This window comes from Campylobacter sp. RM16187 (assembly GCF_025319965.1).
GTDB lineage: Bacteria > Campylobacterota > Campylobacteria > Campylobacterales > Campylobacteraceae > Campylobacter_A.
On record NZ_CP012549.1, the window covers coordinates 570,395 to 628,065 of the forward strand.

53 protein-coding genes, 1 tRNA gene and 1 pseudogene (2 of these 55 running past the window's edge) are annotated in these 57,671 nt (G+C 36.3%); 32 read left to right on the plus strand and 23 right to left on the minus strand.

Annotated features, from left to right (window positions below):
• The 5 genes from CDOMF_RS03115 to argH form a co-directional block, all read left to right on the plus strand.
• Positions 1 to 50, plus strand: partial view of a DUF4139 domain-containing protein gene (locus tag CDOMF_RS03115; RefSeq protein ID WP_260952409.1) — the final stretch only. Its footprint begins 1,372 nt before the window's first position; the window shows 50 of its 1,422 coding nt (coding positions 1,373–1,422); the start codon falls outside the window, past its left edge; it ends in the stop codon at positions 48 to 50.
• 133 nt (positions 51 to 183) lie between these two features.
• Positions 184 to 2,019 carry a biotin/lipoyl-containing protein gene (locus tag CDOMF_RS03120; RefSeq protein WP_260952410.1) on the plus strand — a complete coding sequence of 612 codons (1,836 nt, stop codon included), beginning with the start codon at positions 184 to 186 and terminating at the stop codon, positions 2,017 to 2,019.
• A 69-nt stretch (positions 2,020 to 2,088) separates the two neighbouring features.
• Positions 2,089 to 3,666, plus strand: coding sequence for a phosphoenolpyruvate carboxykinase (ATP) (pckA, locus tag CDOMF_RS03125; RefSeq protein WP_260952411.1), 1,578 nt, complete (start codon positions 2,089 to 2,091; stop codon positions 3,664 to 3,666).
• Complete coding sequence (locus CDOMF_RS03130) at positions 3,635 to 5,002, plus strand: CAP domain-containing protein (RefSeq protein ID WP_260952412.1); 1,368 nt, start codon at positions 3,635 to 3,637, stop codon at positions 5,000 to 5,002. The genes pckA and CDOMF_RS03130 overlap by 32 nt, the downstream gene beginning before the upstream one ends.
• A 12-nt stretch (positions 5,003 to 5,014) precedes the next feature.
• Positions 5,015 to 6,394: an argininosuccinate lyase gene (argH, locus tag CDOMF_RS03135; protein WP_260953119.1), complete on the plus strand. Its 1,380-nt coding sequence runs from the start codon at positions 5,015 to 5,017 to the stop codon at positions 6,392 to 6,394.
• Positions 6,395 to 6,442: 48 nt separating this feature from the next.
• Here the strand turns inward: argH and CDOMF_RS03140 are convergent, their stop codons facing one another.
• Positions 6,443 to 6,796: a histidine triad nucleotide-binding protein gene (locus CDOMF_RS03140; protein WP_260952413.1), complete on the minus strand. Its 354-nt coding sequence runs from the start codon at positions 6,794 to 6,796 to the stop codon at positions 6,443 to 6,445.
• A 137-nt stretch (positions 6,797 to 6,933) separates the two neighbouring features.
• On the opposite strand from CDOMF_RS03140, the gene CDOMF_RS03145 reads away from it, so the two are divergent.
• The 13 genes from CDOMF_RS03145 to efp all read left to right on the plus strand — a co-directional run bounded on the left by CDOMF_RS03145 (position 6,934) and on the right by efp (position 19,366).
• Entirely contained in the window at positions 6,934 to 7,293 is a 360-nt protein-coding gene (locus CDOMF_RS03145) for a hypothetical protein (protein WP_260952414.1), read from the plus strand.
• A gap of 49 nt (positions 7,294 to 7,342) precedes the next feature.
• Positions 7,343 to 7,498 carry a hypothetical protein gene (locus tag CDOMF_RS03150; protein WP_260952415.1) on the plus strand — a complete coding sequence of 52 codons (156 nt, stop codon included), beginning with the start codon at positions 7,343 to 7,345 and terminating at the stop codon, positions 7,496 to 7,498.
• Between the two features lie 38 nt (positions 7,499 to 7,536).
• Entirely contained in the window at positions 7,537 to 7,806 is a 270-nt protein-coding gene (locus CDOMF_RS03155) for a hypothetical protein (protein ID WP_260952416.1), read from the plus strand.
• A complete protein-coding gene (locus CDOMF_RS03160; protein WP_260952417.1) occupies positions 7,806 to 8,948 on the plus strand; it encodes a hypothetical protein in 1,143 nt (380 codons plus the stop codon). The genes CDOMF_RS03155 and CDOMF_RS03160 overlap by 1 nt, the downstream gene beginning before the upstream one ends.
• 135 nt (positions 8,949 to 9,083) lie before the next feature.
• Complete coding sequence (locus tag CDOMF_RS03165; protein ID WP_260953120.1) at positions 9,084 to 10,076, plus strand: phenylalanine--tRNA ligase subunit alpha; 993 nt, start codon at positions 9,084 to 9,086, stop codon at positions 10,074 to 10,076.
• Positions 10,073 to 12,406 (plus strand): phenylalanine--tRNA ligase subunit beta, encoded by a 2,334-nt coding sequence (gene pheT / locus CDOMF_RS03170; RefSeq protein ID WP_260952418.1) that lies wholly within the window; start codon positions 10,073 to 10,075, stop codon positions 12,404 to 12,406. The genes CDOMF_RS03165 and pheT overlap by 4 nt, the downstream gene beginning before the upstream one ends.
• On the plus strand, positions 12,403 to 13,677 hold the full coding sequence (aroA, locus tag CDOMF_RS03175) for a 3-phosphoshikimate 1-carboxyvinyltransferase (RefSeq protein WP_260952419.1): 1,275 nt from the start codon (positions 12,403 to 12,405) through the stop codon (positions 13,675 to 13,677). Before pheT ends, aroA begins: the two co-directional genes overlap by 4 nt.
• Complete coding sequence (locus tag CDOMF_RS03180) at positions 13,667 to 14,497, plus strand: 4-hydroxy-3-methylbut-2-enyl diphosphate reductase (RefSeq protein WP_260952420.1); 831 nt, start codon at positions 13,667 to 13,669, stop codon at positions 14,495 to 14,497. Before aroA ends, CDOMF_RS03180 begins: the two co-directional genes overlap by 11 nt.
• Positions 14,498 to 14,675: 178 nt before the next feature.
• Entirely contained in the window at positions 14,676 to 16,349 is a 1,674-nt protein-coding gene (locus CDOMF_RS03185; RefSeq protein WP_260952421.1) for a 30S ribosomal protein S1, read from the plus strand.
• A 12-nt stretch (positions 16,350 to 16,361) separates the two neighbouring features.
• On the plus strand, positions 16,362 to 16,847 hold the full coding sequence (locus tag CDOMF_RS03190) for a hypothetical protein (protein WP_170018562.1): 486 nt from the start codon (positions 16,362 to 16,364) through the stop codon (positions 16,845 to 16,847).
• Positions 16,844 to 18,421 (plus strand): phosphoglycerate dehydrogenase, encoded by a 1,578-nt coding sequence (gene serA, locus CDOMF_RS03195; RefSeq protein ID WP_169974233.1) that lies wholly within the window; start codon positions 16,844 to 16,846, stop codon positions 18,419 to 18,421. Before CDOMF_RS03190 ends, serA begins: the two co-directional genes overlap by 4 nt.
• Positions 18,422 to 18,508: 87 nt before the next feature.
• Positions 18,509 to 18,715: a hypothetical protein gene (locus tag CDOMF_RS03200; RefSeq protein ID WP_260952422.1), complete on the plus strand. Its 207-nt coding sequence runs from the start codon at positions 18,509 to 18,511 to the stop codon at positions 18,713 to 18,715.
• An 84-nt stretch (positions 18,716 to 18,799) separates the two neighbouring features.
• Positions 18,800 to 19,366, plus strand: a complete 567-nt coding sequence (efp, locus tag CDOMF_RS03205) for an elongation factor P (RefSeq protein ID WP_260952423.1) — start codon at positions 18,800 to 18,802, stop codon at positions 19,364 to 19,366.
• A 95-nt stretch (positions 19,367 to 19,461) separates the two neighbouring features.
• Here efp and CDOMF_RS03210 read toward each other — a convergent pair whose 3' ends face one another.
• Positions 19,462 to 19,710 (minus strand): SelT/SelW/SelH family (seleno)protein, encoded by a 249-nt coding sequence (locus CDOMF_RS03210; RefSeq protein WP_260952424.1) that lies wholly within the window; start codon positions 19,708 to 19,710, stop codon positions 19,462 to 19,464.
• Positions 19,711 to 19,800: 90 nt separating this feature from the next.
• On the opposite strand from CDOMF_RS03210, the gene CDOMF_RS03215 reads away from it, so the two are divergent.
• The 5 genes from CDOMF_RS03215 (at position 19,801) to CDOMF_RS03235 (ending at position 25,908) form a co-directional block, all read left to right on the plus strand.
• A complete protein-coding gene (locus CDOMF_RS03215; protein WP_260952425.1) occupies positions 19,801 to 20,349 on the plus strand; it encodes a DJ-1 family glyoxalase III in 549 nt (182 codons plus the stop codon).
• 111 nt (positions 20,350 to 20,460) lie between these two features.
• Positions 20,461 to 20,703, plus strand: coding sequence for an RNA recognition motif domain-containing protein (locus CDOMF_RS03220; protein WP_170018558.1), 243 nt, complete (start codon positions 20,461 to 20,463; stop codon positions 20,701 to 20,703).
• A gap of 128 nt (positions 20,704 to 20,831) precedes the next feature.
• Positions 20,832 to 21,743: a glutamate--tRNA ligase family protein gene (locus CDOMF_RS03225; protein ID WP_260952426.1), complete on the plus strand. Its 912-nt coding sequence runs from the start codon at positions 20,832 to 20,834 to the stop codon at positions 21,741 to 21,743.
• A gap of 43 nt (positions 21,744 to 21,786) precedes the next feature.
• On the plus strand, positions 21,787 to 25,398 hold the full coding sequence (gene dnaE, locus CDOMF_RS03230; protein ID WP_260952427.1) for a DNA polymerase III subunit alpha: 3,612 nt from the start codon (positions 21,787 to 21,789) through the stop codon (positions 25,396 to 25,398).
• A gap of 3 nt (positions 25,399 to 25,401) precedes the next feature.
• On the plus strand, positions 25,402 to 25,908 hold the full coding sequence (locus tag CDOMF_RS03235) for a GNAT family N-acetyltransferase (protein ID WP_260952428.1): 507 nt from the start codon (positions 25,402 to 25,404) through the stop codon (positions 25,906 to 25,908).
• A 50-nt stretch (positions 25,909 to 25,958) separates the two neighbouring features.
• On the opposite strand, the gene CDOMF_RS03240 is transcribed toward CDOMF_RS03235, so the two are convergent.
• Genes CDOMF_RS03240 through CDOMF_RS03250 form a run of 3 tightly spaced genes read right to left on the minus strand, consistent with a single transcriptional unit; the run spans position 25,959 to position 28,536 of the window.
• Positions 25,959 to 26,630, minus strand: coding sequence for a cysteine hydrolase family protein (locus tag CDOMF_RS03240; RefSeq protein WP_260952429.1), 672 nt, complete (start codon positions 26,628 to 26,630; stop codon positions 25,959 to 25,961).
• 24 nt (positions 26,631 to 26,654) lie between these two features.
• Positions 26,655 to 27,653 (minus strand): sensor histidine kinase, encoded by a 999-nt coding sequence (locus CDOMF_RS03245; protein ID WP_260952430.1) that lies wholly within the window; start codon positions 27,651 to 27,653, stop codon positions 26,655 to 26,657.
• A complete protein-coding gene (locus CDOMF_RS03250; protein WP_260952431.1) occupies positions 27,646 to 28,536 on the minus strand; it encodes a DUF234 domain-containing protein in 891 nt (296 codons plus the stop codon). Before CDOMF_RS03250 ends, CDOMF_RS03245 begins: the two co-directional genes overlap by 8 nt.
• A 48-nt stretch (positions 28,537 to 28,584) precedes the next feature.
• Between CDOMF_RS03250 and CDOMF_RS03255 the strand changes: the two genes are divergently transcribed.
• Positions 28,585 to 29,904: an aminotransferase class V-fold PLP-dependent enzyme gene (locus tag CDOMF_RS03255; protein WP_260953121.1), complete on the plus strand. Its 1,320-nt coding sequence runs from the start codon at positions 28,585 to 28,587 to the stop codon at positions 29,902 to 29,904.
• 4 nt (positions 29,905 to 29,908) lie between these two features.
• Here the strand turns inward: CDOMF_RS03255 and thiE are convergent, their stop codons facing one another.
• From thiE to CDOMF_RS03280, 5 genes are read right to left on the minus strand one after another with little or no spacing between them, the layout of a single operon-like run.
• Positions 29,909 to 30,511: a thiamine phosphate synthase gene (thiE, locus tag CDOMF_RS03260; protein WP_260952432.1), complete on the minus strand. Its 603-nt coding sequence runs from the start codon at positions 30,509 to 30,511 to the stop codon at positions 29,909 to 29,911.
• A gap of 29 nt (positions 30,512 to 30,540) precedes the next feature.
• On the minus strand, positions 30,541 to 31,170 hold the full coding sequence (locus tag CDOMF_RS03265) for a hypothetical protein (protein WP_260952433.1): 630 nt from the start codon (positions 31,168 to 31,170) through the stop codon (positions 30,541 to 30,543).
• Entirely contained in the window at positions 31,170 to 31,886 is a 717-nt protein-coding gene (locus CDOMF_RS03270) for a basic amino acid ABC transporter substrate-binding protein (protein ID WP_260952434.1), read from the minus strand. The genes CDOMF_RS03265 and CDOMF_RS03270 overlap by 1 nt, the downstream gene beginning before the upstream one ends.
• 41 nt (positions 31,887 to 31,927) lie before the next feature.
• On the minus strand, positions 31,928 to 32,656 hold the full coding sequence (locus CDOMF_RS03275; RefSeq protein WP_172128961.1) for an amino acid ABC transporter ATP-binding protein: 729 nt from the start codon (positions 32,654 to 32,656) through the stop codon (positions 31,928 to 31,930).
• Positions 32,649 to 33,356, minus strand: coding sequence for an amino acid ABC transporter permease (locus tag CDOMF_RS03280; RefSeq protein WP_170000718.1), 708 nt, complete (start codon positions 33,354 to 33,356; stop codon positions 32,649 to 32,651). Before CDOMF_RS03280 ends, CDOMF_RS03275 begins: the two co-directional genes overlap by 8 nt.
• A gap of 190 nt (positions 33,357 to 33,546) precedes the next feature.
• Between CDOMF_RS03280 and putP the strand changes: the two genes are divergently transcribed.
• Both putP and CDOMF_RS03290 read left to right on the plus strand, forming a co-directional pair.
• Positions 33,547 to 35,037 carry a sodium/proline symporter PutP gene (gene putP / locus CDOMF_RS03285; protein ID WP_260952436.1) on the plus strand — a complete coding sequence of 497 codons (1,491 nt, stop codon included), beginning with the start codon at positions 33,547 to 33,549 and terminating at the stop codon, positions 35,035 to 35,037.
• Positions 35,038 to 36,318: a DUF2130 domain-containing protein gene (locus tag CDOMF_RS03290; RefSeq protein WP_260952437.1), complete on the plus strand. Its 1,281-nt coding sequence runs from the start codon at positions 35,038 to 35,040 to the stop codon at positions 36,316 to 36,318.
• 10 nt (positions 36,319 to 36,328) lie between these two features.
• Here the strand turns inward: CDOMF_RS03290 and CDOMF_RS03295 are convergent, their stop codons facing one another.
• On the minus strand, positions 36,329 to 36,745 hold the full coding sequence (locus CDOMF_RS03295) for an SseB family protein (protein ID WP_260952438.1): 417 nt from the start codon (positions 36,743 to 36,745) through the stop codon (positions 36,329 to 36,331).
• A 115-nt stretch (positions 36,746 to 36,860) separates the two neighbouring features.
• Between CDOMF_RS03295 and CDOMF_RS03300 the strand changes: the two genes are divergently transcribed.
• Positions 36,861 to 36,937, plus strand: a tRNA-Ile gene (locus CDOMF_RS03300).
• Between the two features lie 315 nt (positions 36,938 to 37,252).
• Here CDOMF_RS03300 and CDOMF_RS03305 read toward each other — a convergent pair.
• The 9 genes from CDOMF_RS03305 to CDOMF_RS03345 all read right to left on the minus strand — a co-directional run bounded on the left by CDOMF_RS03305 (position 37,253) and on the right by CDOMF_RS03345 (position 49,176).
• Positions 37,253 to 38,206 (minus strand): hypothetical protein, encoded by a 954-nt coding sequence (locus tag CDOMF_RS03305; RefSeq protein WP_260952439.1) that lies wholly within the window; start codon positions 38,204 to 38,206, stop codon positions 37,253 to 37,255.
• Positions 38,199 to 39,887, minus strand: a complete 1,689-nt coding sequence (locus CDOMF_RS03310) for an AAA family ATPase (protein ID WP_260952440.1) — start codon at positions 39,885 to 39,887, stop codon at positions 38,199 to 38,201. The genes CDOMF_RS03305 and CDOMF_RS03310 overlap by 8 nt, the downstream gene beginning before the upstream one ends.
• Before the next feature lie 309 nt (positions 39,888 to 40,196).
• Positions 40,197 to 40,757, minus strand: coding sequence for a 4Fe-4S single cluster domain-containing protein (locus tag CDOMF_RS03315; protein ID WP_260952441.1), 561 nt, complete (start codon positions 40,755 to 40,757; stop codon positions 40,197 to 40,199).
• The gene (locus tag CDOMF_RS03320) at positions 40,757 to 42,568 is read right to left on the minus strand and encodes an AAA family ATPase (protein WP_260952442.1); all 1,812 of its coding nucleotides are present in this window, start codon (positions 42,566 to 42,568) and stop codon (positions 40,757 to 40,759) included. The genes CDOMF_RS03315 and CDOMF_RS03320 overlap by 1 nt, the downstream gene beginning before the upstream one ends.
• Position 42,569: 1 nt before the next feature.
• A complete protein-coding gene (locus CDOMF_RS03325; protein ID WP_260952443.1) occupies positions 42,570 to 43,541 on the minus strand; it encodes a hypothetical protein in 972 nt (323 codons plus the stop codon).
• A 5-nt stretch (positions 43,542 to 43,546) separates the two neighbouring features.
• Positions 43,547 to 43,681, minus strand: a complete 135-nt coding sequence (locus tag CDOMF_RS03330; protein WP_260952444.1) for a hypothetical protein — start codon at positions 43,679 to 43,681, stop codon at positions 43,547 to 43,549.
• Complete coding sequence (locus CDOMF_RS03335) at positions 43,678 to 45,471, minus strand: hypothetical protein (protein WP_260952445.1); 1,794 nt, start codon at positions 45,469 to 45,471, stop codon at positions 43,678 to 43,680. The genes CDOMF_RS03330 and CDOMF_RS03335 overlap by 4 nt, the downstream gene beginning before the upstream one ends.
• On the minus strand, positions 45,452 to 48,637 hold the full coding sequence (locus tag CDOMF_RS03340) for a DEAD/DEAH box helicase (protein WP_260952446.1): 3,186 nt from the start codon (positions 48,635 to 48,637) through the stop codon (positions 45,452 to 45,454). The genes CDOMF_RS03335 and CDOMF_RS03340 overlap by 20 nt, the downstream gene beginning before the upstream one ends.
• Positions 48,619 to 49,176 carry a hypothetical protein gene (locus CDOMF_RS03345; protein ID WP_260952447.1) on the minus strand — a complete coding sequence of 186 codons (558 nt, stop codon included), beginning with the start codon at positions 49,174 to 49,176 and terminating at the stop codon, positions 48,619 to 48,621. Before CDOMF_RS03345 ends, CDOMF_RS03340 begins: the two co-directional genes overlap by 19 nt.
• A gap of 669 nt (positions 49,177 to 49,845) precedes the next feature.
• Between CDOMF_RS03345 and CDOMF_RS03350 the strand changes: the two are divergent.
• Positions 49,846 to 50,165 (plus strand): annotated as a pseudogene (locus CDOMF_RS03350) (aldehyde dehydrogenase family protein); the annotation flags it as partial.
• A 74-nt stretch (positions 50,166 to 50,239) separates the two neighbouring features.
• On the opposite strand, the gene CDOMF_RS03355 reads toward CDOMF_RS03350, so the two are convergent.
• Both CDOMF_RS03355 and CDOMF_RS03360 read right to left on the minus strand, forming a co-directional pair.
• Complete coding sequence (locus CDOMF_RS03355) at positions 50,240 to 50,995, minus strand: DUF4198 domain-containing protein (RefSeq protein WP_260952448.1); 756 nt, start codon at positions 50,993 to 50,995, stop codon at positions 50,240 to 50,242.
• A 47-nt stretch (positions 50,996 to 51,042) separates the two neighbouring features.
• Positions 51,043 to 53,130, minus strand: coding sequence for a TonB-dependent receptor (locus tag CDOMF_RS03360; protein ID WP_260952450.1), 2,088 nt, complete (start codon positions 53,128 to 53,130; stop codon positions 51,043 to 51,045).
• 132 nt (positions 53,131 to 53,262) lie between these two features.
• Here CDOMF_RS03360 and CDOMF_RS03365 point away from each other — a divergent pair, with 132 nt between their 5' ends.
• Together CDOMF_RS03365 and CDOMF_RS03370 are read left to right on the plus strand one after the other, a co-directional pair.
• Positions 53,263 to 54,207 carry a helix-turn-helix domain-containing protein gene (locus CDOMF_RS03365; protein WP_260952451.1) on the plus strand — a complete coding sequence of 315 codons (945 nt, stop codon included), beginning with the start codon at positions 53,263 to 53,265 and terminating at the stop codon, positions 54,205 to 54,207.
• Positions 54,208 to 54,258: 51 nt separating this feature from the next.
• Positions 54,259 to 54,468 (plus strand): alkylphosphonate utilization protein, encoded by a 210-nt coding sequence (locus CDOMF_RS03370; RefSeq protein ID WP_169942593.1) that lies wholly within the window; start codon positions 54,259 to 54,261, stop codon positions 54,466 to 54,468.
• A gap of 25 nt (positions 54,469 to 54,493) precedes the next feature.
• On the opposite strand, the gene CDOMF_RS03375 is transcribed toward CDOMF_RS03370, so the two are convergent.
• A complete protein-coding gene (locus CDOMF_RS03375; RefSeq protein WP_260952452.1) occupies positions 54,494 to 55,600 on the minus strand; it encodes an FtsW/RodA/SpoVE family cell cycle protein in 1,107 nt (368 codons plus the stop codon).
• A 45-nt stretch (positions 55,601 to 55,645) separates the two neighbouring features.
• On the opposite strand from CDOMF_RS03375, the gene CDOMF_RS03380 reads away from it, so the two are divergent.
• Positions 55,646 to 56,632, plus strand: coding sequence for an RluA family pseudouridine synthase (locus CDOMF_RS03380; RefSeq protein WP_260952453.1), 987 nt, complete (start codon positions 55,646 to 55,648; stop codon positions 56,630 to 56,632).
• A protein-coding gene (locus tag CDOMF_RS03385; RefSeq protein ID WP_260952454.1) for a fibronectin type III domain-containing protein crosses the window boundary here: on the plus strand, positions 56,562 to 57,671 show its 5' portion. The gene runs 108 nt beyond the window's last position; the window shows 1,110 of its 1,218 coding nt (coding positions 1–1,110); the start codon lies at positions 56,562 to 56,564; the stop codon falls past the right edge of the window. Before CDOMF_RS03380 ends, CDOMF_RS03385 begins: the two co-directional genes overlap by 71 nt.

The window sequence follows — 57,671 nt, forward strand, 5'->3', positions numbered from 1 at the left end:
AGAGTAAGCATATAGAATTTTCATATGAGCTAACTAAGCCTAGCAAGTAACCAGTTTAAAGTTTATAAAGAGAATAGGATTATAATTTTTAATTAAAGCAAATAAAGATAGAATTATCGGCGATATATTTTTATATTGCCAGTCTATTTTAAGACCAAATTTATAGAGTGAAAAAGGTAGCTTATGCCAAAGAAGTTTATAGATGTGATGGATACCACCTTTAGGGACGGATTTCAGTCCGTATTTGGTGCAAGAGTTCTTATGGATGACTTTTTGCCTGCGGTTAGCGCGGCGAAAGAAGCCGGTATCACACACTTTGAATTTGGCGGTGGAGCTCGCTTTCAAAGCCTTTATTTTTATCTGAACGAAGACGCCTTTACTATGATGGATAAATTTAGAGAAGTCGTAGGAGCTGAGGCAAATTTGCAAACTCTAAGCAGAGGCGTTAATACCGTAACTCTTGATACGGGAAGCCGCGAGCTTGTCGATCTTCACGCTAAACTTTTTAAAAAGCACGGCACGACTACGATTAGAAATTTTGACGCGCTTAACGATGTGGAAAATTTAAAATACTCAGGCGAGAGGATAGTTCATCACGGGCTTAAGCACGAAGTTGTAGTAACTATGATGGATCTGCCTCCCGGATGTGTGGGCGCTCATGATGTGGCGTTTTACGAGCGAATTTTAAGGGAAATTTTAGACGCAGGCATTCCTTATCATAGCGTTTGCTTTAAAGATGCAAGCGGCACAAGCAGCCCGCAAAAAGTCTATGAAACTATCAAGATGGCTCGCAAGCTACTTCCTGAAAAAACTCACATTAGACTTCACACTCACGAAACCGCAGGCGTTAGCGTGGCGTGCTATCTAGCTGCACTTGAAGCAGGAGCCGACGGCATCGACCTAGCGGCAAGTCCTGTAAGTGGGGGCACAAGCCAGCCTGATATACTTACTATGCTGCACGCTTTAAAGGGCAAGGAATTTGACCTTGGCGGACTTGACGTGGAGAGGGTGCTAAAATACGAAAGAGTACTGAAAGAGTGCCTAAAAGACTACTTCATCCCGCCAGAAGCGACGGAAGTAAGCCCGCTGATACCGTTTTCTCCTATGCCGGGCGGCGCACTAACTGCAAATACTCAAATGATGAGAGATAATAATATCTTAGATAAATTTCCTGACGTGATAGACGCTATGCGCGAAGTCGTAGAAAAGGGCGGTTACGGCACATCTGTAACTCCTGTGAGCCAGTTTTATTTCCAGCAAGCTTTTAATAATGTTCTGTTTGGCAAATGGAAGAAAATCGCCGACGGATACGGTAAAATGGTGCTTGGATACTTCGGCAAGACCCCATCAAAGCCTGATAAAGAGGTTGTAAAACTTGCAAGCGAGCAGCTAGGACTTAAGCCTACTAAAGAAAACGCCATAGATATAGCCGATCGTGATGAGACAAAGTCGGTAAAATTCACAAAAGAGCTTCTTGAAAAAGAGGGCATTAAAACAAGTGAAGAAAATATATTTATCGCAGCAGCCTGTAAAGAGAAGGGAATTGCATTCTTAAAAGGCGAGGGCAAGGTAAATGTGCGCAAAATTTCGCAAACCGTTAGTGAGCAAATTTGTGTTGCTAAAGAGAGCAGAGAGCCAATAAATGAAAAATATAACGTCGTAGTAAACGGCAAGAAATTTGAGGTTGAAATTTATGATAGCGCAAGCGGAGCGGTTGAGGTTAAGAGCCTAAAGCCTGCAAGCGATGCTATGCTTCTGCCGCCTGAAATTTCGCCTGCGGGAAGAAAATCTACTAACGAAAACGGCAGCGGTGAAGCGGTGCTAAGCACACTGCCAGGAAATGTCTTTAAAATTTTAGTTAAGGTCGGTGAAAAGGTGACAAAGGGTCAAAAGATGTTTATCCTAGAAGCCATGAAAATGGAGATAGAAGTAGTAGCTCCAAAGGATGGCGTAGTAAATTCAATCGAAGTGGAGGTTGGACAAACGATAAAGAACGGGCAAATTTTGGCGAGGATTTAGGTGGTTTTGGCTGATATTTTGCTAGAAATTTGAGCTAAAATCAACGATAAAATTTAAAAAGGAAAAACAATGGTAAATGAGATTGAAAAACTAGGCTTGAGAGACGTTAAAAACGTCTATTATAACCTAAGCTACGACGAGCTTTTCGAGCACGAGAAGAAAAATAACGAAGGCAAGGTAAGTAGCAACGGAACATTTATGGTTGATACGGGAATTTTTACCGGAAGAAGCCCTAAAGATAAGTATTTCGTAAAGCAAGATCCAAGCGGCAAATACATCGCTTGGGGCAAAGTAAATAAACCGATATCAAAAGAGCTTTTTGACAAACTTTTAAAAAAGGCTAAAGAGCAGCTAAGCGGTAAGGAAATTTACGTGCAAGACGCGTTTTGCGGTTCAAGCGATAAGAGTAAAAAATCGGTTAGATTTGTAACCGAGGTTGCTTGGCAAGCGCATTTCGTAAAAAATATGTTCATAAGACCAAACGAGGTCGAGCTAGCTAAATTTAAGCTTGATTTTGTAGTTTATAACGCTTGCAAATGCTCAAACGAAAACTACAAAGAAGACGGATTAAATTCAGAAGTTTTTGTTATCTTTAACGTGGAAGAAAACGTCGCGGTAATCGGCGGAACGTGGTATGGCGGAGAGATGAAAAAGGGAATTTTTTCTATGATGAACTACTGGCTTCCGCTTGAAGGCAAGCTAAGTATGCACTGCTCTGCAAACGTAGGAGTTAATGGCGATACAGCGCTATTTTTCGGTCTTAGCGGAACAGGCAAAACCACTCTTTCAACCGATCCGCACCGCAAACTGATCGGCGATGACGAGCACGGATGGGATGATGACGGAGTGTTTAACTTTGAAGGCGGCTGCTACGCAAAATGTATAAACCTTGATCCTGAGAGCGAGCCTGAAATTTACGGCGCTATCAAACGCAACGCTCTTCTTGAAAACGTCGTAGCGGACGCAAACGGAACGGTTGATTATAAAGACGGAAGCAAAACCGAAAACACACGCGTAAGCTATCCGATCGAGCATATAGAAAACCACGAGCCAAGCCTAAGCGCAGGTCATCCTGAGAACATTATCTTCCTAACGGCAGATGCATTTGGTGTGCTTCCTCCGGTTGCAAAGCTTACAAAAGAGCAGGCGATGTATTATTTTTTAAGCGGATATACGGCTAAAGTTGCAGGAACAGAGCGCGGTATAACCGAGCCTGTGGCAACATTTTCAGCTTGCTTTGGCGAGCCGTTTATGCCGCTTCATCCAACCGTATATGCCAAACTTCTGGGCGAGAAGATCGATAAGCACAACGTAAATGTATATCTTGTAAATACGGGCTGGAGCGGCGGCGCTTACGGAGTTGGCAAAAGAATGAGCATAAAGGCTACTCGCGCTTGCATAAACGCCATACTTGACGGAAGCATCAGAGAGTGCGAGTTTGAGAATTTTGAGAAATTTAACCTTGCTATCCCAAAAGAGCTAGCAGGTGTTGAAACAAGACTTCTAAACCCGATAAATACGTGGGAAAATAAAGACGAATACATCGCGATGAGAGATAAGCTTGCCGCTATGTTTGAAGCAAATTTCAAGCGATATGAAGATGTGAAAGAGGGCGTTGAATACGCAAAAGCCGGCCCTAAAGCTTAAATTTGGGCTGATTGGAGTCTGGCTTGTTTTACTTGCGGGTTGTGACAGCAGTTACGACCCTACAAGGCTTAAAGAGGCAAGCCAGCCTGAATTTTCTTACATAAGCGACAGTGACGCGCTTAGCTACTTAAACGACTACCGAAGAGGCTCAGGACTGTTTGGGCTTAAATTTAACGAAAGCCTAAGTCTAGCCTCAAAAAATCACGCCGAATACAGCCTAGCTCACAATCATATGGGGCACGATGAAAGCTCTGGTCTTGCTAAATTTACGGGCTCAACGCCTAGCGAAAGAGCAAAAACAGCAGGCTATAGCTCTATGCATGTGCTTGAAAATATAGCTTATAAGAGCGATTTTATAACCTCCATAGACGGGCTTTTTTCGGCGATTTATCATCGCTTTGCCTTTTTAAATTTGAGCGTAAATGAAGCAGGTTTTGATGCGGCAACTTCTGATAAATTTAGCGCTTATGTCTTTTTGATGGGCAACTCCGAACTTAACAGCTTTTGTAAGAGAGGCGTAAGCGATAACGGCTCGGGAAGATTTTACACAAATGTTTGCGGAGATAAAAACGTCAAGATCAAAGACAGTAGGCTTGAGGGGTTTTTAAAATCAACAAAGCAGCATGTAAAATTTCCCGATAAAGTGCCTGTGATGCCTTATTTTAGCGGAGAGATTCCCGATCCTTTTCCTGAGTGCAAGATCACTGCAAACCCTGTTAGTATAGAGTTTAACGAGAGTTTAAAAGATATAAAATTTGTAAATTTTGAGATTTATAAAGGCGAAGAAAAGCTTAGGAATTTAAAAATTTTAGATCAAAAAAGCGATATAAACCGCAAATTTTCATCTCATCAGTTTGCGGCGTTTTCAAGAGAGGTATTTAGCTTTAACACCGATTACACCGCAGTTTTTAGCTATACGCAGGAAAATGAACCTAAACAGATAAAGTGGAATTTTAAGACCAAGACGCTTAAATTTCCTTACTTTGAAGCAAACGATGGCGATGTGCTAAGCGTAAAGCCTGATATGATATATGAAATTTTCTTTCGCCCAAAGGATTGTAATGATCTGCTTACGAGCTACTCCTACAACTCGTCCGCGCTTTTAAATTCCGAAGTTAAGCAAAGCGGAACAAACACCCTAAGCGTGAAGTTAAGTGGTATGCAAGGCGATATGCTTACGATAAAGACGAGCGGTGGAGATGAGGTTAAAGTTAGGCTTAGCGCAAGTTCGCCAAAAGCGCAAAAAGAGCGTAAAGAATATATCATAAAATCCGCTCTCATGGTGCTTGGCGTGATAATCGTGTTTATAATAATAGGTAGAACATTAAGGAGGTAGGAAGTGAAAAAGATGTGGTCGGGAAGATTTAGCGAGGCTAGCTCAAGGCTTCTTGAGGAGTTTAACGCCTCTATCGGCTTTGATAAGAATTTGTATCGCGAAGATATCGCAGGCAGCAAGGCTCATGCTAAGATGCTTGGAGCTTGCGGGATTTTAAAGCCTGATGAAGCGGAGGCCATCATAAAAGGGCTTGACGCGGTTTTAACCGAGATAGAAGAGGGTAAATTTGAGTTTAAAATCGAAGATGAAGATATCCATATGAGCGTGGAAAAGCGCCTAAGCGAGATCATCGGAAGCGAGCTTGGCGGCAGGCTGCATACGGCGCGCAGTAGAAACGATCAGGTCGCGCTTGATTTTCGCCTTTATGCGCAGCGCAGTTCGCTTGAAATCATGAATGAAATTTACTCTCTCATCTCTACTCTAAACTCTCTTGCGAGCAGACATCTTGATACGCTAATGCCTGGTTTTACGCACCTTCAGCACGCTCAGCCGATCAGTCTTGCTTATCATCTGCTTGCGTATGCTTTTATGTTTAAGCGTGATCATGAGCGATTTTCAAGCTCATATGGGCGAAATAACCTTTGTCCGCTTGGCTCAGCCGCACTTGCAGGCACGCCTCACCCTATAGATAGGGAGATTGTAGCGCGCGAGCTTAAATTTAGCGGTGTTACGCAAAATGCGATGGATAGCGTTAGCGACCGCGACTTCGCACTTGAAATTTTATTTAACATAAGCGTGCTGATGACGCATGCTTCAAGGCTTTGTGAGGAGCTGATACTTTGGAGTTCGCAAGAATTTGGCTTTGTTACGATTAGCGATACGTATTCGACCGGAAGCTCGATCATGCCTCAGAAGAAAAATCCCGATGTAGCCGAGCTTATCCGCGGAAAAACAGGGCGCGTAAATGGAAATTTGATAGCGCTTCTAACCACCATGAAAGGGCTGCCGTTAGCTTATAACAAAGACATGCAAGAGGATAAAGAGGGTGTCTTTGATAGCGTTCACACCGCACTTACTTCGGTTCATATCTTAAATGAGATGATGAAAGAGGCGAAATTTAACGAAAAAAATATGCTTGAAGCTACCAAAAAAGGGCATTTAAGCGCAACCGATCTGGCTGATTTTTTAGTGCGCGAAAAAAATGTACCGTTTAGAACCGCTCATTTTATCACCGGCAAAGCGGTTGCAAAAGCTGAAAATTTAGGCGTTGATCTAAGCGAGCTTAACTCTAAGCAGCTAAAAGAAGTAGATGAAAATTTAGATGAAAATGCGGTTAAATTTTTGGATTTATATGCTTCAAAAGAGGCTAGAACTTCGCTTGGCGGAACGTCAAATTTAAGCGTGCAAAAGCAGATGAATTCGCTTAACGAGTGGCTTAAAGATTTAAGATAGAGTTTAACAAGTAGGCGAGCATGATAGCACGGCTCGCCTATAAAATATTTAAAAAGTTGATTGCGGATCGGTAGCGGCGTCAGTCCAGTTAAGTTTTGCTCCGCCAAGCATATGAAAATGCAAGTGCATAACCTCTTGACCGCCGTTTTCGCCGTTGTTTGTTACTAGGCGATAACCGCTTTTATCAAGCCCCATAAGAGTTGCGACCTCTTGGATAAATTTAGTCATCTCGCTCATTAAGCCCGCATCCATCTCTTGGAAATTTTTAAAGTGCTTTTTAGGGATGATGAGGATATGGATAGGCGCTTTTGGATTGATGTCGTTAAAAGCTAGAAATTTATCGTTTTCAAGAACCTTGTTGCAAGGGATTTCGCCTGCTACTATCTTTTCAAAAATTGTCATGATTTTCTCCTGTTTGAAATTTTCAAATTATAACAAAATATAGTATAAAATTGAGCCTTGTTCCTGTAAGCAAAAATTAATATATATATATATACTTCTAAATAGATAAAAAATATTTTTAAAATAAAGGATTAATAATGGTTTGCATCCTTTCTATTGAGACTCAGTATTATCAAGCTATTGAAAGGCTTCTAGGGGGTAAGCAGGAAAGCTATACAGATGTGATCGTATTGCTTACTAAGCATCTTGTGGAATCTAAAATGCGCAAAATGCAAGATATATTAGGAACCGAAGATATATGGTCTGTATTGTCATCAGAAGGATTTTCTGTACCTAACGATGAGATTGATAGCGCTAGACAGCTTGTAGATTTAGTTGGTAATTTTGAGGTGCCAGATAATCCGGCTTATACCTCTAGGGATGTAGATTTAGAGTTTCTTAAAAGCTCGCTAGATAAGCTTTTGATGATTTCTTCTTTTATTGAGCAACTTCAATAAAATATATTTTTTAGTTGCTATTAATGAATTATTGCTAGGAGTTGTTAAGATGATAGAAAATCAAGAATTAATTATTGTTATGCTTATTGTTGCTATTTTTGTTGGCTGGATTAATAATAAAACCAATGATAAGAAAGTGCATACAGAATATAATAATGTGCTTGCTAAAGCAATAAAAAAGCTCATAGTAAAATTAACAATATAGATGAAGCTAGAAAATTTGTATATGAACAGCTTAATTTTATGTATTTTTTTTATGATAGTGATATTTTATGTAAAAGTTTTATAGATATGTCGGGCATTCCAAAATATGAGTTTTATAATGCAGATTTATTTAGTTGCGATACTGAAGCTAGCGATGTAATTTATGATCTTTTTGAAGAAGGATTAGCTCCGTCAATAGACGGCAAGATTGCTATGCAGATTATTACGCTTAGTGTTATGTTGAAATACAACATAGGAAATTCAGAAAAAATAAAAGAGTGTATTCTCTCAAATTATGGGAGGATATAATGTTTGGTGATAAATATACATTTTCTGAACTTAGAGAGGAAATATCTCTTCATCCTGCCAGCAGTCAAGAAAAAGAACATATTAAAGTTTTAATATCAAATATTGTTTATAAAATTACAAACCAGAACAAAGCAAAAATATTTATATATGAGCAACTAAATTTTATATATCAGTTCTATGAATTTGATAGTATGTGTAAAGATTTTATTGATAGAATAGGTATTTCAGTAGATGAATTTTGTAATATTGATTCAAAAGAATACGAATCAGAAACTAATAGTATATTAAGCTATAAAGGAGATTTTTATAACTTTCTGGATGTCATGTTTATTGTTGTTATATATGTTATGAAGCAATACAATATTGGAAATCCTGAACGTGCGAATATATTTTATAGAAAAAGCACAACGAAATTTTTGGAGCCTATAACTATACAAATAAATAAGCATCCTACTGAAGCTTATTTTTATGGAGAAGACTTTATAGATATAAATTGGTGTCCGTTATCAGGATATTCTAAAATCAATACTGCAATGAAGCAAAGTTTTTTGAATGAAAATAATTTTTATATATCCAAATACGGATTAACTAATATTTCGGCAATGGATAATCTTGATAATATGATTAATCTTATTACCGGTCGTGTGAGTGAGGTAGATTGTTGTAGAAATGAAACAATAACAGCTAAAGAATTGGTGGTTTTAAGCAAAATATCTGAATATTTTTTAAATCTTGATTTTCAAGATAAAATAAAAATTTTAACAGAGTGTATAGGATTTGCTAAAATGCCTTTTGCTATCAAAAATAATAAAAGCGGTGTAAATATTCATTTTTTTATCTATCACTTTATGACAGAACCGTCATTATTTGAATTTTTTATAACAGATGATGAAGAAGGAAGTGTTGCTAGAATATGTAAATTTCACCACGGCAAGCGATATGATATGCTAATTCCTGTCAATAAAACATTAGATAATGTTTTATTTGCAAGCATGAATTATATACTTCAACATGTTTATGCTGATGTTCATAATTTAAATTTTAATACTGATAATAATTTGATAATGAAAGAGATGCAAAGACTAGAAAGATTTAAATTTAGATCTATAAATGAGATTCCTATTTTTAGTAAAAGAATTTAATCTATATCTTTGCTAATTAATTTTAACGATTGATTAGGATTAAATTCTTTGTATGCTATTGTTGTATTGTCTGTTTTATCAACACTTCAAAAAATTTTAGCTAAAATATCTCAAAATTTAATACAAGGTAAGAAATTGCAAGAGTACAAAGATAGTATAAGCAGGTGTGAAAATTTGGCTGAGCTTGATAAAATTCGTGTCGATTTGCTAGGCAAAAAAGGGCTTATAACCTCTGAATTTGCCAAGCTGAAAGATATGGACGAAAGCGAGAAGAAGGTATTTGCAGCAAATCTCAATAAGCTAAGAGATGAGTTTGAAAGCCTGATATCCGCGAAAAAAACCGAGCTTGAAAGCGGTGAGATAAAAGCTAAGATGAAAGCAAGCGCGATAGACGTGACGCTCTTTAACGAGCCAAGCAGCACCGGCGCTCTTCATCCGGTTATGGCTACGATGGACCGCATTATAGAGTATTTTATGATGCAAAATTTCTCGCTTGAAAAGGGACCTCTTATAGAGGATGACTTCCATAACTTCGAGGCGCTAAATTTGCCTAAATATCACCCTGCGCGCGACATGCAAGATACGTTTTATTTTAAGGATTTTAAACTGCTTCGTACGCACACAAGTCCGGTGCAGGTTCGAACTATGATGAGCACGAAGCCTCCTGTCCGCATGATAGCGCCAGGTGCTGTGTTTCGCCGAGATATGGACTTAACGCATACTCCGATGTTTCATCAGGTTGAAGGACTTGTCGTCGAGGATGAAGGCGTAGTTAGCTTTGCAAATTTAAAAAGCATGCTTGAAAATTTCTTAAGGTATATGTTTGGCGATGTTCAGGTACGCTTTCGCCCAAGCTTTTTCCCGTTTACGGAGCCATCGGCTGAAGTTGATATAAGCTGTATCTTCTGCAAAGGCGAAGGGTGTAGAGTGTGCAAGCAGACGGGCTGGCTTGAAGTGCTCGGATGTGGTGTGGTTGATTCAAATGTATTTAAGGCGGTTGGCTACAAAAATGTAAGCGGATATGCCTTTGGTCTTGGTGTGGAGCGCTTTGCGATGCTGCTTCATCAAATTCCTGATTTGCGCTCGCTTTTTGAGGGAGATTTAAGATTATTGGAGCAGTTTAAATGATGATTTCAAGAAATTGGCTAAATGAGTGGGTGGATATAGCAAATGTGGATAGCGAGAGGATTTTAAAGACTTTAAATTCCATCGGTCTTGAAGTTGATAGCTTTAATTCAGTAAGAATCCCTAAAAATATAGTAGTCGGATATGTAAAAAGCAAGGATAAGCATCCTGATGCCGATAAGTTAAGCGTGTGTCAAGTCGATGTCGGAAGCGAAACGCTTCAGATAGTCTGCGGTGCTAAAAACGTAGAGGCTGGGCAGTTTGTGCCGGTTGCTCTTGTGGGTGCGGTTATGCCAAGCGGACTTGAGATAAAGCACGCTAAGCTTCGCGGAGTCGAGTCTAACGGCATGATCTGCTCTTCAACCGAGCTTGGCCTAGTAAAAGTAAACGAGGGCATCATGCCTCTTGATGAGAGTATCGGAGAGCTTAGCTTAGGGCGCGAATTAAGAGAGTATCCTTTGTTAAATGACGCGTTTGTCGAGATAGAGCTAACGCCAAACAGAGGCGACTGCCTAAGCGTATATGGTATCGCAAGAGATCTTTCTGCCGCGCTTGATCTGCCTTTAAAAGATGCCAGCAAGTATGACGAGGCTGAAAATTTGCTTGGTATCGGGCGAATTTTAGCTATCCATGCGGAGGAAAATTTAAAAAGCAGCTTTCAGTATAGAGTTTTTGAACTAAAAGACACTCTCAATGAAAATTTGCTTATGAAGATTAGACTCGCCCTCATTGAATGCACTAAAGAGCACTGCGTGGAAAGACTTCTGGAATACGCTACACACTCGACCGGAGTGCTGTTTAACGCGTATGATTACGATAAGCTTAAAAAAGATGAAGGCAGGGTTGTATTTGATATAGATAAGGACGCACACTCTGCAAGCAAGATTATGGTAGGCGGCGAAAATTTAGGAGTGGCTGGAATTTATCAAAGCGATGCGGCTAAAATAGATGATAATAGTAAAATTATCGTTATAGAGGCAAGCTACACAAATCCTGAAATAATCGCTACTACGATATACGAAGATAAAAAAATGCCGCGCTTCGATTATGTTTATAGAACCTTAAGAGGGAGCGAGCCTAACATAAATTTTGGCGCAGATTATTTGTTTAAGATGCTTTCCGGACTAAAGAGCGCTTCGATATATGCGGGCTCTCAGCAGAGTATTTTGCAAAAAGAGCCACGAGTGGTTAGCTTTACTATGAGCGAAATGAATAGGATGATAGGGCAAGAGGTTTTGAAAAATGATGTCGTCAAAATCCTTAAAAAGCTTGGATTTGAGGTAAATTTCAATGTAGAAAAAGATAGTGCGAATGTCAAAGTTCCTCATTTTCGCCACGATATCATAAACGCTCAAGATGTATGCGAAGAGATCGTTAGAATCATAGGGATTGATAATATTGCTTCAAAACCGTTGAAATTTAGCGAACAAAATCGTATAAATGATACCTTTGTAGATTATAAAAATGCGTTAAATTTAAGACGCAAAGCGGCCAGTAGCGGCTTTTTTGAGTCTGTTCATTATGTATTTGATGATTTGAATGAGCTAAACGAGCTTGGCTTTAAACCTTGCAAAGTAGAGATCGCAAATCCTATAAGCAATGAGCTTAACACTCTTCGTCCGACTCTTGTAAATCATCTTTTGAAATCTGCAGAAAGAAATATTAAAAATTCAAAAAAATCGGTCAAAATTTTTGAATTCGGAAGTGTTTTTGATGAGAATGGAAGCCAAAGCGAGAGATTTGGGTTTGTAGCTAGTGGACTTGTGAGGGAGCCAAGTTTACTAAATTCAGCCAAGCCTTCTGAAATAGGCTTTTTAAGCTTTGCTTCTGCAGTTAGGAATGCGATCGGAGAATTTGAATTAAAGCCTAGTAAAGATATAAATTATCTAAGCGAATTTGAGCAGGCTGAAATTTATCGAAATGGTGTTAAAGTAGGCTATATAGGTAGAGTTAATGTGGTGGTTGAGAATAGATTTGATCTACCTAAAACCTATCTTTGCGAAGTTGATTTTGGTAAGCTTAAATTTAGTAGCGTTGCCGTAAAGACCTACTCTAAATTCCCGGCAATAAGCAGAGATTTGAGCCTGATTGTACCTGATGATATGAAATTTGAAGTCATAAAAGAGTGTATTAATGCTCTTAAAATAGGATGTTTGAAGGAATTTTTACCTGTTGATATATATAGAGATAAAAATTTAGGTTCAAATTCTAGTTTGACTGTGAAATTTGTTTTCCAAGATATAGAAAAAACGCTTGAAGATGAAGAGATAGCACTGATAATGGATAAAATTTTAGACAGTTTGAAGAAAAATTTAAATATCGGAGTAAGATGAAAATTTTTGCTTTAAAAGATAGGATTGAAGCGAAATTAGAGGTTATAGCGGCGGATAAATCGATATCTCATAGATGTGCCATATTTTCGCTATTAAGTGATAAGCCGTCCACAATAAAAAACTATCTAAAGGCTGAAGATACATTAAACACTTTAAATATAATTAAGCTTTTAGGTGCCAAAGTATCAGAAGAAAACGGAGTTATGACTATAATCCCACCTCAAAAACTGCAGGAGCCACACTCTGTGCTTGAGTGTGGAAATTCTGGAACTGCAATGAGGCTTCTTATGGGATTTTTGGCCGCGACTGACGGATTTTTTGTGCTAAGCGGAGATCAATATCTAAATCGCCGTCCGATGGCAAGGGTGGGAAAGCCATTAATAAGCGTTGGAGCCAAGATAGATGGTGTGAGCAATGGAGATATGGCTCCTCTTTGTATCAGGGGAGGCAAACTTGAGTATTTTAAATTTGAGAGTAAAATCGCTTCCGCTCAAGTTAAATCCGCACTTATTTTAGCAGGACTTAAATCAAATGGATGCGTGATAAGCGAGCCTGAACTAAGCCGTGATCATACAGAAAGAATGCTAAGAGGTATGGGGGCGGAGCTTGTAAGAAATAATCTTGAAGTTAAAGTATCTCCTATGCAATCGCCTCTTAAGCCGCTTGAAATTTTTGTGCCAAACGATCCTAGCTCGGCTTTCTTTTTCGCTGTTGCCGCAGCAATAATTCCAAATTCGCATTTAATTTTAAAAAATATTCTTTTAAATAAAACTCGTATAGAAGCCTATAAAATTTTAGAAAAAATGGGCGCTGATATTAAATTTAAAGAGACTTCAAGCGAATATGAAAGTATCGGAGATATAGAGATTAAATATTCTCAACTTAGAGCCGTGGAGGTAGATGAAAATATCTCTTGGCTTATTGATGAGATTCCTGCTCTAGCAATAGCTTTTGCAAATGCCAAAGGAAAGAGCGTAATAAGAAACGCAAAAGAGCTTCGTGTAAAAGAGAGCGATAGGATATCTGTTGTCGTAGAGGGTCTTAGAAAATGCGGTCTTGAAGTAAGTGAATTTGACGATGGGTTTAGCGTGACAGGAGGAGAGCTAAATAGCGCTATAATAGATAGTCACGGTGACCATAGGATAGCTATGAGCTTTGCGATTTTAGGATTAAAATGCGGCATGGTAATAGAAAAGAGTGAATTTATCTCTACTTCTTTCCCGAATTTTAGCAATATTTTAAGAGAGCTTGGGGCTAGCGTTGAAGATTGAGCTTGCAAATAGTTATGGATTTTGTTTTGGAGTAAAACGTGCGATAAAAATCGCTGAAAATGCAAAAGATGCTGCTACTATCGGACCTCTTATTCATAACAATGAAGAGATTAATAGATTAAAGATAAACTTTAATGTAAAAACCCTAGAAGGAATAAGCGAGATAACCGAGGAAAAAAAGGCAATTATACGTACTCACGGTATTACCAAAAACGATCTGTCTAAACTAAAAAATAGTGATATTAAAATTATTGACGCGACATGTCCATTTGTGACCAAGCCACAGCAAATTTGCGAAAAAATGAGCAAAGAAGGGTATGATATAGTCATCTTTGGAGATGAAAATCATCCCGAGGTAAAAGGTGTAAAATCTTATGCAGATGGCAAGGTTTATGTAGTTTTAGATGAGAGCGAACTAGATAACATAAAGCTTTCGCAAAAAGTTGCTGTAGTTAGCCAGACTACGCGCAAGGTTGAAAAATTTATGCAGATAGTAAACTACTTAATGCTTAAAACAAAAGAGGTTAGAGTCTTTAATACCATTTGCAATGCTACTTTTGAGAATCAAGAGGCTGTTAAAGAGCTTGCTGAAAGAGCCGATATAATGATAATAATAGGCGGTAAAAATTCGTCCAATACAAAGCAGCTATATCTAATATCTAAAAATTTTTGCAATGATAGCTATCTGATAGAAAATGAGAGTGAGCTCAATGAGGAGTGGTTTAGGAATAAAAATCACTGCGGAGTAAGTGCAGGAGCTAGCACACCTGATTGGATTATACAAAACGTTGTAAAAAAGATAGAAGATTTTAAAAACTAATATATTTTGTCTAATTGAGTAAGTTTAAATTTATAAAAAATGAGTTTAAAATTACTCAAGGATATCTATTTTAGTCCCAAATTCTCGTAAGTTAATCTACAAATAAGTTATTTTTAAGTATAATCTGGCTAATTGTAACTAAAAATAGTGCAAGCAAAATATACTCAAAAGGATCACGATGGCTGCGGTGAACAAAAATGTTCAAATCAATAAAGCAAAGGATGAACTTATAGAAGAAGAAGACTTTGCAGCGATGTTGGAGGAGTCTTTTAAAAAGACTGAAGAAGATAGCGACGGTACCATTGTCGATATCAAAGGTGATGAGGTTTTCGTCAATGTAGGTAAAAAATCGGAAGGAATTTTAAATATATCCGAGATTAGTGATGAAAACGGAAATTTAAAATTTAATATCAATGATACTATCAAGGTTGTTATAACTGGATCTCGTGGCGGAAGACCGATAGTTTCTCATAAAAAAGCCTTAAGAAAAGAGAAGGTTAAGGACTATATCGAATCTTACAATGAAGATAATCAAGATGTGTTTGATGTTAAAATAATAGGTAAAAATAAAGGCGGTTTCGTAGCTCAAAATAATGACGGAATCGAGTTTTTCTTACCAAAATCTCAAAGTGGATTTAAAGATGCGAATTCCGTAATGGGAAAAACTTATAAAGTTAAAGTTATCAAGGTTGATAAAGAGGAACAAAGTATAGTTGTTTCCAGAAAAAGACTGCTAGATGAAGATCGCAAGAAGAAAAAAGAGGCTATTTCGTCAATAATCGCGAATGAAAACGCTATCGAAGGCACCGTAAAGAAGATCACAACTTATGGAATGTTTGTAGATGTTGGCGGAGTAGACGGGCTTGTTCACTATAGTGAAATTAGTTACAAAGGCCCTGTAAATCCTGGATCTATTTATAAAGAAGGCGATAAGGTTTTAGTTAAGGTTATTAAATACGATAATGAGAAAAAACACCTTTCACTATCTATAAAAGCTGCTATGCCGGATCCTTGGGATGAGATTAAAGATAGTTTGGAAGTTGGCGATACCATAAAAGTAATAGTCAGCAATATTGAGCCTTATGGCGCTTTTGTAGATCTTGGAAATGACATAGAAGGATTTTTGCACATATCTGAAATTTCTTGGGATAAAAATATAAAAAATCCTAAAGATCATATAAGCGAAGGCGAAGAGCTTGATGTAGAGGTAATAGAGATAGACGCTAACGATCGTCGTTTAAGAGTTAGCCTTAAAAATCTACTTCCAAAACCGTTTGACGAGTTTAACTCTAAATTTAAAGAAGGCGACGTGGTAAAAGGAGCTGTTACTACAGTTACTAATTTCGGTGCCTTTGTTAAAATTAGTGGAGTAGAGGGGTTGTTGCACAACGAAGACGCTTCTTGGGATAGAAACGATAAGTGCAAAGATATGTTTAAAATAGGCGATGAAGTTGAAGTCAAGATTATAAAGATAGATAATAACGAACAAAAGATATCTCTAAGTCTAAAAGATTTAAAACAAAGCCCTGTTCAAGCCTATGCTAAAAAGTTCAATGTGGGTGATATAGTAACCGGTAAAATTCGCGATATTAAAGAGTTTGGTATATTTGTAGAGCTTGGTGACAACGTTGATGCCTTAATCCGTAAAGAGGATATGGGGAGTGTAAAAGCCGAGGATCTGAATATTAATGATAATATCGAAGCCGCAATAGCTTTTATAGACGAGAAAAAGAATAGAATTCGCCTAAGTATAAGACGCTTGGCTAAACAAAAAGAACGTGAAGTTCTAAATGAAATAAATAGTAATGACAAGGTTACATTGGGCGATATTATAAAAGAGCAGCTGTCTTAATTTAGAAATTAAATGAAACGACATCTGCTTGCTTCTGTGATCGTTTGTTTGCTGGCGTTTGTATGTCTCTGTGGGTTTTTTCTATGGAGATATGCAAACGCAAATTTAGCTCAAGGAATACCACAAAAGCAAGATATTATAAAAGAAGTTGAGTCAAATGGAAGCAAAAATGAAGTTTCCTGGGTTAATAAACTTGCAAATTTGACTCCTAAAGAGTATATTTTAGCTGCAAATGAGATATTTATAGAGTTTAAAAATAGCGAAAAAGATAATTTTAAAAAAAGAGTCTATCAATTAATAATAGATAAAAATGATATATATTCTATGTTTTGTCTAAGTCAAACTCTTAAAAATATCTCTGTCGATTTTAGTGTAATAAAAGAAAATTCTAAAAATCTAATATATATCAATACGCAAGATGTCAGTATATTAAATCGTGTTATAGATGATCTTAAAACGTATGATATACACTCGCAAATTATGGAGGTTAAGCTGTGAAAACGATAATTGTATGTGATGCGATTCATCAGGTTGGTTTTGAAATTTTAAACCGTGAAGAAAATATAAAGGTGGTTGACGCTACTTCTGTACCAAAAGATAAGCTTTTGGAGATTATAGGCGAAGCGGATGTAGCGATAACCAGGAGCTCTACAGAAGTAGACGAGAGGTTTTTAAATGCGGCTAAAAATTTAAAAGCTCTTGTTAGAGCAGGCGTTGGTGTGGACAACGTAGATATAGATGGATGCTCCAAGCGAGGAATTATCGCTATGAACGTTCCTACGGCAAATACGATTGCAGCGGTTGAACTAACTATGGCTCATATGTTGGCGGCTGCTAGAAGTTTTCCTTATGCTCATAATGCCCTAAAAATCGATAGAATATGGAAGCGCGAAAAATGGTACGGAGTTGAACTTTTTAACAAAACTTTAGGTGTTATAGGTTTTGGTAACATAGGCTCAAGGGTTGCTACTAGAGCTGCTGCCTTTGGTATGCAAATAATAGCCTATGATCCATATATAGATCCATCTAAGGTAACTGATATGGGCGGAACTTATACTAGGGATTTTGATGATATTTTGGCTTGCGATTTTATCACCATCCATACTCCTAAGACAAAAGAGACTACCAATATAATAGGTGAAAATGAAATTTTAAAGATGAAAGATGGCGTAAGACTCATAAACTGCGCACGTGGCGGACTTTATAACGAAGAGGCTCTTGAAAAAGCCTTAAAAAGTGGCAAGATAGCTTTTGCGGGTATTGATGTATTTTCCAAAGAGCCTGCGACAGATCACCCTCTGCTTGATCTTGATAATATTAGCGTTACTCCTCATCTTGGTGCAAATACTCTTGAATCTCAAAGCAATATCGCTATCGCAGCAGCGGAACAGGCTATCAGTGCAGCTCGTGGCATAAGCTATCCGAATGCTTTAAATTTGCCTATCAAGACAGAGGATCTACCTCCTTTTTTAGAACCTTATATAGAGCTAATTTCCAAGATGTCTTTTTTAGCGGCACAAATGACTCACGCGCCTGTAAAGGCTATTAAGGTTGAGGCGGAAGGATATATAGGAAACTACATAAAATCTATGCTTACATTCGCTCTTGTAGGCGTTTTAAAAGAGAGTTTAGGGGATGGTATTAACTATGTAAATGCCAAATTTCTAGCCGATGAAAAAGGAATTTTAACAGATGCTATTTGTGTGCCAGAGAGTGGATATAAAAACAGAGTGACAGTAAAAGTTACTACAGATAGCGGTATAACATCAGTGAGCGGAACTGTGTTTGATGAATCGGATCAACGCATAGTGGGTATCAACGGATTTAAAACCGACTTTAAGCCAAAAGGCAAGATGATAATATTTAAAAACTCCGATGTGCCTGGAGTAATTGCAAAAATTAGTGCTATTTTGGCAGATGAAAAAATCAATATTGCAGACTTTAGATTGGGTCGAGATCAGCATGGATTTGCGCTTGCGGTTGTTCTTGTCGATGAAAAAATATCAAAAGAAACTCTTGGTAAATTAAATAGCCTTGATGTTTGTGTTTGGGCGAAATATGCTGTATTATAGATATTTTTAAGCCTCTTCTTTAGGAGGCTTAAAATATTTACGGAGTAGTGAATTTATATGAATTATTTTCAAATTTTGATTTTTTGTTTGACTTTATTTTTTATTATAGGATGTGAGAGTGAGGCACAGAGACGAAGCACTCAGAGTTTCGAGAGAATTTTAACCGAAAAGAAAAAATTTCAAAAGATAAAAGAAGATAATCCAAGTGTAAGTGAACAGCTTATGAGAGAGATATATTCTCAATCAGATGGAAGTGAAAAGAAAAAAGGGACTTTTAAATTCGGTGAAAAATAAGCCTTTTAGCTACACAATTTTTAAAATAATAAATCTATAATTGTAATTTTGATATAATCGGCGATTATTTAATAAGGAGAATTTATGGCAACATACTCAATGGGAGATTTAAAAAAGGGCTTAAAGATCGAATTAGACGGCGTTCCTTACAAAGTGGTTGAATACCAACACGTAAAACCGGGCAAGGGAGCAGCTTTCGTAAGAGCCAAGATCAAGTCATTTATCGACGGTAAAGTGCTGGAAAAGACATTTCATGCGGGCGATAAGGCAGATCAGCCAAATTTGGAAGAAAAGCAGATGCAGTATCTTTACGATGACGGTGAGTATTGCCAGTTTATGGATACGGCGACTTACGAGCAAGTAGCGATCAGTGACGATGACGTAGGCGATGTTAAAAAATGGATGATAGACGGCATGATGGTTGATATCTTGTTCCACAACGGTAAGGCTATCGGTGTGGAAGTACCTCAAGTGGTTGAGCTAAAGATAGTAGAGACTCCGCCAAATTTCAAGGGCGACACACAAGGCGGTAAAAAGCCTGCTACGCTTGAAAGCGGCGCTGTTGTGCAAATCCCTTTTCACGTGCTTGAAGGCGAAGTTATCCGCGTAGATACCGTTAGAGGCGAGTATATCGAGAGAGCTAATAAATAAGTTTTGAAAGCAGCTTGAGTCTTAAAATTTAAGTTCAAGCTTTGCAAATTTAGCTGAGAAAGCCAAAGCCGAATTTAGCTTTGGCTCTTTAAAATTTAAGCGGATTTTAGGCTTTGTACCAAAGCTTCGATCTCTTCGTTATTTGGTAGAGCGTTTACGGTAGTGCCTATCAGATCTTTTTTGGAAAATACGACTTTTCCATCAACTTCGACTATGAAGTTTCCGCCACTTCCGACGACTTTGCTAACCCTAGCACCTTTGATTTCTGAAAGTATTTTTTCTTCTACACGAGAAGCTGTCGGTTTGTAATTTCAAGAATTACAATAAGTAATCTTTACTTCCATTTATGTCCTTTCTTGTCAAGAAGTTTTAAATTCTAACACAAATTCAGTTAATCTAACGTATAATCAAAAAACAACTTTAAAGGAGCAGATATGAAAAAAGTGGCTGTAATGCTTGCAAACGGCTTTGAAGAGATTGAAGCGATAACCATTATCGATGTATTAAAAAGAGCAGGAGCTGAGGCGAAATTCGCAGGGCTTGATGCGGATATTCTTACAGGAGCTCACGGCATAAAAGTTCATGCCGACACTACGCTTGAAAAAATTTGCGAAAGCGAGTTTGATATGATAGTGCTTCCAGGAGGACTTCCTGGGGCAGAGCATTTGGCAAACAGCGCTAAACTTCAAGCGCTTTTAAAAGAATTTGATAGCAAAGGCAAATTTATAGGCGCTATTTGTGCGGCTCCTATGGCTTTAGCAAAGGCCGGCGTGATAAAAGAGAGCTACACTTGCTATCCAAGCTTTGAAGCTCACGTTAAAGATAGCGGATACGTAAGCTCTCAAAATGTCGTAAAAGACGGCAACATCATCACTTCTCGCGGCCCTGCCACGGCTATGGAATTTGCACTTGAGCTGGTTAAAAATCTCTGCGGAGAGAAAATTTACAAAGAGGTAAAAGAGGGGCTTTTGTTTGCTGTGTAAAATTGAGTTAAATTTGCTTACAAATGCCAAATTTACTAGCTATTTTTTGTAAATTCAGGTATCATCAAGCAACCGATTTTATCGGAAATTTGATTTTAAGGAAACGTTACTGTGAATATTTACGTCGGTAACTTGTCATATCGCATGACTGAGGCAGAGCTTAAGGATACTTTTTCGCCATTTGGTGAAGTAAAACGTGCAAGAATCGTTAAAGATCGAGAGACAAATCGCTCAAAAGGGTTTGGATTTGTTGAAATGGATGATGCCGAAGCAGTCAAGGCGATAGAAGCGTTAAATGACAAAGAGGTAGGCGGAAGGGCTTTAAGAGTAAATGAAGCTCGCCCAAAAGAGTAAAATTTAGCCGCTCGCTTGGGCGGCTTTTTAAAATTTATGCGATTTAAATTTCTGTTTTTAAACTCTCTAATTTTTAACTTTTTTAAGCCTTTCTTGCTAAATTTTAGGCTTGATTTGAAGCTGTTTTCATGAACCAGCAGATCATCTCTCGTATAGCTCCTACACCTAGCGGATTTCTCCACGCGGGAAATGCATATAACTTTCTTTTAACATATCTTTTTACCCGCACGCTTGATGGAATTTTATATCTTCGCATCGATGATTACGATCTTGTGCGGTATAGAAGTGAATACACTGAAAACATCTTTCGTGTGCTTGATATGCTTGGGATTGACTTTGACGGCGGATCTAGCTCGGTAGCTGAATTTGAGGCAAAATTTAGCTCTAAATTTAGAGCTTCAAGCTATAAAAATGCACTTAATAGACTTAAAAATTTAGGAGTTTGCTATGCCTGCGAGTGCTCTCACTCGATGAAAAGCTCGTTTGAAAACGGCATTTATAAACAAATTTGCCTAAATAAAAATCTAGAATTTATTCCTGATAAAACCTGTATCAGACTTCACGTAAATAGCGATGAAGCGATAGATGTGGGATGTGATTTGGCAAAATTTGGATTTGCAAATTTAAACCAAAGTAAAAGTATAAATTTGGCTAAAAACATGGGCGATTTTATGATATATAAAAAAGACGGCGCCGCTGCTTACAATCTTGCGAGCCTCATTGATGACGAGCGTCTTGGAGTAAATTTGCTCGTGCGCGGAGAGGATCTGCTTGAGTGCTCGGCAGCTCAAAAATATATGGCGAATTTGCTCGGACTAAATTTTAAAAATGCAAATTTTATCCACCATAGCTTGCTTAAAAGCGGAGATAAAAAGTTATCAAAAACTTCAAATGCACCTGCCGTAAATTTAAAAGACGGCGCAAAAATTCACTATAAATTTCTAGCTAAAAAACTTGGCTTAAACGAAGCAAGATGCGACACTTTATCAAATTTACTCAAAGCCTTTAAAGAAAATATAAGCCACATAAAAGCGCTCTAAAAGCTACTCTTTTGTAAAATCAGACCTAATAAAAGGAATGATTATGAGCGATTTTACACATTTACATCTGCACACCGAATACTCCTTGCTAGACGGAGCAAATAAGATAAAAGAGCTTGCTAAAACGCTTAAAAAACAAGGCGTAAGCTCGGTAGCTATAACCGATCACGGAAATATGTTTGGCGCGATTGATTTTTACAAGACGATGAAGGGCGAGGGCATAAAGCCGATAATCGGCATAGAAGCTTATATCCATAACAGCGAAGATGTGGGTGATAAAAGCTCAAAGCAGCGCTTTCACCTATGTCTTTTTGCCAAAAACGAGACCGGATATAAAAATTTGATGTATTTAAGCTCGATGAGCTATATCGAGGGCTTTTACTACTATCCGCGTATCAATAAAAAACTGCTAAGAGAGCATAGCGAGGGCGTGATATGCAGTTCCGCTTGCCTTCAAGGCGAGGTGAACTGGCACCTAAACGAAAGCGAGCGAAATTTGCGCTATGGAGCTGGCGGATATGAAAAGGCGCTTGAAGTGGCGCGCGAATATAAAGAAATTTTCGGCGAGGACTTTTACCTTGAGATCATGCGCCACGGTATCGGCGATCAGCGCAGGATAGACGATCAAATTTTGCGTATCTCAAAGGAGCTTGATATCAAGGTTATCGCTACCAACGACACGCACTATACGTTTCAGCAAAGAGCCGATGCACACGAGGTTTTCATGTGTATCGCGATGAACAAACTTCTTGATGATCCAAACCGTTTGCGCCACAGCGTGCATGAATTTTACGTTAAGACTCCTGCGCAGATGAGCGAGCTTTTTGCCGATATCCCTGAAGCCATCACAAATACGCAAGAGATCGCGGAAAAATGCAATCTTGAAATAAAACTAGGCGACGCAACTCCGCCGAATTTTAAATTTACTCTTGAGTGTGCGGCAGAGCGTGGGCTTAGCCTGCCCGAGCCAGAAAATCGCTACAGCTTTGCAAACGACTCGGTATTTTTTGAGTATGAGTGTAGAAACGGGCTTGCTGAGCGGCTTAAATTCGTGCCTGAAGAAAAGCACGAAGAGTATAAAAAGCGCCTTGAAATCGAGATAGGCATCATAAATAAGATGAATTTCCCGGGCTATATGATGATAGTTTGGGATTTTATCAGAGAGGCTAAAAAGCGCGGTGTGCCTGTAGGTCCGGGACGCGGTTCTGCGGCAGGAAGCTTGGTGGCGTATAGTCTTAGGATAACCGATATCGATCCTATACCTTACAACCTGCTTTTTGAGAGGTTTTTAAACCCCGAGCGTGTGAGTATGCCTGATATCGACGTGGATTTTTGTCAGGATAGAAGAGGCGAGATAATTGATTATGTTATCGAAAAATACGGCAAATTTAACGTCGCTCAGGTTATAACGTTTGGTAAGTTGCTTGCTAAAGGCGTTATCCGCGATGTCGCGCGGGTTTGTAACATGCCTTATGCCGAGGCTGACGCTATGGCTAAGCTCATACCTGATGAGCTTGGTATCACGCTTGAGAGTGCATTTGAAAAAGAACCAAAGATAAAAGAGCTCATAGATAAAAACGCAAACGCAGCTAGAATTTGGAAATTCGCACTTGATCTGGAGGGCTTAAACCGCAACGCGGGCATGCACGCGGCGGGTGTTGTTATCTCAAACGAAGAGCTTTGGAATAAAGCCCCTCTGTTTCGCCAGCCAAATAGCGCCGAAGATCACTTCGTAACGCAGTATAGCCTAAAGTACCTTGAGGACGTGGATCTTATCAAATTTGACTTCCTTGGGCTTAAGACGCTAACGGTTATTAATAACGCGATAAAACTTATCAAAAATCGCTTTGGTAAGGATATTATCTGGGAGACGATTGATATAAACGATAAAAAAACTTATGAAATTATTCAAAGCGGACAAGCGATAGGACTCTTTCAAGTGGAGGGTGAAGGTATGCGCAAGCTTGGCTTTAGCCTAAAGCCCGACTGTTTTGATGATATTATCGCGATGGTTGCGCTTTATCGTCCGGGGCCTATGGATCTTATTCCTGATTTTGTTGCAAGGAAGCATAAAGAAGCCGAGATAACATATATTTTCCCGGAACTTGAGCCTATTTTAGCTCCTACTTACGGCGTTATCGTATATCAGGAGCAGGTTATGCAGATAGTTCAAACTATAGGCGGATTTAGTCTTGGAGGTGCAGACTTGGTACGCCGCGCGATGGGTAAAAAGATAAAAGAGGAGATGGATAGACTAAAAGGTCAGTTCGTAGAAGGCGCCATCGCTAAGGGGCTAAACGGAACAAAGGCTGACGAGCTTTTTGAGATGATTTTGAAATTTGCCTCTTACGGATTTAACAAATCGCATGCCGCAGCTTATGCGATGATAATCTTTCAAACCGCATATCTAAAGACTTACTATCCTGCCGAATTTATGGCAGCTCTTTTAACGAGCGAGGAAGATAACGCGGATAAAATCGCAAAATACATCGACGAAACAAAGCGTATGAATATATCCATACTTCCGCCTTGTATAAATCGCTCTATGCAAGAATTTAGCGTTGTTAGCGAAAATGGAAGCGACGCTATTATTTACGGTCTTGGCGCGATAAAGGGCGTTGGCGGTGCAGCGATAGAAAATATTATTGAAGAGCGTAAAAATGGAGAATTTAAAGAGCTTGACGATTTTGTTTCGCGTATAGACAGCTTTAGGGTAAATAGAAGAGTTGTTGAAAGCCTCATAAAATCAGGCGCTTTTGATACTTTTGGCTTTACTAGAAAGATGATGTTTAATAACCTTGATAATATAATGGAAGCTTGCAAAAGCGCTGCGCAGATTAAGAAAAATAGCGCAGAAAGCCTCTTTGGCGAAGATGAAAGCATGAATAACGTGAAGGTAAATTTGCTGGCGGACGATACGGAATTTGAGCTAAAAGAGAGGCTTTTATACGAAAGAGATAGCGTGGGAATTTATCTTTCGGGTCATCCTTTGCAGGACTTTAAGGCGCAAATTGACGAGATAAGCTACACTTTAAGCTCGGAATTTGAAAGTGTCGGCGAGAGTGCGGAGCTACTTGTAGTGGGCAAGATCGAAGATATCAGCACGAGGATAGCTAAAAATAGCGGTAAGAAAATCGGAACCTTAAACGTGCTTGATTTTCACGGAAATATCGAAATAACGCTATTTGATCGCGAACTTGCCGAGCTTGAAAAGCTTGGAAATGCAGTTTATGAGACTCCTTACGCCTTTAAGATAAACTTCTCTCGAGACGGACAGTTTAACCGTATAAGGCTTATAGAGATGGTTGGTCTTGAGGATGCTAAAGATATGAATTTCAAGGCGCGAAGCTTTAAGAAGCGAAATTTTAACGGCAACGGAAGCTATCAAAACGGCTCTAACGGCTCAAATTTAAAAGAAAAGCCTAGAAATTTAACCCCGCTTGAGCTAAATTTGAACATGCTAAGCCTTAGTAAGGATATGATAACTAATATCTACCGCCTAGCTCAGCAAGATCACCGCAATGGGGTTGAAAAGAACAATAAAAGCCTAATCATCAAGATAGCTAACCCCGAGCAAAATCAAATTTTAGTTTATAGCACGGAATTTGTAGTAAGCGATAATTTTGAAGAAAAGGTAAATAACTTAGCAGGATAAACAATGACTATACAAAACAGCTCAAAAGATGATGTAGGCGACATTTTATATCTTTATGACGAGGCGGTTAAGCTTCAAAAGATAAAAGGTGCTGCTCCTTGGCCGAAATTTAGTCGCGAGTTTATAGAGACCGAGATCAAAGAAAATAGGCAGTTTAATATAAAAATAGAGGGCACAATAGCTTGCGTTTGGGCGATAGCCTTTGATGACGCTCAAATTTGGCAAGAGAGAAGTGCCGATGCCGCCATATATATACATCGTATAGCGGTAAATCCTAGCTTTAGAGGGCAAAATTTAGTTTTGCATATAGTCAATTGGGCTAAAGAGTATGCTCTAAAAAGTAGTAAAAATTTTATCAGGCTTGATACGGTAGGTGAAAATTTAGGGCTTATTAAGCATTATCAAAAGTGCGGATTTTGCTTCCTTGGACTTACCGAGCTAAAGGATACTAAAGGCTTACCGGCTCATTATCAAAATGCTAAAGTAAGCCTTTTTGAAATTCGTCTTTAATATCTAGAATAAGCCGCTTTTAGGTCGGTTTTGTTTAAATTTGCCTAAATTTATTCAAGAGACTTGACAACTTTTATATTTGCTGCTATTTGCATGTGACGTAAAAATACCAGATGATAAAAGTCCCCGTTATGCCAAGGCGCGTCGTAAGTTTGTACCAGATCGCTTACTACTATAACTTCGCGTTTGATGTTTTTTTCGTTCGCGCTTAGCTTGATATGAAGCGCAAGGTTATAGACACAAAGATCGGTGCAGTCGCCAAAGATGACAAAGGTATCAACGTGCCTATTTTGCTCTAAATAGGTGTTAAATCCGTCGCAATACGCCGAACTTATCGAGTTTTTGTAAAAAATTTTAATCTCGTCAAAAAAATCTAAATTTTTAAGCTCATCTATCGTCTCAGCCTCGTTTGTGCCGGCTACCGCATGTGGCGGAAACGCGTCAAATTCACTTGCTTCTTCGCCGTGATTATCTTGGATCAAGATGAAATTTTTAAAGCCAAACTCATCATGCGCTCTTTTAAAAGTATCCGCCAAATACTTTGCCATAGCGCCAACTCTTGGGCTAGATAGCGCGCCCTCACAGCAAAAGCCGTTTATCATATCCACGCTTACAAAAGCGGTATTTTTGCCGCCGTCTTTAAGCAGCTGGGCCATTTTAAGAGGCTTTAGCTCCTCGTGCCAAATTTCTAGTTCGTCTAAAATTTTTGCGTCTAGTTTCATTTTTTCCTTTCAAATTTGATAAATTTACTCGCTCTTTGCCTTATAAATCGGCAAATTTATACAAAATCGCTTTGGATTTAGCATGATCTCGATACTTCCTTTGTGCGCGTTTATGATCTGCAAACACAGATGAAGTCCAAGCCCGTTGCCCTTAAGTTTGCTTGTCTTAAACGGCTCAAAGACGATCGCAGCGTTTGCGATATCTACACCGCTATCTTGCACGATAAATTTATGCTCATCCGCCGTTTTTTCATAATCTAGCGTGATCTGTCCGCTATCATCATCACTCTCTTCGATTGCGTCAATCGCGTTAAAAAGCATATTTTGAAAGACCATCGCAAGCAGGTCTTTATCGCCGTTATAGTAGGCGTTTGGAAAATTTAGCTTGAAATTTATCTCTTTTGAGTAAGCATAGTAGGCGATAGCCTCCTCGCACTCGCTTTTTAGCTCGCTAAAGTTAAACACGCTAGGATTTATGCTAAGCCCTTTTGTAAAAAGCAAAGTCGCCTTGATGATACGCTCGACGCGCCAAATCGCTCTTTGGATCTCGCTTGCTACGGGCGTGGTGCGTTCATCCGCTCTTTTTAAAAGCGTTGAAGTTAGAAGTGAGATAGAGCCTATGGGATTTCTTATCTCATGAGCCAAATGGGCGGCTACTTGCCCCATGGAGGCTAGACGCTCGGTGCGCTTTTCTTTGGTGATATCGGTTGCCGAGATGATTTTCTTACCGTTTTTTTGAGTGGTTTTTATGAGGTAAATTTGTCCGTGTAGTTCGATTTCTTCGCTATCTTCTTTTATAAATTTTAGCAAATGAGGAACTTTAAGCGCTTCTGAGTTTTGCAAGAAAATTTCGCCGTTTTCATCGATAACCCAGATAGCAGTGGGTAAAATTTCCACGATCTCTTTTATGAAATTTTGCAAATTTGTGTATGAATTTGTGAGGTTTTTATACTCTTGCTCGATCAGATAGGTCTGCTCTATAAGGCTTTTTAAACCGTCTTGTATGCTTGTCTTTTCATCCATTTATCAGCTCCTCAAAATCACTCATATTAAAAAGCATCACTCGCTCGTCTTTTAATCTCTCAAGCTCTTTGCTAAAGCCACTCTTTGAAAAAAGTGCAAATTTATACGGTTCAAGCTGCAATCTGTTGCACTTTTTAGCAAGCAAATTTAGCACATTTTTGCATATCTTATGCTCTTTAAATTTCGCCTCTCCGACTACTGTCTGCTCGTTAATTTTTAAAAACAGATCGATCTCAACCTCTCTTGTCCACAGGCTGCTTACTCTATCAAATTCTACGCCAAATTTGTGCGCCAAAAGCTCCCTGCAAATAAGCTCAAATCCAAAACTCGCATAATCATCAAAATTCGCCCTTATATCACGCATCACGTTATCAAATTTAGCCTCTTCAAGCAGGCTTAAATTTGGCTCTATAAACCTAAACCAAAACCTCGTAAAGTTGTCGTTAAAGCGGATTTTATCCTCTACCTGATATCTTCTTAAATGCTTTTTTAAAAGCTGTCCTTTTGGCGCTTTTATAGGCTTTTCAAGGCTCTTTTCGACACTTATAAGTTCTCTTTCAAAAAGCTCTTTATAAACTCTTTTTGCTACTTGTTGAGAGAAAATTTTATAGATATTAAACCGCTTTCGATCGCTCTTTGCAAGACGCATTAGCGCAAGGCTAAGTTCGTTTTTAAGAGGACTATCAAAGCTAAATTTCGGCTTTAAATTTTGAAATTCTCTTACTATGCAAACCTCAATCGCCTCAAAAACATCGTAAAAATTTAAGCTTATATCATGAGCGTCAAAAACACAGTGGAAATTTATAAGCTCGTGTATATCAAGGTGTTTGAAGCGCTCGTAAGAGGATTTTAGAGTGTGGATTTGCTCTCCTTTTTGACCCATTTTAGCACACTTTTGGTTATAATTACTTTTAAAAACGAAGGCGAGAATGTGCTAAATTTGGACGAAGTTAGAAAAAATATCATTTTAAAAGATGGAATTTACTATTTTGACTATACGGCCTCCGGGCTTGCTTACGAGCCTATCGAAAAAGAGGTTTTAAAATTTCTAAGAACTTACGCCAATACACATTCTGACAGCTCTTCAAGCGCGATTTTAACCCAGCGCAGATACGAAAACGCTAGAAGCGAGCTTAAAAATTTGCTTGGTCTTGGCGATGAGTTTTATCTCATAGGTTGTGGAAGCGGAGCAAGTGCTGCGATCAAAAAATTTCAAGAGATCATGGGTATATACATACCGCCAAAAACACGCGAAAGATACCGTATAAAGGCGCTTTCAAATTTGCCTTTAGTTATCGTGGGGCCTTACGAACACCACTCAAACGAAGTTAGCTTTCGCGAAGGGATGTGCGATGTCGTTAGAATAGGGCTTGATGAAGACGGCTTAGTTGATTTTAAGATGCTTGAGCGCGTGCTTGAGATGAATAAAAACCGCGAGATCATCGCCTCTTTTAGTGTAGCTTCAAACGTGACAGGCGTCATTAGCGATTATAAAAGAGTTTATGAGCTAGTTAAGGCTAGGGGCGGAGCGCTTGCGCTTGATGCTTCAAGCATTAGCGCTTATGCAAATGTTGATAGTAGATACTTTGACGCGCTGTTTCTAGCGCCTCATAAGCTGCTTGGCGGAGTTGGAAGTTGTGGGCTTTTAGCGATTAAAAAAACTCTTGCAACTAGCAACGAGCCTACCTTTGCGGCCGGCGGAACGGTGGCTTATGTAAGCAGGACTAGCCATCAGTTTGTAAAAAACTTTGAGCAACTAGAAGAGGGCGGTACTCCGGGCATAATCCAGATGATAAGGGCAAATTTAGCCTACAAGCTTAGAAACGAGATCGGCTTTGAGCGCATTAAAGAGCGCGAAAATGAGCTTAGCGAGCTTTTTGAAAATGAGCTTGATGGTATCGATGACGTGATTTGCTACTCGCCTAAAAATTTGTCTCGCGTGCCGATATTTGCGTTTAATATTCGCGGAGTTTCACCTTATGACTTTGCGGCTACTCTTAGCAACGACTTTGGTATCCAAACTCGCGCAGGATGCGCTTGTGCCGGGCCTTACGGTCATGATCTGCTTGGGCTTAAGGATAATCTTGTCTTTGATAAAAAGCCGGGCTGGGTCAGGGTAAGCCTTCACTACACGCACACAAAGGATGATGTGCTCTATCTTGTTGAAGCGATTAAAAAAAGTATCGATAAGCATAAAAACGCTTGGGGCGAGGAGCTTGCGCTTCACTCGATATTTGCAGGTAAAATTTGATAATTTATAAAAATCTGCTTAGGTTTTTATAGTTTTCGCTTATGCTCTCAGGTCTATAAAGAGCTGAGATAACGGCGATAAGATCAACTTCCAGAGATAAAATTTGATCTATGTTTTGAGCGTTTATGCCGCCGATTACGCAGATTGGTATGGCTAAAATTTCTTTAGCTTGCAGTATGGTTTCAAAAGAGCACCTTATCGCGGCAGGCTTTGTAGGGCTTGAAAAAACGCTGCCAAATGCTACGTAGCTTGCTCCCTCGTCTTGCGCCTTAATGGCTAAATTTATGTCGTTATAACAGCTTACGCCGATAAATACATCCTTGCCTAAAATTTCTCGCACGGCTTTTATATCGCCGTCATCTTTGCCGATATGAACGCATTTTGCTCCGATTTGTTTAGCGAAAGCCACATCGTCATTTACGATAAATTTTGCTTTAAAATCATTGCAAAGAGATAGCAGCTCGCGTGCTAAATTCTCGTTTTTGTAAGCTTTTTTGCTTCTATACTGAAAATATTTTATCCCACACTCTAAAATTTCACGAGCCTGCTTTAAGATAGTCTCATCAGGAGTTAAAATATCATCGCTGATTGCGTAAATTTTAGACAAATATTACTTCCTTATTTGATTTTCATATATCATTCGCCAAAATCCCTTCCAAAATCCTCTCCAAACTGCTTACGAAACTCTATTATGATCTTTGGCTTTTCTTCTTCTAGTGTTTTTGTAGAGTTTATCTCTTTTGGCTTTTCCGGTTCTTTTGCTTCAGATTTTTTACCACTTAGGCACTCAAAAATTTTAGGAAATTTCTTCTCGATTTCACTCTTTTTTTTATCAAGTTTTATTTTTTTATACTCTTTTGTTGTTGGTATTGCAAGTGAATATTTTACGAGAGTCTTATTTAAAATTTTACTTTCATTGCTTACTTCGCAGAGCCATCTATCTCCTAAGCTTTTATTGGACGATATATAGAAATTTTGTCCCGGTTTGATAAATTTATAGATTTGATCTTTGTAAAAGATATTAAATTCTTCAATTAGCTTTTTATCTTTTGTGCATTTTTCAACATCATAAAATTCGATTCCATATAGTTTGCAAGGTGCTGTTTTAAGAATATTTATTTTAAAAACAAAAGTATCCTCAATCTTCTCCGTAAATAGAGCAACTACTCTTTCTTTAGCGAGAACTTGAATTTGAAGTATAAAGAATATAGATACAAAGGTTGCGCAACCTTTAAAACTTGGTTTAAAAATTGCGCATAGATTCATTATTTGAGATCGTATTTTTCTAAAAGCTTGTCGTAAGTTCCATCTTTTTTAATATCTTCTAGAGCGACATTTATCTTTTCTATAAGTTCTTTTTGTTTATCTTTATCAAATGCCATAGAAAAGCCTTCGCTTCCGTCTGATTCTTTGTAAAACTCCACTAAATCGGGATTTTGTTTTAGATACCCATAGCCAATAGAGCTATCAAGTATCACAGCATCCATTTTCCCAGCTTTTAGACCAAGGATTAGTGGCACTGTTTCTTCTGCAGGCACCACTTTTACTCCATCTATTTCTTTTGCCGCAATTTCTTGTACTGTTCCTAGCTGAACGCCTACTTTTTTGTCTTTAAGGCTTTTTTTATCTGCTACTTTATTGTTGTTTTTCTTCTTTAGATATATATTTTCTGTAGAATAGTAAGAATTTGTAAAGTCGATAGACTTTCTTCTCTCATCAGTTGCACTCATAGCACTTGCTACGCCATCTATTTTGCCCGCTTTTAGAGCCGGAATGATTCCATCAAAGCTCATGTTTACGAATTTATATTCAAATCCTACTCTTTTTGATAGCTCTTGAACTAAATCTATATCAAAGCCGGTAATTTTATTTTGATCGTTTATAAATTCAAACGGCGGATAGTTGGCAGCTGTGCCTATTTTAAGCTCGGTAGCTCCAAGCCAAACAAAAGACGCTAAAAACAAAGCAAACAATTTTTTCATGCATACTCCTTTTGAAATTTGCTAATTATAATATAATAAATTTAATGATTTAGAACTTTACTTAAAAATTCTTTTAAACGTTGATTTTGTGGATTTTCAAATACATTCTTAGGCTGATCATCCACAGTAATTTTGCCGCCATCCATAAAAAATATTCTATTTGCAACATTTCTTGCAAATCCCATCTCGTGAGTAACGACAAGCATTGTTATACCCTTTGATGCCACATCTCTCATTATATCAAGAACCTCGCCTATCATTTCAGGGTCAAGTGCTGATGTGGGCTCATCAAAAAGTATAACCTCTGGATTCATAGCTAAAGCCCTAGCTATAGCTATACGCTGCTTTTGACCACCTGAGAGCTTATGAGGAAATGCATCTTTTTTATCACTTAATCCTACGCTCTTAAGTAGTTCAAGTGCTTTTTTCTCGGCATCCGCTTCGCTCATTAGACCTGTTTTTATAGGTGCTAGAGTTAAATTTTCTAAAACGTTTTTGTTTGCGAATAGATTAAAGTGCTGAAAGACCATACTAACTTTTTGGCGAATTTTATTAATATCTGCTTTTTTGCTTAGTATATCTTCACCGTTTATCTTGATGTGTCCACTTGTTGGCTCTTCAAGACGGTTTATGCAACGTAAAAAGGTACTTTTACCTCCACCACTAGGACCTATTATGGCTATTACTTCGCCTTGTTTGATATCTACATTTATATCTTTTAAAACTTGCAGATCGCCGTAATTTTTATTTAAATTTCTAATCTCAATCATGTCTATTTAGTCTCTCTTCAAGCTTTTTAGCCAGGAATGAAAGTGTTTTAATACTTACGTAATAAACTACTCCGGTAAAAATTATCGGTTTTGGATTGTAAAATACGGCTTGTAGGCTTTTGCTCTGCATTGTAATATCAACTACGCTAATAAATCCAACTACCGATGTCTCTTTAAAAAGCGAGATAAACTCATTTGCAAGAGCCGGCAGGATATTTTTGGTTGCCTGAGGGAAAACCACCTCTCTCATTGATATGCCGTAGTTTAGCCCCATTGCGCGAGCCGCTTCCATTTGACCTTTATCCACGCTATTTACTCCGCCTCTTACTATTTCGGCTACATATGCGGAGCTGTTTAGTCCAAGAGCTATTATGGCTACGTAAAAGTTATCACTCCATGTAGCGAAAATCACTACGGAAAATATTAAGAGCTGTAATAGTATAGGTGTTCCGCGTAATATATCTATATATTCATCGATTATAAAATTTAAAATTTTGATATTTAAAAATTTTAAAAACGCTAGAGTAAAACCTAACGCTATTCCTATTAAAATTCCGCCTGATGCAAGACCTAGAGTTACACCGTAGCTTTTAAGATAAGCCATACGTTGAATTTCGTTCATTTCGGTAGGGTAGAAGTAGTATGTGCCAAATCCTACTATAAAAATAAAGAATAAAAATTTAAAAAATCTCTCGTTCAATTTTTTACCTTTTTAAAGTGAAACATAAAACGTAGAATATACAAAAAAAATAATATTTTTTTGCTTAAGTTGGGTTACTTTTTCGTAGAGAAGATGCTGAAATTTTTAAATAAATACTCCATATTTTTTAAATTTTAATAAATTAAATGCTACTATACTATTTTTAAATTTTATTACAGGGGCTTGATTTATGGAGTTTAGCGCTTATATTGCGATTGCTATATATTTTGGATTTTTGCTTGTAGTGGGCAAATATGCTTATGACAAAAACGCCAGCATGAACGAATATTTGCTGGATAATCGCCGCTTAGGTCCCGTTGTGACCGCTCTTAGCGCGGGAGCTAGCGATATGAGCGGTTGGATGTTGCTTGGTGTGCCGGGAGCTCTTTATGCAACGGGTATCGCAAACGTCTGGATAGCCATAGGACTGACTATAGGTGCGTATTGCAACTACCTCTTTTTAGCTAAAAGGCTTCGCGTTTATACCGAAGTTGCAAGCGATAGCATAACTATTCCTGATTTTTTAGAAAACCGCTTTAAGGACAACACAAAAATTTTGCGTATAGTCTCAGGTGTCGTTATACTCGTGTTTTTTACGCTTTACGTAAGTAGCGGTATCATCGCGGGCGGCAAGAGCTTTGAGAGCTTTTTTGGACTTGATTTTAAGGTTGGAGCGATATTTACGCTATTTATTGTTGTGTTTTATACTTTTTTTGGCGGATTTAGAGCTGTTTGTATCACGGATGCGTTTCAAGGCTCGCTTATGTTTTTGGTGCTTGTTTTAGTGCCTGTTGTGGCTTACTTTAATATACAAATTCCCGATTCTTCAAGCTTTTGGAGTGAGGTTGGCAAATACAGCACCAGCCATCTTGATCTTTTCCACAATCAGACATTTTTAAGCATACTTGGGCTCATGGCTTGGGGGCTTGGATACTTCGGACAGCCTCACATCATAGTGCGCTTTATGGCGATAAGAAGCTCCGCAGAGCTTGCGCAGGCACGCAGGATAGGCATAGGCTGGATGGCGCTTGGACTCATAGGTGCTATCATGAGCGGGCTTATCGGATTTGTCTATTATAATCAGCTTGGCATGCCGCTAAAAGATCCTGAAACCGTGTTTTTAAAGCTTGGAGAGACTCTGTTTCATCCGTTTATCGTAGGAGTTATCATTTCAGCTGTTCTTTCAGCGATCATGAGCACGATTTCAAGCCAACTTTTAGTAAGTGCAAGCTCGGTTACAAAAGACTTTATTCTAGCGTTTTATAAAAAAGAGGTAGATGAAAAGGCGCAAGTTGCATTTGGCAGATACGCTGTGGTTGCGGTTGCTTTGGTTGCAACGCTGCTGGCATTTAGCTCGACTGACACTGTGCTGGGAGTTGTTGGCAACGCTTGGGCCGGATTTGGCGCAAGCTTTGGACCTGTGCTTCTTTTTAGCCTTTATTGGAAGCGCATGAGCGCACTTGCAGCGCTTGCCGGCATGATAGTTGGCGGCACGACGGTGCTTGCTTGGATATCGTTTGGACTAAATTCTTATGTGTATGAAATTTTGCCCGGGTTCGTTGCCTCAAGTATCGCTATCGTGTTTGTTAGTATGTGGGGTGAGGCGATAGATAAGATGACAAACGAGCCAAATCAACAAGTCGTGCAAGACGAATTTGAAAAGATGAAAATGAGACTGTAGATGAAAGATAGTGTAAAGTGTCCAAGCTGCGGCTTTGATGTAGATGTAAATTCGGCTTTTAAAAGCCAAGTCGAGCAGGAATTTAACCAAAAATTAGCAGCCGAAAAAAAGAACTTTGAAAAAGAGGTTGAAGCTAAAAGAGAGCAGTATAAGGCGCATCTGGAGCAGTTAAACGCAAAGCAAAAGGAGCTTGAAACAAAGCAGGCGGAATTTGACGCGAAAGTGGCTGAAGCCTTAAAACTCAAGCAAAAAGAGCTTGAAGCGCAGATAAAGATAAAATTTGAAAATGAAAATTTAGCCGCCGTAAATGCGCTAAAAGCCGAACTTGAAGCCAAGTCAAAGCAGGTTAGTGAGCTAAATTTAAAAACCGTGGAGATAGAAAAACTTAAGCGCGAAAAAGATGAGCTGGAAGCCAGTATAAAAGCTAAAAGTGAGCAGGAATTTTCAGCTAAACTGCAGGCCGAAAAGGAGCGCTTGCAAAAGGAAATTTTATCTGCGAACGAGCTTAAATTTCGACAAAAAGATGAGCAGATGGAGGCGCTTAAAAAGCAGTTAGGTGAGGCTCAAAGGCGCATAGAGCAGGGCAGTCAGCAGCTTCAAGGTGAAGTGCAAGAGCTTGCGATAGAGGAGTGGCTGAGGGCGAAATTTCCGTTTGATACCATAGAAGAGGTAAAAAAGGGTGCAAACGGTGCTGACTGCATGCAGGTGGTTAATACCAGAGAAGCGCAAAACTGCGGCAAAATTTACTATGAGAGCAAGCGGACTAAGAATTTTTCAAACGAATGGATAGAGAAATTTAAAGCCGATATGCGCTCAAGCCGGGCTGATGTGGGAGTGCTTGTAAGTGAAGCGCGCCCTAAAGATATGGAGCGACTTGGGCTGGTTGATGGCGTGTGGGTGTGCTCGTATGAGGAGTTTAAGGCGCTTAGCTTCGTGCTTAGAAACTCGGTAATCGAGCTAAATTTCGCCAAAAATTCGGTGCAAAACAGAAGCAACAAGATCGAGCTTCTTTACTCTTATCTAACGAGCAATGAGTTTAAGATGCGTATAGAAGCGATCGTTGAAGGCTTTACTTCAATGCAAGAAGATCTCATAAAGGAGCAAAACGCGATGAAGAAAATTTGGAAGAGTCGTGAAAAGCAGATAGAAAAAGTTCGCGATAATGCCATAGAGATGTTTGGCTCTATCAAAGGAATCGCAGGAAACGCTATCGGCGAGATAAGGACGCTTGAGCTTGGATTTGATGATAGCGTTAGCGACGATGCAGTAGAAGGCGAGTGAAATTTAGACTTTAAATTTCACAAATTTTCTTAAGCGTTGCGGTGCTTAGTATAAAACTATGTGAAAATGCGTCTATAACTATGCCTGCATACTTTTCTTTTGATGATTCTAGCATAGCAAGATAGTTTTTAAGCTCTAAATTTAAGATTTCTTGTTCGCTATCGTTTCTCCACTTCATCATCTCTTCTTTGCTTGTAAAAGCGGGAAAATAGCCAAGATCGCTCTCTTCATCTTCAAGAAGAATAAATTTGATATTTGAGCCTTCTTCTTCATAAACCGCCTTTCCGTCAGGCTTCGCTAGCGCTTGGTTTATGATGACCGGTGCTATAAATTCAGCTTTTCTTAGCTCGTTTATGAGAGTGTTTTCATTTTTGTTGTTCGGATTATCTAAAAAATTTTGCATCGTTTTAGTTAAATTTATGCTCATTTTGTCTCTTTCGTTTTTAAATTTAATGACAATTATACATTTTTAAAAAATTAAATCAAAATTTAGCGACAAATAAGTTTTGAGGTGATATAATCACAACTTCAATTTAGCTAATGGGTTCATAGCTCAGTTGGTTAGAGCATCCGGCTCATAACCGGATGGTCCCAGGTTCGAGTCCTGGTGAACCCACCATTACATACTTTTAGTGTATTTTTACCTTCTTTTACCATGCTTTCACTGTATAAAAAATTACCTAAAATACGTTTATATTCCACTTTTTAACTTTTGTTTCCATAATTTTGCTATACAATAGTTTTACTTTTATTAGGTGGCAAATGGGGTGGCAAGCAAACCATTAGGTGGCAAGGCAAAATTTAACCCTAATAACACAAATATAAAATCATAGTAAATATTGCTATATAATAGATAAAAGTGCAATTTTCTATAAATAAAAACTTTAGAGTATTAAAATTTTAGTTTTATAAATATTTTATTGCTCAGTTATGTCTAATATGTTTTTATACTCGATGATGTAACTTCAAAAGCCAAATCAAATAAAGGATTGTTTCTATCAAAAGGGGATGTTATATTGCTTAATTCTTCATACAATTTTAAACTAAATTCACTCTCTTGATTGTCGTCTTTATCCAATCCTGCCGCCACAAGAAGTCCAACCTGATTAGTTATTAAATACCTGTCATGCATCTTAATGTTACCAATCTTTTCTTTCCATACAAATATAGTTATAATATGTCCATATTTAGAATAAATAAAATTACAAACTTCTTGCCATTTTTTTAGTTTGGTTTGAAAATTCCCATACTCATTTTCTTGAAATCTACAATGTATAATTATATTTCCACAAATTTTATTATTTCTGCGTTCTCCAAAATTCTTTGCTATTATTTCCAATGATACTTTATATCTAGGGATGTGCAGATAAAAATATGGATCTATTATGGTAACTTTTTTTGCGTAAGCTACTATGATAGAAAATATTTTTTCTAATTCTTTTTCAGTTTTAACTCTTTTTATAGACCCATTGTACCCATACTCATTAACTAGATCTATACTGTCTAAATGATTGAGTGTTAAAGTATAGTCAGTTGCTTTGTTAGAAAATATAGAATTTATCCTCTTAATGCTATTTATATTCTGAGCAATTTTAAGCCAATCATCTTCTGTTTGTGGCTCAATTCCAATTTTTGGCTGAAATTCTATTCTTTCCCTATCTTTAAGGTGACTTATGAGTTTTGATAGCAAATCTCTATGTTGAGGAATACAGGAAGATATATTAGATAGCACATACTTTATCCAGTCTTTATTTTCTAAAGATAGGACAAAGCCTCCATTTTTTATATTCTCCAAAAGTGATTTTAGGTTGTAAAAATTATTTACACTCATATTGCTTTTTAAAAATACTTCAGGAGTTATAAATATCTCTTTTAACATTTTATTCAAACCTCTCTTTGTATCCCTCTTCAAAAAACCCATTTGGCCAAGGATCTAGTAAAGTCCCGTCGACATCAAGTTCTAGCTCTTTAATATATGTATCTTCTCCATTATTATCAACATAAAGCAAGCATATGTCCTCAGGAGTTATGTATAGCTCATCGCCTTTATTGATTTTTCCTTCACTAGAGTATCTTAGCCTTCTCATAATTCTAAGCAATATGTGTTCGCTATGAGTTTCTATGAAAAAATCATTTCTATTGTTATTTTTTGATTTTATAAACTCGTCTGCTATTTCACATTGAACGGCTGGATGTAAATGAAGCTCTGGTTGCTCTATAAAAATACTGCTATCATAAAGAGTAAAGCAACTTGCTAGTATAGGTAATGACTGCGATATTCCAAGACCCATATCTCGTGGCGATACAAATACACCAGTTCTTAAATCAAGAAATTTTAATTCTTGGATATCTGGATATTGTATATTTGGAACATCTTTAATATCTTTAAATTTATAAAATTTTTCAACTTCTATTTTATAACTTGATTTAAGTTTTTTTTCATCATATAACCATGCATTCAGTTTTTTTCTAGCATATTCATCGTGTACGATTTTTCCCCATATGTCCTTACTTGAATTTGGCTTGTAGTCATCCCTATGGTTGCTAAAATTATCAAATATAAGATCTTTCCTTTCGGGATAGAATCTAAGCGGTGAATAATATTGTATTGTTTGTTTAAATCTATAACCGTTAAAACCTTCAAATATACAAAGTGCAATATCTCCAAGCAAGACATCAATTCCTTTGCTTTTATCAAATTCCTTCAGAACGCTATATATGTTTTTATATTTTAATTCATCAAGTGACCACAAATAGTATCCTCTGTCATCCATTTTATCTTGATTGTAAAGATTTGGTTCTGTATCATAGGACTCATTGTAGTTTATATTTTCTTTTACTGTTTTTACAAAAGGGTGATTTTTGTTAAGTTTTATCAAGAAGCGATCTTTTAAAAATGTTCTGTCTATTGTTTTAAGATTTTTTGGGACATCATCCGCATTATCATAAAAAGATCTTAAATGTGCATATTCTTCAGAGTTGATAATTATAACTATATCTTTTTTGTAAAATGCGTAATTGTGATCTATCCCGGTACGAATTTCTATTTCTATTTTTTCTATGCCGTAGCTATTGCTTATTATGCTGTGTAATTCTTCTACATTAATTGCGGCAGTTATTTGTAAGTTTTTGTTATCTTTTAATAGTTTTTTAAGCCCATCTTTTTCTTTTATAATATCAAATAAAATCCTAGGATTTATCTTTTCTAAAAAACTCTCACTATTAAATTCATTGTTTAATTCAGAAAAACAATCAGTATATTTATAGTATAAAATATACTGTATAGTTTCTTTATCCATGAACTCGTATGTATATCTTAATATGTTTTTTGTATTATGCTTATGGATAAAATTTTTAAACCCTCCAAAGTCTATTTCGTCACCTCCCAAACCTGTTTTTTGTAAATCAGTATTGCCATTATTCAAAAGATGCTCTCTGTATATAATAGAGTGTAAAAAACTAGATTTGCCTGAGCTATTAGGTCCATATACTAAAGTGATAGGTTTGCTTGAGAATTTCTGTGGATGTTTGCCAAATGCCTTAAAGTTATTAAAACTACACTTTACCATTTTAATTCCTTGAGTATATTTTTGATTATGTAATTATACAATTTATCAAATATTTTATTTTAATAAATTTTTATGATAGTTCAATATGATACAATAATACGTTTAAAAATTGTTTTTTTCAAGAGTTATATTATTAGGTGCGGCACGGAGGCCAACAAGGTGAACATTTAAACCGCATATTTAAACTTTTCCAAGACTCTATAGGTTTTATAAATAGATTGTCTTAAATTTGATATTCAATACTTAAAATTTTTACTAACTATTAGTTTTTTTGACTTCAGACATATTGTTGCTTTTGTAGCTACAATTTTACAAATTTATTACCCAACCATTCATGCTAATATTATCTTTCCCTATTATAATATCTACTTTAATTTCATTTTTAAAATCGCTTAAGGTATAAAAATTTGTCAAAAAGTGAATTTTTTGATTGCTAGAGCCAACTATACCGTAATCTTCATTATATAAGTCGTCAATATACTCGCCATCTATAAGTACGTCTGTGTATTCTAGTAACTCCGCCAAACCTTCCATATTCATTAACTGCATTTCTTGTAATGTATAACCGCTAAAAAGAAGCACGCTAAGGTTATTTTGTTTGCACCATTTTGCGACTTTTGACAGTCCTTTTGATTGTATAATCGGCTCACCGCCCAAAAGAGTAACACCTTCTATACCGTTTACTTTGCGAGATTTTTCAATTTTTTCTATTAAGTTATGGGTTTGTATAAATTCTCGTTTTTTTAGTGCTTGCATATGCGGATTACAACAATTTTTGCATCGTTTTAAGCATCCTTGAGTCCATATTGCCATACGTTTCCCTGGTCCTTCAGCAATTGTGCACTCGCGGATACTAGCTATATTTAACATTAGTTAAGCTCAAATTCAAATGTGCCAAATTTTTCATTTTCTATTTTTATTGTTATTTCACGCCCACTAAGTGAATCAAAATTTTCAAACACAAATTCTGATAATGGATTGACTATGTGGCTTTCTAGCATATTTAGTACACCTCTTCCACCACTATTTTTATCAACTTTTGACGCTAAAATCTTATATGTTTTCTCTTCATCGTCAAATTTAATATCGCTAGTTTTATATTTTTCTTTTACAAATTGTTTTATTTTTTCAAATTTGGACTTGGCTATTTCAATCAAAAAAATATCGCTGTTGATGAAGTTAAATGGCACGATATTGTTATCGCCTATCCTATTAAGAAGCTCTGGCCGTTTTAAAGTCACTATAAAATGCTCTTTGACTTTTTCTAAAAATTGTCTTTTTACCTCTTTTTCGTTATCAGAATTTACAGTATCTGAAGCACCGATATTTGAGGTGAAAATAATAACAGACTCAGCAAACGATACGGTCTCACCTTTGCCATCTGTTAGTCTGCCGTCTTCTAAAATTTGTAAAAATTTATCTAAAATTTTGCCATGTGCTTTTTCTATCTCATCAAAAAGCAGTACACTAAAAGGTTTTGCCTTGATTGCATTTGTTAGCTGTCCTCCTTCTTCGTAGCCTACATATCCAGGAGGTGCTCCAACTAACCTTTGGTCACTATGTTCATGGTTAAATTCTGACATATCAAAACGTATGCAAGCAGTTTCATCGCCAAATAAAAAATTCGCCAATGACTTTGCAAGCTCAGTATTACCAACGCCAGTAGGGCCTACAAAAAATAGTACACCTTTTGGCTTTTTGATTTTTGTCGAGTGTTGCAAGCCTGAAAAGCCTGTAAAAGCTCTAATAATAACGCTTTCCACTTTTTCTATCGCTTCATTCTGCCCCTTTACTCGCTCTTTTAAAATTTCTTGTATATTGAATAGTTTGTCTCTATTGAGATCCTCCCAAGGGCTTTTACTCTCACCGTACTTATATAAATTTATCGTTTTTTCATAACTTAGTTTAGACTTTGAAAGTTTAGATAGTTTTATGATTTGTGCGATATCTTTTAGGCTAAAGCCGTCAAGTGCATCTATAAAGTCGTTTAGTTTCGGCTTATCTAGCATTGGTTCAAATTCAATCATGGGTTCTATGTATTCAATAAATTCATATCGTTTAGAGCGAGATGGCATAGGCATAGTAATGGTACTTATGTTTGGATCGCCTACATAAAAAGATGATGGGATTGTTGCTAGTTTTTGCGTTAAAATTACTATCAGACAACCTTGTCTTATCATATCTGTATTTAAAAGATCGTATATTGCGTTTTCATTTATGCTCTTTTTGAGTATAGCAAGCCACTGCTTTTCTTGATCGCTCATACTAGAATTTGAGCTAAAAATGTAATCGGAATAGTCTAGGATAAAACAAGTTTTTGAATTTATTTTTTGCAACATAAAGCCAAAAAATTCATTTATATCTTTGTATTTTCCAGTATTATTATTATTATTATTGTTCTTATTATCTTCTCCTATATCATAATTTTCCTCGTCATCATCTAGGTTGTCTTGAATGGAATCATAAAACCCGCCACTAATTTTAGACAATTTGCTTATGCCGCTAATCCTATCCCAGAGGATAACATTACTAAAATTATCATTAAGCATATGAATTATGAAATCAATATTGTTTACATATTTACCGGTTTTGCCTTTGATTATATCAGAAGTATTGCCGTTGAGCAAGATAGCGCTTTTAAGATTACTATCTCGTTCAAATTTTTTTATCCATTCGCTCATATTATCCTCTTTTTAGCGGTAATTCGTTGTTCTTACTAGTATCAATTGTACCCTTAGATATCCTGTCTGGATTTTCCCAAATTGCTTTTTTGGTTTCAAATTTGATAGAGTAAATGTCATTCATCTCTTTTTCAAATTTTTCTACATCCTCGATACATGTTATTCCTTCATAGTTATCAAATTTATATGTTAATTTTCCATCTAAAGATACTTTGCAACTAGCTGTTTTTCCGGATGGTCGACTTGCTTGTATTATTACATTGCCGTCTTTTAGAGCTATCTTTGTTACATTAAATTCTTGCTTTTCTAAACTTGCTTTTATACATTTTACAACCTCTTTTCTTGCTGTTTCATCTATCAAGAAATCATTTGTTTTTCGTTGCACTTCTTCAATATCTGCTTTTATGCTTGATATATCTTTATAATTATTTAACGCAACTTTTGTTTTGGCGATTTGAGCTAAAATTTTTTCTTGTTCTTGTTTGTTTTCGTCTGAGATTTTTTGATTTTTTATTTCTGCTTCTATGGCTTCTAGGTCATTTTTGGCATGAATCTTTATGCTTTCTTGTTCTTTTTTTTCTCTATAGGTTTCCGCTTTCATTTTTGCATTTTTTATTGCTGATGAGATTTTGTCACATAAGCTGTTTTTAAATGCGGTCAAATTTGTTCCGTCATATCTAGACAAACTATCTCTAATATTGTTAAGCTCATCTTTTGCAAATTCTATCACTAAAATATCTGAAATTTTACGAATTTCAGAATAATAAAAATCTACAATATCATTTTTGTTTAAACTAGTTTGCTCTTTTTTGATTGCCCTTGCATTTGATTCTAACTGATTTATATAAGTCCCTATAGTAAAGCTTAGATCTCTTGCATAATACGGATCTTCTAGTAATTGTGCCTCGGCTGTAATAATATCTCTTTCTAGCATATTTAGTGAGATATATTCATCCAGTCTTGCTGACTTCATAGAGTTTAGCCTTTTTTGTATCCAGTTAAAAACTCGGCTGTCTGACTTCGTACCCTATCTTTATTCAGTTCCTCTCTTTGGCGTCTAGCTCTTTTTTGTTCTTCTTGCCATCTGATTCTAGTTTCGTATTCTCTACTCATTTTTTCTTCTTTCTTTTCTTGTTTTTGTTATTTTTTCTATTTATTAAGTCTCTTATAGTACTATCAAGCAAAGTATTTTCTATATCGTTCACAGGTATCTCTGTTAATCTATAAATCGTGTTAATCATGCTTTTAATCTGATCTAAATGTTCTTTTTGAGTTTCTTGAGCTAGAATACCCTTGCATAATAATCGTATTTTATTAATAGCTATTTCTACCTCGCTTATCTCTTGTAGATTTTTTATTTGTGAGATTTGTGTAAAAAACTTTGGATAATATTTTTTTATAAATTTATTCTGTTCTAGTTCGTTTGACTTCAAGTATCTCATAAGTTGTATCAAATCATCATAGCTATTGATATGCAATTTATCATAAATTTGTTCATTATAAAACATTTGAGTTAATTCTATATAGTCAAATATTTCATCATTTTTATCTAGGCTATTAATTCTTTTATTGTTTAGAAAAATATATTCTTTTATTTCACTAGATGTTTTTTCGTCTTTTATCTGGGCTGTTTTATGAAGAAAACGGTAAAATATTGCTACCTTATCATAAAAAAGCAAAATATTATCTTTAAAAATTAAACTATCAAACCATTCTAATATGACCTTATTTCTAACTTCATTTTTTAAAAATAGAGCCAAGTAAATTATATCGCTGTTTTTATATAAGTATTCACTTATAACATTAGATAAAAACCTGTCTACACAATTTTGCATCTTTAAGCTGTAAAAAAGAGATATTTTACTATTTCTATTATGGTATTTGACTGCAAAATTCGCAAGACAAACATTTTGCTTATAATTACAAAGTAAACAATTTTCTAAAGGCATTTTATCAATTACTTTTACTATGATTTGTTTATCATAAATTTTTATATCAAACTCACCGCTTTCACATATTAATAAAATCTTTATTTTATTAATATTCTTATCGGAATATTTTTTTATCACCTCAGGATATGACCTAATACCATGTGCTTTTTGGCTAAACAATAAAACATCGTCATTGTTAAAAAAAGAAAGGTTATCGTGAAATTTTTCTATTTGTTCAAAATTAAAATATTCAAAGTCATTTAATTTTTCGTCACTTTTCCACTCACTCTCTATATATCTAAAAAATTCTTCTAAAAATTCTTTGTTGTTTTCTGTAAGAGTGATATGTCCATATTTGTCTATCATCACTCCATTTTTAATATGTTCCCACTCTTTCGTACTGCTGTGTAGTTCAATCTTGTTTATTTGAGTACTATCAACAAACCATTTAAATTTGCTTCTTTGGCTTTCTAAAATTTTTATTGCTTCTATCTTTTTTACTGTAGGCTTTTCATTAACGCAAATTTCAATACCCATAGGTTGAGTTTTTCTATTTTTATAATGTAGATCTAGTTTTTTATTAAACAAATCATATGAAAATGTAACTTCCTCTTGCCTGATATCGGTTGGGATTTCTCCTTTATCAAGAAAAGCTCTACCGTCGCTACTGAGTTCAATATCTTGCATAGTTAGGGCTTGATGATCATCCAAATCATCACAACTTAACAACCCTTTACTTTTTAGACTTTTTAGTATCGGTAAAATAGTTTTTTCGAAATCACTTATAAAAAATATATCATTAAATAAGACCGCTAGGTTTGAAATTGAAAAATTTGTTTTTTCATGGCTGGCAAGCAGCTCTAATAATAGCCATTCAAAAGTTGTAATCTTTCGTATACTAAAATGAGAAACTACTGTTTGATATTTTAGATATGGTTCGGATATTGTTACTTTAGCTATTTCTTTTTTCATTACTATTGCCTTTTGTGTTAAGCTTCTTATATTCTTGATATATCGATTTTGCGAGCTGATTTCCGAGTAGAATATTGCTATCAAAGCACATATTGGCTTCAATTAGGGTATTAATAATATCTCGATAAATCCTTCTATTTAAGCTACCTATTTGATCCATTTTTGGAATTTCTATATTTAACTTTTTAAAGCAGTCAATATCGCCCATAATAAATAGTACTTTTTGTGCACGTGAAAACATGACATTTATTCTCTCAAAGCTCTTTATATGGCTTGAATATGAGCGTGTCCTGACCAAATTTGATATTATTATCTCTTTTTCCTTGCCTTGAAACCTATCTACCGTGTTTATGTCTACTCCAATATATTTAAACGATATGCCTTTCTTTTTTAAAAACAATCTTATCTTATTTACTTGTAATTGATAAAGACATACAACTCCAACACTTGCTTTGTGATCAATCTTTTTATCGGTATAAAATTTTTCTAGTTTGTTCAAAAGCTCGACTGTCATATGCAGCTCTACAATATTATATGTAGAGGTGCTTCTGGTTTCATGCAGTTCGGATATTTTTTCTTTTTTGCCGTCTACTACTATTTCACTCGAATTTATCCAGTATACATGCTTTTGGGGCTCTATAAACCTAAAGCCGTTTTCGCCTTTTATTGTTATATTGTGAGCCTTGCTGATATTTTCTATCTCAAGAGGTAATCCAGCTATAAGTCTATTTTCGTAAAATCTATTTATAACACCCATAATTTGGCTATGCATTCTAAATTGTTTTAACAACGAATGCTTAATATTTGGATGCGCAGTTTCAAAATATTTTTTAAATATGGAAGACGTGACCATATTCTTGTATTCATTAAAATTTTCCCCAGTGATAATATTCTTTAATTCCTCATCTTCTCTATCGCCCACACTATCTACTATTTCACTATATGCTTTTTCATTTTCTCCAAATAAGGGAGGCAGTTGTCTGTGGTCGCCGACTAAGATAACTTTGCTAGATTTTAGCATAGGCAAAAGTAGTTCAGGGGGAGTGGTCTTGCTGACTTCATCTACTATAACTACATCAAATGTATCAAGTCCTCTATCTTCTAAAATTTTAGGATTATCCGTACATGACATACCAACAACATTGCAAGAGTTTATATATGTATCTTTATAATATTCATTTTCGTTTTTTAAGTCTATGTTTTCTAGCTTAGAATTGAAATTTTTTAATATATTTTCAAAATTTTTTCTTGTAGAAGTGTAGTTGTTTATTGTAGCAACCAGATCATTGCGTACTCGTTCTATTTTTTCTAATGCCTCATCTTGGGAGAGTTCGTCGCAAATATTGTATTTACTTTTTATATCAGTTATATTATTATTTGTCTGGCTGACAATATTTAAATTGTGCGAACGACTTTCTTTGTTAATTGATATTTTACCATTTAAAATTTCCAACTCTTCCTTATAAGTTTTAGTGTCTATAAAAGTCAAATTTTCTAAAAAACTTGTTGAAAGACTATAGATTTCGGTATTAAATTGATTATCTAATTCAAGTATCGGTGACCAGTATTTTGTAACTATACTTCTTATCTCTTGTAAATTGCTAGTATAAAATAGTCTTTTTTCTGTTTCTTGCAGCGTAAATATATTATTACCAATTTTCTTTTCCAACTCTTTTCGTTCTTTTTTGAGTCTATTAAAATCCTCTTCGTCATCGATTTTGTAAAGCTCGTCTTTAATCTCATTTAGCCTATTTATAATATCAATATTTTGAGGATTAGGCTCATTTAGATTAGCTAAGTCTAACCTGTTTTTTAGCTCTTTTATCTTTTTAAGATTATTATGAATTACTCTTATGGCTCCACTTGCATCATTTTCATCTTTTTGCAGCGTTATTTCCAAGGTGTCTAGTTTTATACTATTATTGATTATATTTAAACGTGGTGTGATTACCGGTACTATTTTCTTTATTAGTTCATTTGGTAATACAAAATTTACATCTTTATATTTTAAAAAATCTAAAAATTTAGCAATCTCATTTTTAAAATGTCTGGCGGTATTGTTTTTATCCTCAGCTTGTTTTAATTGCAATTTTATATCTTGGCATTTTTGACTGTTTCTAGACAACTTTTTGTTAATGTCTTCGATTCTTTCTGACAAATCTTCTAATCGTTTATAATAATTTGATAGATCGCTCATATCCTTGTCTATAGCATTTTTTCTTTCTTCATCTTTGCTCCACATATCTATATGTTTTTCTTTAATTTTATTTTGTATCGTGCTTAAATAGTAGCCCAAAGCCTTGCTCTCTTTTAGATGCTCTATATCGTCACTAGTTTTGCTATCGTTTAGACGCACTGCTCTTATAGAAGGGTCTTTGGCTAGCCTCTCTAGTACGTTATCAACTGCTAAGTTTGTTTGAGATGCTAGCAATACTCGTTGCCCATTTTTCGTAAAATGATATATCGCCTCGGCTATTACGGTAGTTTTACCGGTTCCAGGAGGTCCTTGTATTAAACAAACATCTTTAGTGGCTAGCATTTTTTGAACTGCTACTTTTTGTTCCTCATTTAAGTTGGAATTTTTCCACACATACTCTTTGTTTATCTCTTCATCTGTTGGTATTTCGGCTTTTGTTATATCAAATAACCACAAGAGCAAATTTGGTGCCATATTTTCATCTTGCAAGGCTTTATTTATACCTCTCTTTAAACGAGATATGAGTGCAAAATCACCAACTTCTTTTGTAGCTAAAAATCCAGTTTTTTTATCTTTAAAAAAACTATCAACTTCTTCACTGCTTACATTAGTGTTGTATTCTTCAATATAATCTTTATCTATTTTGAAAACAACATTATATTCGTAAAGATTATTTTTATATGTAGGTACTATGTTGTCTAACTTGGCTTCTAAATCACCTAAAATTCTAGTGCTGTTAAAATTCTGACCGACTTTATATTTTGGATTATATACGAACCTTGTATCCTCTTGTGAATATGAATTGTCAAATATATCCAAATTCCCTCGTTTTAGATACTTTTTTATTTTGTCAAAGTCTTTTGTATCCTGCACTATAAGATTTAATACAATAGACTGATCTTCATCATTAAACTTGATATATTTATACTTTATCCCGACTAATTTTTGTTCTACGATTTTTTTCTCCACTCAAGATAGCTTTGCCACTCTTGGAAATTGTCTTGAGAAATTTTAACCATAGATTCTGTTTCATCTATTTTATAATTTAAATCATGGCTGCCAAAATTGCCTAAATTTTTAGTATGTACGATAACACTATTTATCTCTTCTTCTATTTCTTTTTTTGCACCTTTATAGTTTGGTACTATTTTTATCTTATTTACAACAAAGAAGCCACTTTTTACATAACCTCTAAAAGAAAGTGATTTACCATTTAATTGCTCTATAAAAAAATTATCGTACACCGGTCTAATCCAAACCTGACGCAATTCTTTAGGCTCATTGTCTTTATAAGAAACAATTCTAGTTGCATTAGCAAAATATAATGTATTATTAAAGCTGTCATAAAAGCATTTATCTAATAAATTTTTAGCATACTCTACAATGCCTATATTTTCTAAAAAATTATTGTTACCTTCAAGCATTTTAGATATATTTTTTATGTCAAGTTCTAAATCATTTCCTCTACCGTTTAAATCATTTTCTATCTTAATATACAAATCGTTCATATTTTAAATCTTTCATATATAAATATTAACTTCAATTTAAATATTTATATAATTATATTAAAACCTCTTTGATTAAAAAATAAAAAAGTCAAATAAAATATTATTATAATTATAAGATTAAATACATATTGTATATGTGGTTAGTTAAAAACAGACCTTAGAAAAATAATAAAAGATTTGTGATATTATGTAACAAATGCACAAGACTTCCATAATAAAACAGTCTAAAATTCTTATGCCATTAAATAAAGTATAAAAATATGCCGAAAATAAAAAGAGATTTTTTGAATATGAGATAATTGTATTGTGATTGACTATAGAATCAAAATGAGAAAAATGGATAAATTGTTTTTAAAAATTCACATAACCTTTATTCACATACTTTTTACTTCCTTTTACCATACTTTCACCTAATTTTATTAGGTGGCAAATGGGGTGGCAAGAGGGTTTAGTAGTTTCCTTAAACCTTTATCGGTATTGACTTAAAACGATACGGTTCGGCTTCTGGTGAACCCACCATTACCTATTTTTTAAGCAATCTTTAAACTTCAAATTATTTCACAAAATTACTATAAATACGAGCTTTAATTATTTAAAACCACTATCAATTCATATAAACAGATTATGCTTTTGTGTGTAAGCTTAGAAAGCAATATAAGATTAGTGTAAAAGGAAATTTTCGGACCTGTAGGCGTCATCATCAAATTTAAAAACGAAAAAGAGCTTATCAAAATGGTAAATGATAGCTAATACGGTCTTGGAGGCGGGGTATTTACTAAAGACATCACAAAAGCGCTAAGAACTGCGCGCGCGATGGAAACAGGTCGCGTATGGGTAAACTGCTATAACCAAATTCCTGCCGGAAGTCCGTTTGGCGGATATAAGAACTCAGGTGTAGGCAGAGAGACGCACAAAATCATACTTGAGCACTACACTCAGATGAAAAATATCAGATCGATCTAACGGGAAAACCAAGCGGTTTTTACTAATATTTAAATATCCCCTAAATTTAGGGGATATTTGATTTTATTTCGTATAAATTCTTAAAATTTGCACACAAATATCACCTTAGCTTAAAAGTAAACGAAGCGATCAGTATCTCCTCATCGCATCTTTTACTCTCACCAAAGGCTCTTTTGTGCATGACTTTTAGTATCCATTTGCCGGGTGCTAAAGCCATAACTTCGGTTATGCCTTCTAAATCCGTAGTGGCCGAAAATGCAAATTTATCTTTTAAAAATTTATCAAATGTTCCGTCGATTCTAGCTGTTTTAAGCGGCTTTCCTTCAAGCAGAATTTGAACTTTAAAAGGCTTATTTATCTTGAAATTTGCAGGATTTTCAAGCGGCGCTATCTCCAGCTTTTGCCCTATGGTTTTAGTTACAAACTCATCTTGTTCGCCGTCAATATTTACAACCTCTTTTGCATACATTGAAGCTTGCATGCAATAAGCGGCATCAGCTATCTGATCTTTTGTCTTGTCCATATACCATTTGCCGTTTGCGTCTTTTGACCAAAATGTGCTTTTATACTCGCCTACTAGGATATAACTTCCTTTTTTAAGCTTTTCTCCTTCGTAGTGGTAGTTTTCGCCTGTTTGGATTAGCTCTGTTTTGCCGCCGTCTTTTGAGATGATTGTAAGCTGGGCAAAGGATTTAGCCTCATCTTTGGGTATCATCTCTTGAAGAGGGAAATTGTGTCCGTAGCCTATATCGGCTCTAAATTTATCGGTATTTTCTCCAAACACCCAAAAGTCATGAGCGTGCGCTGCGTTTAGTATTGCGAGCGTAAATAGCGTAGCTAAAATTTTATTTATCATATTTTTCCTTTGATATAGAAATTTGGCGCCGAATTTAACGCCAAATTTTAAAAGCTATATTTAACTCCAAGCCCAAAAGTTCTGCCCTTATCATACTCTACAAGCACGCCGTAAGATCTATCAAAGACATTCATCGGATACTCTTTATCGGCTATGTTTTTAGTGTATAGATATACGTCGAAATTTTTCTTCATATAGCCTATCTTAGCGTCAGCGGTGAAGTAGCTTGCTCTAGCGACTGAGTTTTGAGGATCAAAGTATGTTTTTCCGATGACGTTACCGTCTATCCTTGCATATAGTCCAAACGGCGCATAATACGAAGCTCCAAGCGAGAATTTATACTCAGGGTTGTATTCGATTTTGTTGCCTTTGTTGTTTTTGCCGTTAGGGCTAATATAATTGCCGTATTTTGTTCTAAGTAAGCTTGCAGCCATGTTTATAGCAAGCTCTTTTGTGGCTCTTACTACGCCTTCTAGCTCAACGCCCATTGAGGTTGCCTTATCGGCGTTTCCTGTTATGAAATTTGCCGGATTTTTAGGATCGATCATGTAGATATGGGTATCTTTTATATCCATATAAAACGCAGCCGCTGAAAATCTAAAACTATCATAAGCTCCTTTTATGCCGATTTCGTAATTGTCGCTGGTTTGCGACTCAAATTTATTCTCGTCTTTTGTTCCTCCCATGGGAAATGAGTTAAATCCTCCCGCTAGATAGCCTTTGGCATACATCGCATAAATGCTAAGTTCATCTTGCAGAGCGTATTCAAGAGCTATCTTTGGTAGGAATTTGTTCCAGCTTGCATCGTTTTCAAGCGAGTAAAAAGGCGCAGTTTTACTTGAGCCGACGGGATACATATAGGTATCTACCTTGATATCTTTTTTGATCTTTTGATATCTTCCGCCAAGCGTTAGATCAAGCTTTGAAGTGATAGGATATATGGCTTGCGCGAAGATTGAAGCTGTTTTGCCGTTCATCTTTGCAGGCGCATCCATTTCCGTAGGCGTTCCCATCATCATAAACTGCATGCCCATTTTTTTTATATCTATCTTTTCGTTTTCAAAGAAAAGCCCGGCTATCCATCTTAAATTTTGCTCTTTATTGCTTGAGAGTCTAAATTCTTGAGATAAATTTTTAATTCTCATATCAGAAAACATGATTAGATTGTTGTTGTGCGGAAAATACTTGCTTCCCGCATCTAAATCGTAGTTGCTTGACTGATCTATCTTTTTATATGTGGTGATCGAGCTTAGATCTACTGTGTCAAAATTATAAGTAGCGTTTAAAGCTACAGAATTTGACTTTTCAAGAGAGTATGTTTCGCTTTCAAGCCTTGTTGTTTTGACATCGTCTCTTTTGAAGCTTTTAAATTTGTCATAAGGGATGACTATGCCGTCCGTGCCGTTAAATTTCTTGTAGTATCTATCTGCAAAAAGCTTAAAAGATAGCCTATCCGTAGGCATAAATTTCAAATTTAGCCCGAAGTTGTTAAGCTCTTTGCCGTTTGATTTCTTGCCTGTTATCTCGTCTGTGATCCAGCCTTGATCTTTGGACGCTGAGCCGTTTAGCCCAAGATATAGCACGTCATCTACAAGTGCGCCGTTTGCCTCAAAGGCGCCGATTCTGTATTTATATGAGCCGTACTCTGCGCCGACACTTCCGGACCACTCGTTGCTAGGCTCTTTTAAGACCACGTTTATAACGCCGCCGATAGAGTCTTTGCCGTAGATCGCACTTGACGGACCTTTTAGGATTTCGATTCTCTCTATGTTTGTGATAGGCACGTATGCTCCGAATTGATTACCGTGCGCTACGCCGTTTATGAAGATCGTGACAGGATTTGTTCTAGTAAATATCGAGCCGTTGAGTCCTCTTGTAAAAATTCCTCCGTGAAGCCCCGTTGTGGTTGATATACTAGGCACGCTTTTTAGCAGGTCTTCTATGGTTTTTATACCTTTTTCTTCTACTTCTATACCGTCAATCACGCTGATACTTTGTGGGATATCTTTTAGTTTTTCTTCTATTTTGTTTGCGGTTACTTTAACCTCGCCAAGAGATACGCTCTCTGCTGCAGAGATATATGGGCATGCCGCTAAAGAGATAACGGCTGCAACTTTTAGGTATTTAGCTTTCACTTTAACTCCTGATTGTAAAAATATTTAAGTTTCATTTTACTATAATGGGATAATTATTATCAATACAAAAATATCGCTAAAAGGATTAAAAGGTAGCGTTAATCGGATTATTTTCAAATTTGCGGAGAGACTATGAGCGAAAGCAGAAGGCTTGATAAATTTTTTGATGAATTTGAGTGCAGAGTTGAATTTGGCGAGGAGAAAAGATATAAAGAAATTTCATTTAAAGATGAAAATTTAAGCTGCGAACTTGAGTATTACGATACCGGAAGCGGACTTGGCTACTGCTCTTACGATATAAGATATAGCGAAAATTTAAGGTATCTCTCAAAGAAGAGCCCGCACTCCTTTTTATGCTTTAATGTTGGGCAGAGTGCAAACAGCCTAAGCTGGTCAAAAGATAGCCTTGTTTTAAAGCCGGGACAGCTGTGTATGGGCAGTATAAACGATAGTTTTATGGCGACAAGCAAGCATCAGGGCAAAAGCTACAAGAGCCAGTCGATAATAATTGAAAATTCTCTCATCAAAGAGCTGGGAATTTTTAAAATTTTGGGCAGAGATGATGAGTTTTGCGCTAGGATAACGGATGCCAATTTGACTCAAAATTTGATACTAAAAGAGCTTGCAAACTCTAAAATTTATAGCGGAAAGATGAGAGAAATTTTTATAGAGTCTAAAATTTTAGAGATGGTTTATAAAAGTTTTGCAGAGGCAAAGACTAAAGATAGCGACAAATTTAGATACAGCGAAGATGATTTGAAGCTGATACATAAAGCAAGAGAAATTTTGCTTAAAGATATACAAAATCCACCTACTATAAAAGAGCTTGCAACCCTTTGCGCTACGAACGAATTTAAGCTTAAAAACGGGTTTAAACACTGCTTTAACACGACGATTCATAGAGCTTTGCAAGATGAACGCCTCAAGATAGCTAAGAGTCTTCTTGAGCAAAACGATATAAACATAAAAGAGGCCGCAAAGATAGTCGGATATAGAAGTTTTGCGCATTTTACTAAGATATTTAAAGAGAAATTCGGCGTCTTGCCTATGGAAATTTTAAGAGGCGGTAAATTTTAGCTTTTATGGAAATTACCTGCTATAATGGCTGAAATTTTACAAGGAGAAAATATGCCAAAAGATGCAAACGGAACAGAATTAAACGCAGGAGATAACGTAACTCTCATCAAGGATCTTAAGGTAAAAGGTGCAGGCGCAACTCTTAAACGAGGAACAATGGCAAAAAACATTAAGCTAACTGGAAACGACAAGGAAGTTGAGTGCAAGATCGATAAAATGGGAGTTATCGTACTTAAGACTGAGTTTTTAAAGAAAGCATAAATTTAAGCCATGAATTTGGCTTAAATTAAAATTTTATCTTCACAAAGCGGTATGTCGGATCAAACCTAAATGTAAGCAAATTTTGCAAAATTCCAAATAGGCTTAAGAAGGTCACAAAGCTGCTTCCGCCGTAACTATAAAATGGTAGTGGCACACCCACAACAGGTGCAAAACCGATAGTCATCATGATATTTACGCTTACATAGATAAATATCAAAATTCCAATTCCGGTCGTGATAACCTGCGTAAAATAATCATCCTTAAGACCGTAGTTTAGGCTAAGCAGATGAGTGATTAAAAATCCGTAAAACATCATCAGCGTAAATGCCCCCAAAAAACCAAACCTTTCGATAGTATATGAAAAGATAAAATCACTAGTTGCAATTGGCAAAAATTTAAAGTGCGTTTGAGTGGCTTCATCTTTTGGTTTTCCGGTAAGTCCACCGCTTCCTATGGCGACTATGCTTTGGCGAACGTGATAGCTTGATTCTTCGCTTAAAAAATCATTGATTCTTTTTTTCTGATAGTCGTGCAAATTTTCATATATTAAAGGAGCCAATATGACTATACCGGCGGCTATGCTAAGCCATATTTTTTTATTTACCCCTATGATGAATAAAATCGCATATCCCATAATTATGAGGATCAAGGCAGTGCCAAGGTCAGGCTCTTTCATAATCAAAAATGCAGGTAGGATTATGTATATACTAAGTCTTAAAAAATCCTTGAGCCCATAACCGTTAATTCCCGGAGGGCGATGCTTTACTAGGTATGCCATCATAAGTAAAAACGATGGCTTCATTATCTCTGAGGGCTGAATAGTAAAATGCACAAAAGGGATTTCAAGCCAGCGTTTTGCGCCGAGTTTTGTTACTCCGAATAGATCCACGCTTATTAAAAGCGCTATACATAGCCAGTAAAATGCCGGTATTAGCCATTCAAGCCTTCTTATGGGAAGCAGGAAAAAAAATGTAAACGCGAGCAGTCCTATACTGAAATATATAAGCTGTTTATTTGATAGAATAGAATTTGCTTCCGAAACTAAAATATATGATAAAATTATAATAGGTAGTATCAAGATTGGTTGAACAAAGTCAAAATGAGTTAAAATTCGCCTATCAATTCTTATCAAATTTTCGCCTTTTTTAGCGGAATTATAACACCAAAAAGGAAACGGTTGAATCAAATATCTGTAAAAGAGAGTAAAGATATAGGCAAAAGAGTAGATCTATTTTTGTCTGAAGAGCTTAAAATCTCAAGAAATCAAATTTTAAATTTAATTAAAAATGGCTGTGTAAGCCTAAATTCAAAGCCCATATTAAAAGGCTCAGCTAAGCTTGGACTAGATGACGTTATAGATGTAAAAATTTTAGAATCAAATGATGAAAATTTAAATTTTAGTGCGGAATTTGAAGTGCCTACTTTATATGAAGATGATGATTTGATAGTGCTTAATAAGCCACCAAATTTAGTTGTTCACCCAGCTCCCAGCGTTAAAGAGGCTACGCTTGTAGACTGGCTTGGAAAAAAAGGCTTTTTACTATCTACTTTAAGCGGAGAGAGTAGAGCGGGCATTGTTCATAGGCTTGATAAGGGCACTAGCGGAGCTATAGTCGTGGCTAAAAACAACCGTTCACACGTAGCGCTTTCGGCTCAGTTAAGCGATAAGACAATGGGCAGAATTTATCTTGCGATTACTGATTTGCCACTTAAAGAGGAGTGTGTGATAGAGCGAAAAATAGGGAGAAATCCGAATAATCGTTTAAAAAAAGCTATTACAATTGACGGAAGAAGCGCTAAGAGTGCCTTTTTAAATTTGATTCAAGAGAGCGGAGTAAATTTAATAGCAGCTAAGCTTTTTACTGGCAGAACTCATCAGATCAGAGTTCATTTAGCCAGCATTAACCGCCATATTTTGGGCGATACTTTATATGGGTTTAAGAGCGAAAACGATAAAATAAAAAGAGTTATGCTCCACGCCTACGGGCTTTACTTCACTCATCCCAATACAGGTAAAAGGATGGAATTTGTAGCTCCGCTTTGGGATGACTTTAATGAAATTTTATTTAATAAATTTAATAAGGAGATAGTTGATGAAAAGATCGATTTTAAAAGGCTTGATGCTATCTTTGGCAGTTGTAATCACTGGCTGTGTCTCGCCTAGTACACCTACACAAATCAATTCAAATTTGCCCACTGTTACTAGTTTAAAAACTATTAGCGATATGACTGAAATAGGCTTTGAATGGACTCCTACCACCACAACAGATGTAGCAGGATACTATCTTTACAGATCAAATTCTAACGAAAACAGCAGTAAAATGAAGGTTGTAGCCGATATAAAAGATCGTTTTGCAAGTCATTATGTGGATTCAAATTTGGCTCCAGAGACTACATATTCATATGAGATGAGAACTTATAACGCAAACAAGCAAATTTCAAATCCAGGTGTAGTTATAAGTGTAAGTACTAGACCTCTTATAGAGTCGGTGCCTTTTTTAAGAGCTCTTACTAATTTGCCGGAGCGTGTGAAGTTAATATGGCGTCCGCATCCTGATTTAAGGGTTGTATCTTATATAGTGGAAAAAGCTGATATTGGTAAAGATAATTGGAGACAGATAGCAGAAATTAAAGGAAGGCTTCATGCCGAATATATCGATGATAGCGTAAAATCAGGCAGAGGGTATAAATATAGAGTTTTTGTAAAAACAAGCACGGGAGTTATATCTAAACCAAGCGAGATAGTTGATTCTACTACAAAACCCCTTCCAAACAAAGTTGTAAATATACAAGCTACTACAAATGCTCCAAAAAAGATTATTATCACATGGGATAGCGTGGCGAGCGAAGACTTTGGATACTACAAAATTTATAGCACTTCAAATAAATTTTTGCCATATACATATCTTGCTAAAACCAAAACAAATAGCTACGAGGATTTAATTAACGAAAATGGCGCTACAAGGCTATATAAGATTACTATTGTAGATAAAGACGGACTTGAGTCTAAAAAGCCCGATGAAGCCGTTACAGGATCAACTCTGGCGGCCATAGACGCTCCTATAATATCATCCATAGTAGCTGATAGTTCGGCTGTAAAAGTTCAGTGGAGCGGACCAAAGGAGGCTAGAAGCTATACTGTAATCAGGGAAGGCGGAGAAGGAGAGAGAAGATTTACAAATATAACCAATAATGAATTTATA

What these genes read in the sequence shown, in the direction of transcription:
- dnaE (WP_260952427.1), top strand. Translation starts at nt 21,787, where the DNA reads ATGAGCGATTTTACACATTTACATCTGCACACCGAATACTCCTTGCTA.
- CDOMF_RS03190 (WP_170018562.1), top strand. Translation starts at nt 16,362, where the DNA reads ATGAAACGACATCTGCTTGCTTCTGTGATCGTTTGTTTGCTGGCGTTT.
- CDOMF_RS03245 (WP_260952430.1), bottom strand. Translation starts at nt 27,653, where the DNA reads ATGGATGAAAAGACAAGCATACAAGACGGTTTAAAAAGCCTTATAGAG.
- CDOMF_RS03320 (WP_260952442.1), bottom strand. Translation starts at nt 42,568, where the DNA reads ATGAGCGAATGGATAAAAAAATTTGAACGAGATAGTAATCTTAAAAGC.
- CDOMF_RS03155 (WP_260952416.1), top strand. Translation starts at nt 7,537, where the DNA reads ATGTATTTTTTTTATGATAGTGATATTTTATGTAAAAGTTTTATAGAT.
- CDOMF_RS03355 (WP_260952448.1), bottom strand. Translation starts at nt 50,995, where the DNA reads ATGATAAATAAAATTTTAGCTACGCTATTTACGCTCGCAATACTAAAC.
- efp (WP_260952423.1), top strand. Translation starts at nt 18,800, where the DNA reads ATGGCAACATACTCAATGGGAGATTTAAAAAAGGGCTTAAAGATCGAA.
- CDOMF_RS03330 (WP_260952444.1), bottom strand. Translation starts at nt 43,681, where the DNA reads ATGAGTAGAGAATACGAAACTAGAATCAGATGGCAAGAAGAACAAAAA.
- CDOMF_RS03160 (WP_260952417.1), top strand. Translation starts at nt 7,806, where the DNA reads ATGTTTGGTGATAAATATACATTTTCTGAACTTAGAGAGGAAATATCT.
- CDOMF_RS03335 (WP_260952445.1), bottom strand. Translation starts at nt 45,471, where the DNA reads ATGAAAAAAGAAATAGCTAAAGTAACAATATCCGAACCATATCTAAAA.
- CDOMF_RS03225 (WP_260952426.1), top strand. Translation starts at nt 20,832, where the DNA reads ATGAACCAGCAGATCATCTCTCGTATAGCTCCTACACCTAGCGGATTT.
- putP (WP_260952436.1), top strand. Translation starts at nt 33,547, where the DNA reads ATGGAGTTTAGCGCTTATATTGCGATTGCTATATATTTTGGATTTTTG.
- CDOMF_RS03275 (WP_172128961.1), bottom strand. Translation starts at nt 32,656, where the DNA reads ATGATTGAGATTAGAAATTTAAATAAAAATTACGGCGATCTGCAAGTT.
- CDOMF_RS03145 (WP_260952414.1), top strand. Translation starts at nt 6,934, where the DNA reads ATGGTTTGCATCCTTTCTATTGAGACTCAGTATTATCAAGCTATTGAA.
- CDOMF_RS03215 (WP_260952425.1), top strand. Translation starts at nt 19,801, where the DNA reads ATGAAAAAAGTGGCTGTAATGCTTGCAAACGGCTTTGAAGAGATTGAA.
- CDOMF_RS03150 (WP_260952415.1), top strand. Translation starts at nt 7,343, where the DNA reads ATGATAGAAAATCAAGAATTAATTATTGTTATGCTTATTGTTGCTATT.
- CDOMF_RS03365 (WP_260952451.1), top strand. Translation starts at nt 53,263, where the DNA reads ATGAGCGAAAGCAGAAGGCTTGATAAATTTTTTGATGAATTTGAGTGC.
- pckA (WP_260952411.1), top strand. Translation starts at nt 2,089, where the DNA reads ATGGTAAATGAGATTGAAAAACTAGGCTTGAGAGACGTTAAAAACGTC.
- CDOMF_RS03120 (WP_260952410.1), top strand. Translation starts at nt 184, where the DNA reads ATGCCAAAGAAGTTTATAGATGTGATGGATACCACCTTTAGGGACGGA.
- CDOMF_RS03240 (WP_260952429.1), bottom strand. Translation starts at nt 26,630, where the DNA reads ATGAAACTAGACGCAAAAATTTTAGACGAACTAGAAATTTGGCACGAG.
- CDOMF_RS03140 (WP_260952413.1), bottom strand. Translation starts at nt 6,796, where the DNA reads ATGACAATTTTTGAAAAGATAGTAGCAGGCGAAATCCCTTGCAACAAG.
- CDOMF_RS03250 (WP_260952431.1), bottom strand. Translation starts at nt 28,536, where the DNA reads ATGGGTCAAAAAGGAGAGCAAATCCACACTCTAAAATCCTCTTACGAG.
- aroA (WP_260952419.1), top strand. Translation starts at nt 12,403, where the DNA reads ATGAAAATTTTTGCTTTAAAAGATAGGATTGAAGCGAAATTAGAGGTT.
- CDOMF_RS03370 (WP_169942593.1), top strand. Translation starts at nt 54,259, where the DNA reads ATGCCAAAAGATGCAAACGGAACAGAATTAAACGCAGGAGATAACGTA.
- CDOMF_RS03235 (WP_260952428.1), top strand. Translation starts at nt 25,402, where the DNA reads ATGACTATACAAAACAGCTCAAAAGATGATGTAGGCGACATTTTATAT.
- CDOMF_RS03290 (WP_260952437.1), top strand. Translation starts at nt 35,038, where the DNA reads ATGAAAGATAGTGTAAAGTGTCCAAGCTGCGGCTTTGATGTAGATGTA.
- CDOMF_RS03315 (WP_260952441.1), bottom strand. Translation starts at nt 40,757, where the DNA reads ATGTTAAATATAGCTAGTATCCGCGAGTGCACAATTGCTGAAGGACCA.
- CDOMF_RS03310 (WP_260952440.1), bottom strand. Translation starts at nt 39,887, where the DNA reads ATGGTAAAGTGTAGTTTTAATAACTTTAAGGCATTTGGCAAACATCCA.
- CDOMF_RS03345 (WP_260952447.1), bottom strand. Translation starts at nt 49,176, where the DNA reads ATGAACGATTTGTATATTAAGATAGAAAATGATTTAAACGGTAGAGGA.
- CDOMF_RS03185 (WP_260952421.1), top strand. Translation starts at nt 14,676, where the DNA reads ATGGCTGCGGTGAACAAAAATGTTCAAATCAATAAAGCAAAGGATGAA.
- CDOMF_RS03265 (WP_260952433.1), bottom strand. Translation starts at nt 31,170, where the DNA reads ATGAATCTATGCGCAATTTTTAAACCAAGTTTTAAAGGTTGCGCAACC.
- CDOMF_RS03295 (WP_260952438.1), bottom strand. Translation starts at nt 36,745, where the DNA reads ATGAGCATAAATTTAACTAAAACGATGCAAAATTTTTTAGATAATCCG.
- CDOMF_RS03325 (WP_260952443.1), bottom strand. Translation starts at nt 43,541, where the DNA reads ATGAAGTCAGCAAGACTGGATGAATATATCTCACTAAATATGCTAGAA.
- pheT (WP_260952418.1), top strand. Translation starts at nt 10,073, where the DNA reads ATGATGATTTCAAGAAATTGGCTAAATGAGTGGGTGGATATAGCAAAT.
- CDOMF_RS03270 (WP_260952434.1), bottom strand. Translation starts at nt 31,886, where the DNA reads ATGAAAAAATTGTTTGCTTTGTTTTTAGCGTCTTTTGTTTGGCTTGGA.
- argH (WP_260953119.1), top strand. Translation starts at nt 5,015, where the DNA reads ATGTGGTCGGGAAGATTTAGCGAGGCTAGCTCAAGGCTTCTTGAGGAG.